The organism is Bradyrhizobium sp. 27S5, from assembly GCF_037217225.1.
Classification (GTDB): domain Bacteria; phylum Pseudomonadota; class Alphaproteobacteria; order Rhizobiales; family Xanthobacteraceae; genus Bradyrhizobium; species Bradyrhizobium septentrionale.
Window position 1 is genome coordinate 8,095,426 of record NZ_CP147714.1, and the last position, 57,260, is coordinate 8,152,685.

A 57,260-nucleotide genomic window follows, 5' to 3' on the forward strand; every position below is an offset into this window, starting at 1 on the left:
AGAGCGACAGGCCGGAGGCGTTCAGCTTGTCCTTGACCTCGTTCCACAGCGCGCCGCCGCGCAGCGCCTTCTCGACCCGGTCGTCCATCTCGGACTTCGAGATCTTCTCGTAGAGGCGGATGCCGAAGGCGATGTTCTCGTAGATCGTCATCGGGAACGGCGTCGGCTTCTGGAACACCATGCCGACCCGCGCACGCAGCAGATTGAGGTCGAGCTTGGGATCGAGAATGTTGGTCTGGTCCAGCATCAGCTGGCCGACCGCGCGCTGGCCTGGATAGAGGTCATACATCCGGTTGAAGATGCGCAGCAGGGTCGACTTGCCGCAGCCGGACGGGCCGATGAACGCCGTGACGCGGTTGGTGCCGAGCGTCAGGTTGATGTTCTTCAGCGCGTGGTGCTCGCCGTAATAGAAGTTGAGGTTGCGCACCGTGACTTTCGGCGGCGCTTCCGGCAGCGGCACCTGGGGAACGTGGCTCGCGGCAGTCGTGGAGACGGAAAGCTCGGTCATTTTGCGGCCCTTTCGGCACCAAGGATGCGCGCGCCGATGTTCAGCGCGAGCACAGTGAATGTGATGAGCAGCGCACCGCTCCACGCCAGCTCTTTCCAGTAGGCGTAGGGGCTCTGCACGAAGTTGTTGATGGTCACCGGCAGGTTGGCCATGGTCTTGGTCAAATCCCAGCTGAAGAACTGGTTCGACAGCGCGGTGAACAGCAGCGGCGCGGTTTCGCCGGCGACGCGGGCGGTCGCCAGCAGCACGCCGGTGATCAAGCCGGATCGCGCTGCACGATAAGCGATCCGCTTGATCACCAGCGAGCGCGGCAGGCCGAGCGCGGAGGCCGCCTCGCGCAGCGGATTGGGCACCAGCAGCAGCATGTCCTCGGTGGTGCGCAGCACGACCGGGATCACGATCACAGCGAGCGCGAGCGCGCCTGCGATCGCCGAGAAGCCGCGCATCGGCACCACGACCGCACCATAGATGAACAGGCCGATGATGATCGAGGGCGCGCTGAGCAGGATGTCGTTGATGAAGCGGATCACCGAGGTGAGCTTGTCGTTCTTGCCGTATTCGGCGAGGTAGGTGCCGGCGAACAGGCCGAGCGGCGCACCGATGCCGACGCCGATCACGGTCATGATGACCGAGCCGACGATGGCGTTGAGCAGACCGCCTTCGGTCGAGCCGGGCGGCGGCGTGTTCTGGGTGAACAGCTGCACGCTGAGGCCGGCGAGGCCGTTGTAGAGCAGCGTGAACAGGATCAGCGCCAGCCAGGTGACGCCGAACAGCGCCGCGCCGACGCAGAGTGCGCGGATGACGATGTCGCTGCGGCGGCGGGATTTGTAGATCGGGTTCATGGCGCTACTTCCCCGCCTTCGTTTCAAGCCGCATCAGCATCAATCGCGCGCCGGCGAGCACGAAGAAGGTCAGCACGAACAGCAGCAAGCCGAGCAGGATCAGGCCGGACTGGTGCAGGCCGTCGCTCTCGGCGAATTCGGAGGCGATCGCGGCCGAGATCGTGGTGCCCGGCGCGAAGATCGACGACGAGATGCGGAACGAGTTGCCGATGATGAAGGTCACCGCCATGGTCTCACCGAGTGCGCGGCCGAGCGCCAGCATGACGCCGCCGATCACGCCGACCCGGGTGTAGGGGATCACGACGCTGCGGACGACTTCCCAGGTGGTGCAGCCCATGCCGTAGGCGGCCTCCTTCAGCACCGGCGGCACGGTCTTGAACACGTCGACCGAGATCGCGGTGATGAAGGGCAGCACCATGATCGCAAGGATCAGCGCGGCGTTGAACAGGCTGAGATAGGACGGCGGGCCTCCGAACACCGCACCCAGCACGGGCACGCCTTCGAAGATCCGGATCATGAACGGCTGGAACGTGTTGGCCAGGAACGGGCCCAGCACGAAGAAGCCCCACATGCCGTAGATGATCGAGGGGATGCCGGCTAGCAGCTCGATGGCGATGCCGATCGGGCGGCGCAGCATTTGCGGGCAGAGTTCGGTGAGGAAGATGGCGATACCGATGCCGACCGGGATCGCGATCATCATCGCGATGACCGAGGTGATCAGCGTGCCGTAGATCGGGCCGAGCGCGCCGAGCACCGGCGGATCGGCCGAGGGTGCCCAGCGCTGCGTCCAGAGGAAGGCGAAACCATATTCCTTCATCGCCGGCCAGGCACCGACGATCAGCGACAGGATGATGCCGCCGAGGATCAACAGAACCGAAATCGCCGAGATGCGGGTGATCCAATAGAAGGTGAGATCACCCAGCTTGAAGGCGCTGAGGGCCTTGGCGCGATCGTACGGTCCCGCGGCTTCCATCACATCGCTCTGAACAGCCATGTCTGCCACGCCAATCCCCTCTTTACTATGTGAAAGCCACGCAAACCGCTACGCCCCGAAGCGATCTTCACTGACGCAGTTGACCGGGCGCCATTCCGGCTTGCGCCTTCGGAGGCGCGAGCCCGGGCCCCGTCCGCGTTTCTTGCCGCGGTAACGGAGCCCGGGCCTTGATCGCTCAACCTGTGCCGCCCTTGGAAGGCGGCACAGGCCGTGTTCGAAATATCGAACTTAGCTCTTGATGTCCGACGACCAGGTCTTCTCGATCAGCTTGACGACCGAGTCCGGCATCGGGATGTAGTCGAGCTCTTCGGCCGCCTTGTCACCCTTCTCGAAGGCGTACTTGAAGAACTTGAGCGCTTCCTGCGAGGCCGCCTTGTCGGTCGAGTCCTTGTGCATCAGGATGAAGGTCGCCGCGGTGATCGGCCAGGAGGCCTCGCCCGGCTGGTCGGTCAGGATCACGTAGTATCCGGGAGCCTTGGCCCAGTCGGCATTCGACGCAGCGGCCTGGAAGGCGGCGATGGTCGGCTGCACGGTCTTGCCGGCCTTGTTGACCAGCGCGGTGTAGGTCAGCTTGTTCTGCTTGGCGTAGGCATACTCGACATAGCCGATCGCGTTCTTGGTCTGGCTGATGTTGCCGGCAACGCCTTCGTTGCCCTTGGCGCCGACGCCGACCGGCCATTCGACCGCGGTGCCGGAACCGACCTTGGACTTCCAGTCGGCATTCGACTTGGCGAGATAGTCGGTGAAGTTGAAGGTGGTGCCCGAACCGTCCGAACGGCGCACGACGGTGATGGCGTCGCCCGGCAGGGTCAGCTTCGGATTGAGCTTGGCGATCGCCGCGTCATTCCACTTGGTGATCTTGCCGAGATAGATGTCGCCGAGCACTTCGCCCGATAGCACGAGCTCGCCCGGCTTGACGCCCTCGACGTTCACGACCGGAACGATCGCGCCCATCACCATCGGCCACTGGACGAGGCCGTCCTTCTCGAGCTGCTCGGCCTTGAGCGGCGCGTCGGTGGCGCCAAAGGTCACGGTCTTGGCCTGGATCTGCTTGATGCCGGCGCCGGAACCGATCGACTGATAGTTCAGGCCATTGCCGGTGTCCTTCTTGTAGGCGTCAGCCCACTTCGAATAGATCGGGAACGGAAACGTCGCGCCCGCGCCGGTAATATCGGCAGCGAAGGCTGACGTCGAAGCGGCGACCATGCCGGCAGCGACGATTGCTTTGATGAAATTCATGGGGTGGTCTCCATCTTGTGAGCGAAGCGCCGAACGCGCCCGATTGCGCTCACGCCGGTCCATCTAGGAGCGGTCGGTGCTGCTTTTACGAAGGTTGGATGACAGTTGGATGACAGCGCTAAGCAGCTGAAAGTGCTTAGCTTTGGGTCGGTATCGGGGTCTTCGGCCGGGGAAAACAGGCGGTAAAAGTCGCGCCGTTTTTCGGCACGCTTTCGATCAAAAGACGCCCGCGATGACGGTTAAGAATATGTTTCACCAGCGATAATCCGAGGCCGGTTCCGCCCTGGTTACGGCTGTCGCCGACGTCGACCCGGTAGAAGCGCTCGGTCAGCCGCGGCAGGTGCTCCGGGGCGATGCCGGGGCCGAAATCCCGTACCAGGACACGGATTTCGGGGCTTCCCTCGCCGCCTGTGCCCGGAGCGGTCTGGTTGAGCGACACTATGACGCGGCCACCCGAGGCGCCGTATTTGAGGGCATTCTCGATCAGGTTCTCGAATAGGCGGAGCAGTTCCTCGCGGTCGCCGGCGATCGTGACAGGGGTCTGCGGCAGGTCGACGTCAATCTCGACCTGTCGCTCGCTGGCCAGCGCCTCGAGCCCGTCGGCGACCTGACGGATGATCGGCACGATATCGATCGAGGCCTCGGGCCGCACATGGGCCGACAGCTCGACCCGCGACAGCGACAGCAGATCGTCGATCAGCCGCGCCATGCGGGTGGCCTGGGTGTGCATGATGCCGAGGAACCGCTCGCGCGCCCGCGCGTCGTCGCGCGCCGGCCCCTGCAGCGTGTCGATGAAACCGGACAAAGCGGCGAGCGGCGTGCGCAGCTCATGGCTGGCATTGGCGACGAAGTCGGCGCGCATCTCCTCGACCCGGCGCAGCGGTGTCAGGTCGTGGAAGGTCATCAGCATGCACTTCTCGGTGCCGCCGAACTGGGTCGGCACTGGAACCGGCGTGATCACCAGTTCCATCCAGCGATCGACCGGGACGTGGTCGGTGTAGGTGGCCCGCCGCGGCTCGGTGGTCGCGATCGCCTCGCGCAGCGCGGTGATGATCTCCGGCGAACGCAGGGCAAATTGCGCCAGTTCGTTCCGGCGCAGCGCCGGCGCGAGTTCGGCCGCTGCGGTGTTGAGGTGGATGACGCGGCCGGCGCGGTCGAGCAGCACGGCCGGATCCGGCATGCCGGCGACCACGGCGCTGACGGAAGCAGCCTCGACCGGATTGCCACTGCGGACATCCTCACGCGAGGTCCCGGCATCATGTAGCCGCCATGGCACCAGCGCCGCGGCCGCGATGCAGACGAACACCGCGCAGGCGCGCACGAGCGACAACTCGCCGAGTGAAACCACCACGCTCAGCGCCAGCGCCGCGGCGAGCAGGATCAGCGCGGCATGACGCAACCGGTCGGGCCAGGGCGAGAAGATGGAGGAATGCGAATCGTCAATTGCCATCGCGGCGGCTTTCTTCCCGTCGGTTCATGTCTCGCCCAGGCGCGGTCACATCGACCTTCCCTCGGGAGGCATCGGGCCGCTTCATCAGACGCCGGAGTCACCGCGCTTGCGGACCAGAACCGCCTCATGATGCGGCTCAGCGCGGGGACCCGAATCAGCCTGCGGCAGCCGTTTGAGTCGGGCGCCGACGATAACCTCCCGAAACGTCAGCAAGATTACAGATATGACGAACGGCGCAATATAGTAGAGCAGGCGGAAGAGCAGCATGCCGCCGAGCAGGTCCTCGCGGTCCATCTGCCAGAGGCCGACCAGCATGGCGGCGTCGAACACCCCGAGGCCGCCCGGGGAGTGGCTGGCAAAGCCGAGCAGGGTCGCCGACACGAAGATGACGGCGACCACGACGAAGCCGAGATTGGGCTCGTCCGGCACCAGCACGTACATCGCCAGCGCGCAGAAGCCGAGGTCGACGATGCCGATCGCGATCTGCAGTAGCGTCAGCGGACCGCCCGGCAGGGTCACCGTCCAGGGGCCGCGGCCGACCACCCGCGGCTGGGTCCAGACCCAGACCACATAGGCAACCAGCGCGATGATGATACCGAACGCCAGCGTGCGGTTGAGCCAGGGCGGCAGCTGGTCGATGTTGGCGGCAGCCTCCGGGTGGTAGGCGATGCCGAGCCCGAGCACCGCGGCATTGCCGAGCCAGAAGGTGAGGCCGGCGAGAAAGCAAATCTTGGCGACGTCGATCGCGTTCAGTCCCCAGGCCGAATAGATTCGGTAGCGCACCGCGCCGCCGGTGAAGACGCTGGCGCCGACATTGTGGCCGATCGAATAGGAGGTGAATGCCGCGAGCGCGTTGATGCGATAGGGCACGTGGGCGTGGCCGATCGCACGCACCGCGAACAGATCGTAGAAGGTCAGCGTGAAATAGCCGGCTGTGACAAACAGCCCCGCCAGCGCGATTTGCCGCGGCTCGGTGCTCTTGATGGCCTCGAGCACCTCGTTGGTGTCGATGCCGCGCAGCATGTGATAGAGGACGTAGCAGGCGATGCCGATGACGGCGATGCTGATCACAACACCCAGCCGATGCAGGATTTGCTTCTGGCGCAGAAACGCCATCGCCCTGCGTATTGCTTCCAGCATCTAGACCTCGAATTGCGATCCCGCGACGACGGCTCCCGGGCGAACTCCGCCGGCGCTTCGCTGTGTCCTGCCCCGTGTAGCGCGTTTTAAGCCGGAGTGGAATTCGTCGAAGGACAATAAAACGCGCATCTTCAAGATATTAGGGATGATTCATGACAGCGGATGCACAAATATGCGCGTTTCTCGCCACCTTCGACAAGACTTGACATTCCCGTGCGGTAGTTAGCCCGCCGAACGGCCCGCGAGGCATCCGGAATACTACGGGGAGGAAGCCGCGAGCGGCGGCGCGGTCATGCCCGCGCCGACGCCACCGCGGTGACGATTTCCGAGGCATCGGGGAAATGCCCCTTGACGCGGCGGGCGATCACCTTGCCGTCAAGCCTGACCTCGAAGATGCCGCCCTTGCCGGGCACCAGCACCGCATCGAGCCCAAAGCGTTCGCGCAGCAGCGAGGCCGCCTCCCTGGCACGCTTCTCGTAACCGCAGGGACGGCAATAAATGATCGAGAGATCGGTCATGGCGTGGCCTCCCGTCCACTCATGCCGCGCGGCGTTGCGCGCTCGCGGCCTCGATCCCGGCGATCCAGCCTGCGACCGAGCGGCCGATCGCCTCCGGATGATCTTCCTGCAGATAGTGCGCGCCGGCGCCGAGCTGGATAACCGCGCAATGCTGCAGCGTCGCCGCGAATTCGGCGGCGAAGGCCGGCGACACCAATGCGCCGGGCGATGCCGCAAACAACAGCTTCGGATAGCTCGATGCCGCAAGCGCCGCGTGTGCTGCGGTGAGCGCCTGATCGACATCATCAGGTTCGCCTGCGATCGGCAGCTCGCGCGGCAGCATCAATGTCGGCTTGCGACTCTCACGCGTCGCAAACGGCGCGCGGTAGGCGGCCATCTCCTCCTCGCTGAGCTTGCGCAGGATCGAGCCGGGCAGCACGCGTTCGATGAACGCATTGTTGTCGAGGACCATCGCCTCGCCCTCGCCCGGTGTCCTGAACTTCTTGAACGTCTCCCGCGCCGCGTCGTGCTGGTGGAAGTCGGACCAGTCCCGCATCGGACGGATGAACTCCATGAAGGCCAGCCCGCGCACGAGTTGCGGACGGCGCGCCGCGAGATGGAACGCGAGCGCCGTGCCCCAATCCTGCGCGACGAGATACGCCGAATTGATGCCGAGCGCGTCGATCAGCGCGTCGAGATAGTCGGCATGGTCGAAGAAGCGATAGGCGATATCGGGCTTGCCGGACTGGCCGTAGCCGATCAGGTCGGGCGCGATGCAGTGCCCGACCGGCGCGACCAGCGGCATGATGTTGCGCCAGATATAGGACGACGTCGGATTGCCGTGCAGGAACAGCACGTGCGGCGCGTCGCTGCGTCCGGTCTCGCGATAGGCCATCGTGGTCCCGAACACGGAGCGATGATGCAGGCTGATCTCGGCGGACATGGTCATGGCAACTCCTTGAACACGGTTTGGAATGCGATCGTCTTGAAACGCGTCAGCGCGGCTTCGCTGCGTTCGACCTTCATGCGCAGCATCGCGCCCTGCCAGGATGCGAGCAGGAAATCGGCAAGCGCGTCGGGATCGAAGTCGGAGGCGATCTCGCGCTTGGCCTGGGCTTCGGCGATGCAGGCCGCAAACGGCACGCGCCATTCCCGGAAGATGTCGTCGAGCTGCGCGCGCAGCATCTCGCTCGAGCCTGACGCCTCGAGGCTGAAATCGCCGATCAGGCAGCCGCGGGTGAAGCCGTCATGCGCAAGCTTGCCGGTGATGAGGTCGAGATAGCGGCGCAGCCTTTCGCGCGGCGGCAGCGCGGTGTCATCAAGCGCTTCCGCGACGAGGCCGCGCACATAGAGGAAGTAGCGGTCGAGCACCTCGGAGGCGAACAGCTCCTTGGAGCGAAAATGGTTGGTGAACGAGCCCTGCGGGGCGCCGGCGGCGGCGGTGACGTCGCGCACGCTGGTGCCGTGATAGCCGGTGCGGAACATCGCCTTGAGGCCGGCGTCGAGGATGGCATCGCGGAGAGAGGGTTTTGGCATGGACACAATTTAATACGTACGTACGTATTGATGTCAAGCCGCAAAATGATTGCGGCCGGCGCCGCGCATGGCGGCGTCGTTCAGGCCTGAAGGATCAGGTTTGGGGTCAGCTCGCGGGCTTGCTGCGGGAAACTACCCAGTCGCGCAACCAGGAGCCGATGGCGCAGCCGACGAGATAGAGCGCGAACATGACCAGGAAGAGATCGAGCCAGTAACCGAAGCGGCCGGGCACGATTCGCGCGAACGACGCGGTGACCAGCGCGGCGGCGAGCAGCGCCAGCCAGCCGATCCAGACCTTCGAGACGCCCTGCGCCCGATGCACCACCGCAATCCAGCCCATGCCGAAGCCGAGCAGCGCTGCGCCGAGCAGCCAACCCCAGAAGAATGTCGCGAGCACGGTCATCGCTACTTCACCACGAATTCGATGCGGCGGTTCTGCGCCTTGCCGTCTTCACTGTCGTTGCCGGCGAGCGGCTGCGTGCTGCCATAGCCGATCGGCGTGAAGCGGTTGGCGGGCAGCCCGGCGCGCACCAGGTAATCGACCACGGCCTGCGCCCGACGCTCCGACAGCGCCTGGTTGGCGGCTTCCTCACCGTCGCTGTCGGTATGGCCGACGACCTCGATCGTGGCATTCGGGCAGCGCATCGCGGTCTCGATCAGGCGGTCGAGCAGACCGGCGGAGTCAGGCACGATGTCGGCCTTGCCGGATTCGAAGCGGATCTTGCCCTTCGAGAGGATCTCGGAAAACAGCTGCTGGCACACGGTGGGATCGACCGGCGCCGCGGCCGGCTTGACCGTGACCTCGGCCTTGTACTGCCAGCCCTGCGGAAAGTCCTTGCCGAGCCCGTCGCGGATCTGGCCGGCCGCGGCATCATAGAGCGCATCGCCCGACAGCTTCACCTCGCGGTCCGAGACGACAAGCGTTCCGGTCGACAGCCGCGACAGCGCGCCGAGCGCAGGCGCCACCGCCGCCGCAAAACCCGACGGCGCGCCGAGGCTGGCCTTGAGATTGTCGACCACCTTCTCGCTGAAGAACTTGCGGCCGGCGGCCGCGACCAGCGCGGCATGCACGTTGTTGTCAGGCACGTATCCGGTCAGTGTCAGCGTCACCGCGACCGGGTCCTTGTAGGCCTGGAATACGTAAGGCGGCGCCTTGATGTCGTTGGCGGCGACCGAATAGCCTTCCGGCAGGTTCTTCAGCGCGGCCGCGACCGCTTCGCGGCCGCCGAGCTCGCGGGCCATGCCGGCGAGGTTAACCTTGCTGTCGGTCAGCGTGATCTTGCCGTCCTTCAGCTTGCTGATCTGGTCGAGCAGCAAAAGCGCCGCCGCGTCGAACCGCGACGGTGCGCCGCGGGCGAGCGCCATCTGATCCACAACCTCGACACCGCCGAGGCTGGCCTTCGCGGCCTCGGTCAGCTTGCTCTTGCTCGACGGCAGCGGCGCATTGCCGCCAAGCGTGACCCGCACCACGTCGCGTTCGGCGGACCAGACATAGGGCTTGGCCTCGGCAACAAGGCGGGTCTCGTCGTTGACCAGCCGCACGCCCGGCACCGCCTCGACCGACGCCACCGCGCTGAGCCGGCCGTCTTCGGAAAAGGCGTTGGCCGCAAACATCACGTCGCGGCCGTCGACGCTGATGCGGCGCTTGTCGAGCACGGTGTCCTTGAGTGCGGCATTAGAGCGCGCGGCAAGGTCCGCTTCGACCGTTGCCGTGCTGGTCCAGGCCGCGATACCCCAAAGGACGACCAGTGGAATCACGCCCGGCCACCACTTGCTACTCCACTTGAAAAGTCCGTGCATTCAGGGTCCTGCGGGCTCGGGAACCAGAGAGAAAACAAACCCTTGGCTGACTGTCAAACCCCAAATCAAGCATCATGGCGGGGGCGCCATGTCGGACCGGAATAACAGTTTCTTCAGTGGTCTTTCGCTAAGTTTGCGGCGGAATGCAAATCGGCCGGCCGGCGCCCTCATGAACAACTCCGCAACACCGTGATCCGTGCCGGGCTGGAGGCGTTGTATTTTTCGGGCGCGCATCATTTGCTGCGGCCGATCTTCGCCGGCGTCGGCGCCATCTTCATGCTGCACCACGTCCGCCCGCGGCGCGGCGACGCGTTCCAGCCCAACCATCATCTCGAAGTCACGCCCGACTTCCTGCGCGCGATGCTGGCGCATCTGCACGCGCTCGACGTCGATGTCGTCAGCATGGACGAGGCGCATCGCCGTCTCACCGAACGGAACTTCGCGCGGCGCTTCGCCTGCTTCACCTTCGACGACGGCTATCGCGACAACCGCGATTTTGCGCTGCCCGTCATGCGCGAGTTCGGCGCGCCGTTCACGGTCTATGTCGCGAGCGATTTCGCAGAGGGCTGCGGCAGGCTGTGGTGGATCGCGCTGGAGCGGGTGATATCGGCGGCGTCCGCGATCGAGGTGCCGATCGATGGCGCGATGACGAAGATCGACACCTCGACGCCGCCGGCCAAGCGCACAGCTTTCGGCCGCATGCACGACTGGCTGCGTTCCCTGCCGGGCGAGCAGGAGATGCAGGCCGAGATATCAGCGCTTTGCGCCCGCCATGGCGTCGACGAGGCCGGCATCGCGCGCGAGCTGTGCATGTCCTGGGACGAGTTGCGCGGCTTTGCCGACGATCCGCTGGTCACCATCGGCGCGCACACCATCACCCATTGCAATCTCGCCAAGCAGAGCGAGACCATCGCATCGTTCGAGCTCGCGACCAGCCGGGCGCGGATCGAGCAGGCCCTGCAGCGGCAGGTCGCGCACCTCGCCTATCCCTATGGCGACCGGATCGCCGCCGGGCAGCGCGAATTCGCGCTCGCCAAATCGATCGGCTTCAAGACCGCAGTGACCACCCGGCCCGGCATGCTGTTTGCCGAAAGCGCCGACCACATGACCGCGTTGCAGCGCGTCTCGCTGAACGGCAATTACCAGGAAGCGCGGCTGTTGCCGGTCCTGACCTCAGGCGCCGCCACCGCGGTGTGGAACGGTTTTCGCCGCATCGACGCGGCGTGATCGAGCGACGTCCCTAAATTGCTTGAGCATGATCTCTTCGGAAAACCGCTTCGCACTTTTCCGGATCATGCTCTCAGATCACCAGCAACAGCCCCGACACCAGCAACAGGCTGAGGATCACGCGCCTGAAATTGGCCTCGTTGATGTTGCGGAAGGCAAAGATGCCGAGCCACGAACCGGCCAGCAGCGCCGGGGCGCCCAGGATGATGTCGTAGGCGACCTTCATCGAGAGATCGCGATGCAGCAGCATCATCACGAGCGCGGATATCTGCATCGCGGCGATGAAGGGTTGCACGAGGCCGCGCTGCTGCTGCTTCGGCACGCCATGGATGTCGCACCAGATGGTCGGCAGCGCGCCGGGCATCGCGGTCAGCCCGCCGATGAGGCCGCCGCCAAACCCGACAAGCGCGTTGCGCCCTTCCGGCAACCGGCCGTAGCCGATCGCGGGCCTGAACAGCATGTAGCCGGCATAGAGCGCGACCATGACGCCGAAGCCTTCGCGGAAGGTCCGACTATCGGTGTTGTGCAACAGCCAGAGCGCGAGCGGCACGCCAAGCAGTCCGCCTGATATCAGCGACAGGCTCTCCTTCCACTGAATGTGGTGTCGAAGCGCCCACAGATTGGCGCCCTGCACGCCGACGCTGCAGGCCATCATCAGCGGCACCGCCTCGGTCGGCGGCATCGCATGCAGCAGGATAGCGCCGGCAATCGCGGAAAAGGCAAAGCCGGCAAGACCGGATACGAAGGCGCCGCAAAACACGGCCGCGCTGAGCACGAGAAATGACGTGACGTCGGCCACGAGCGGACCTCCGTTGATGAGAGTGATGATGAATGAATTGGGAGAGCGCTAGTCGGTGTGAACCGCCCTCACCTCTTGCGGCGCGGCTGGCTGGGGCTCGGCCGGATCGCCTGGGGCCGCAGGCATCAAAAGCGTCGCAGTGAGCAAATGCAGAACGAGAAATCCGATCGCGATGACGATCAGCAGCGTGATCTCGCTGATCTCCGGAAGTCGAATGATCGATTTGCGCGTCGTCGACCGCTCACCGATGGACATGAGCGCCCTCCAGATTGATACGGTGGCGGTCGGCGCGGTCGATCAGATGCCGATACTGTTTCAGAACGCGGCGCGTCTGGGTCCGTCGCGAGACATGAATTGCGCCAAGGATTGCTGCGAAGAGACCCTTCCGCCTTCGGCCCAATTGAATGAGGGTGACAGGCATCACACCCGTCACTGGCAATGAAATGTGCTTCATTCTTGGAACTCCTTGTCCTGGAATTCCACCCCACGTGCTTGATACGTCAAAGCGGCTGACCCGTTTGTTCAACGCATCACATCTCAAGAAAGCTTGATCGAATCGATCGCACGATCTCTGCGGGCATATCGATCAAGGCAATTCCTTGGATTGGGCAGCAGGTTCGCCCCGCGCGGCGGTTCCTTGACTAGCTCCGCCAACACGGCCAGAACGCTTGCCACAGCAAGGGAGGCAACATGTTCAAGGATCTGTTCTCACTGAAGGGGCGCGTCGCGCTGGTCACCGGAGGATCGCGCGGCATCGGCAAGATGATCGCGGCCGGCTTCCTCGCGCAGGGCGCCGCCAAGGTCTACATCACCGCGCGCAAGGCCGGGCCGTGCGAAGCCACCGCCCAGGAACTCACCGCCGAATATGACGGCGAGTGCATCGCGCTGCCGATCGACATCTCGACCGTCGAGGGCTGCGAGAAGCTCGCAGGCGAGATCATCAAGCGCGAGCCGAAGCTCGACATCCTGGTCAACAACGCCGGTGCGGCATGGGGCGCGGATTTCGACGAATTCCCGGAGAGCGGCTGGGACAAGGTGATGAACCTCAACGTCAAGTCGATCTTCTTCCTGACCAAGGCGCTGGCCAAGCCGCTGCGCGCGGCGGCGACGCATGACAAGCCGGGCAAGGTGATCAACATCGCCTCGATCGACGGCATCTTCGTCAACCCGATGGAGACCTATTCCTATGCCGCGAGCAAGGCCGCGGTGATCCATCTGACGCGGCGGATGGCGACCCGCCTGATCAAGGACAACATCAATGTCACCGCGATCGCGCCGGGCGCCTTCAAGTCGGACATGAACAAGGCCGCGCGCGACCACGCCGACGAGGTCGCCAAGCGCGTTCCGGCGAAGCGCGTCGGCACCGACGAGGATATGGCGGGTGTGGCGATCTACCTCGCCTCGCGCGCCGGCGACTACGTAGTCGGGAACACGATTGCAGTCGATGGCGGCGTGGTCTACGCGACCGCGGGGCTGGAGATCGCGGGGTAAACAGCCGCGCCTCATGAAAACGATGGCGAACACGTGCCCGGCTCACCCCAGGGCTCATGCGTAAGGGCCACCGCTAGCGCTGGATAAGAAAAGGGGCGAGCCTGGGACCTTTTGGCTCGCCCCTTTTCTGCTCTCTCCCGAAGGAGAGCGCTCAGAACGTCAGCTCTCGATCCTCACATATTCGAAATCGCCAGGCTTGTTGTCGATGCCGACCTTGGGCGCCGAGATCCAGGAGGCGAACTGGCCGGGCTCGGTCACCGGCTTCATCAACGAGGCGATGAAGTCGCCGTCCTCGGTCGAGGGCAGCCAGTCGTTCTTGCGCTTGGCCCAGGTCGCATCGTCGATCAAGAGGCCATCGGGCGTCGCATGGACATCCCTGAACTCGCCGATCTGGCGATGGAACACCGTGCTCGGCACGGCGAGCTTGTAGTCGATGCCCGCGGTCGAGATCACCTTGTTCCAGCGCAGCATGCCCTTGACGCAATCCTGCGTGTAGTCGTCGCGCAGCCGCATGTTGAGCGCGGTCAGCGCCGGCTCGTCGACCATCTTGATCTGCCCGTCCACCATCTTCATGACCGGATAGGTCGAGTTCTTGAGCTGGTGATCGTCCTCGATCGTGGTTTCCTTGTAGCGGCCCTTGATGCCGGCGTTGAAGGCGTTGGCGGCGTTGGTCGAGACTTCGGAGCCGAACAGGTCGAGCGACAGCGAATAATGCAGGTTCAGCTTCTTCTGGATGGTCGGCAGGTCGATCACGCCGAGCGCGCGGACTTTCGCGATATCGGTCGGATCGGTGATGCCGGCTTCCTGCATCGCATCGCAGGTGCGCTGCACGACGCGGGTGATGCCGGTCTCGCCGACGAACATGTGGTGGGCTTCCTCGGTCAGCATGAAGCGGCAGGTGCGCGACAGCGGATCGAAGCCCGACTGCGCCAGCGAGTGCAGCTGCATCTTGCCGTCGCGGTCGGTGAAGTAGGTAAACATGAAGAACGACAGCCAGTCCGGCGTCGCCTCGTTGAAGGCGCCGAGCATGCGCGGAGAATCCGCATCACCGGAGCGGCGGCGCAACAAATCGTCCGCCTCCTCGCGGCCGTCGCGGCCGAAATACTTCTGCAAGAGGTAGACCATCGCCCAGAGATGGCGGCCTTCCTCGACATTGACCTGGAACAGGTTGCGCATGTCGTAAAGCGAGGGCGCGGTCTTGCCGAGATGGCGCTGCTGCTCGACCGAGGCCGGCTCGGTGTCGCCCTGGATCACGATCAGGCGGCGCAGCATCGCGCGATGCTCGCCGGGAACTTCCTGCCAGGCCGGCTTGCCAAAATCCTCGCCGAACGGGATGACGCGATTTTCCTCCTGTGGAGCAAGCAGAATGCCCCAGCGATATTCCGGCATGCGGACGTAATCGAACTTCGCCCAGCCGCGCGGATCGACCGAATAGGCGGTGCGCAGATAGACCAGCGATTCCTGGAAACCGTCCGGCCCCATGTCCTTCCACCAGTCCATGTAACCGGGGTGCCAGCCTTCCAGGGCCTTGAGCACCTGGCGGTCCTCGGCGAGATTCACATTGTTCGGAATCTTGGTCGAGTAATCGACGTTCATGATGTTCATGTTCATGGCCGTGCTCCTTGCTGGGTCGGTCTCGTGTCTCGGACGCGGTGCAGCGCGAAGCGATGCGCCGCAGGGCCGGGACCCATTGATTCGTGGTCCACATAAGTCCCGGTTCTGCAGCGCGTCACTTGCGTGCCGCGCAGCGCCCGGGACACAAAATCAAACGCGCGTCATGTCGAATTGCGCCTTCTGGCCGGTGCCGTAGCGGCGCAGCGCGCCGTCCTCACCGACCGCGTTCGGCCGCTGGAAGATCCAGTTCTGCCACGCCGTGAGACGCGAGAAGATCTTCGATTCCATGGTCTCGGGACCGACGAAGCGCAGATTGGCTTCCATGCCGGTGAGGCCGTCGGGCGAGAACGAGGTGCGCTCCTCGAAGAACACGCGGACCTCGTCGTCCCAGTCGATGTCGTCGAGCGCGAAGGTGACGAGGCCGAGCTCTTCGGCCTCCTCGGCGTCGAGCGCCTTGCCGATCGATGCCTGTGCGCGCTCGATATCCGATGGATCGGCCTGGAAGCGCGATTGCAGCCGGGTCAGGCCATGGCTCATCGGATACGGCCCGAAATTCATCGCCGTCAGCTCGATCGCCGGCGGCGGGCGGTTGTCGCCCTGCTTCTGGCCGATCAGCATGTAGGAGCGGTCGGCGGCGAACACGAGTTCGGCGAGCGTGCCGACGAAGCAGGAGCCCGGCTCGACCAGCGTCACCAGCGTGCGCGAGGTGACGTCGATGCGCTTGAGCACGCGCTTCCAGTAATGCCTGACCTCGTTGACCAGCCAGTGCGCCTTGTTGGCCTCCAGGAACGCGTCATAGGACACGACGTTGGCGCGGTCGCCATGGCTCTTGAACACCAGCATCGCGATCTGGAGCTCGTTGATGCGCAGATGCAGGATCGCATCGTCGAGCTCGCGCGCGACCTGCAGCGGCCAGAACGCCGCGCCCTGCGCGATCATGCCGTCGATGTCGGCAGGCGCCGCAGTTTCCGGCGCCTTGATCGAGATCGTGGCGATGCGCGCGGCGCGATCGATGTCGACGCTGACGAAGCCGTAGCGGATCGCGCTGTCGTCGATGGTGCGCGTCAGCGGCGCCAGCGTGATGCCCTTGCCCTCGCCGTTGCGCTTCGATCTGGCGGCGAATTCCTTGACGCGCTCGGCAAGCTTGCCCTCGAGCTTGGAGTTCGGCGCGATCTCGTCGACCAGGCGCCAGGACACGGCGCGCTTGCCCTTGATGCCTTCCTCGATGGTGCAGAAGAAATCGGCGTGGTCGCGGCGCACCTTGCGCTTGTCGACGACGCGCGTGAGCCCGCCGGTGCCCGGCAGCACCGCGAGCAGCGGCACTTCCGGCAGCGCGACGGCGGCGGCGCCGTCGTCGGCCATCATGATGTGGTCGGTCGCGAGCGCCAGCTCATAGCCGCCGCCGGCCGCGGTGCCGTTGACGAGGGTGATGAAGCTCTGGCCGGAGTTCTCGCTGGAATCCTCCAGACCGTTGCGGGTCTCGTTGGTGAACTTGCAGAAGTTGACCTTGTGGGCGTGGGTCGAACCCGCCAGCATGCGGATATTGGCGCCGGCGCAGAACACGCGGTTCTTGCCCGAGCGCATCACCACCACCTTGACCTCGGGATGCTCGAAGCGCAGCCGCTGCACGGCATCGGCGAGCTCGATGTCGACACCGAGGTCGTAGGAATTGAGCTTGAGCTGATAGCCCTCGAACAGGCCGGCATTCTCGTCGACGTCCATGGTCAGCGTCGCGACGTCACCCGCGATGTCGAGCTTCCAGTGTCGGTAGCGCGACGGTTCGGTCTGGAAGTCGATGTACTTCGCCCCGCCTGCAAGGACGCGATCGTCACCAGCCATGGGCCACCCTTATCTGTTGTTCGTTTTGACGGTTCGTCTCGAAGTCTCATGCACAATAATGCATGTTTTCGATCTGGTCCAGTTCAAAACGCAAAAACATGCATTTTGTTTCATATTCCAGAAATTCGCTCGCGCGGCCAATGACCTGGCACCGGCACCAAATGTCAGGCCGCCAAGGTCCGGTCGTCGCGGAGCGCCGCCCGGGCGAATTCGGTGACCGCGTCCAGCGTCACCGCGGCGGCCTCGCGATGCGGCGAATGGCCGGCGCCTTCGATGACCGCGACGTCGACCGGGCAGTAGCACTCCTCCTGGGCGATCTCGACCTGGCGCATCGTGCCGTACTGATCCTCCGCGCCCTGCACGATCAGCACGGGCACGCGGATATAGGCGAGATAATCGGAGATATCCCAGTCGCGGAATTTTGCATCGAGCCAGGCGTCGTTCCAGCCATAGAAGGTGCTGTCGACATCGTTGTGCCAACGCGCCAGCTTCTCCTTCAGGTTGGTGGTCTGATACGCCGTCTTGGTCTCGGCGATCGACTTGACCGAGATGTCCTCGACGATGAAATGCGGCGCGATCAATGCGAGCCCGTGCAGGCGATGGTCCTGATGCGAGCCGGCATAGATCGCCGCGATCGATCCGCCGTCGGAATGCCCGAGCAGGAGGCCGCGGCGGAAGCCGATCCGATCGAGCAGCTTCGGCAGCACATCGAGCGCCTCGCGATGCATGTAATCGACCGGACGCGGCAGCTTGGCCGGCGACGAAGCGCCATAGCCCGCGCGCGAATAGGCGAACACGCCGACGCCGGTCGCCGCCTGCAGCTTCTCCGGGAAATCGCCCCACAGGCCGACGCAGCCGAGGCCTTCGTGCAGCATCACGATGGTCGGGGCCTTCTCGGGCATTGGGCCGATCATGCGGTATTCGAGCTCGGCGCCGTCGATGCTGAGGAAGCCTGAGGGGTTCAAATTCTGCATGATAGGCCTTCCTCACTCGTCGTCCCGGCGAAGGCCGGGACCCATAACCACAGGCGTTAGTTGTTGCGCAAAAGCCGTTGAACAGCGTCTCTCAAAACGAAAGCCGCGGCGTATGGGTCCCGGCCTTCGCCGGGACGACGCGTGGGCAGCTATTGCGCGCCGTCGCGCAATTTGAAGCGCTGGATCTTGCCGGTCGCGGTCTTCGGCAGATTGTCGACCACGTCGATCCAGCGCGGATATTTCCACGGGCCGATCTTCTGCTTGACGTGCTCCTTCAGCGCCTCATTCAGACCGTCGGCTGAGCTGCCGGGCCGCAGCACCACATAGGCCTTCGGCTTCAACAGCCCTTCCGGATCGGCCTCCGGCACCACGGCGGCTTCCAGCACCGCGGGATGGGTGATCAGCGCGCTCTCGACCTCGAATGGCGAGACCCAGATGCCCGAGACCTTGAACATGTCGTCGGCGCGGCCGCAGAAGGTGTACCGGCCGTCGGCGTCGCGCGTGTATTTGTCGCCGGTGCGGGTCCACGCGCCCTCGAAGGTGGCGCGGCTCTTGGCGCGCTGATTCCAGTAGCTCTCGCCGGCCGAGGGCGCATCGACCACGAGCTCGCCGACCTCGCCGTCCGCGACGTCGGCACCGATCTCATTGACCAGCCGCACCTTGTAGCCGGGCACCGGACGGCCGGACGAGCCGTATTTGATGTCGCCGGGCGCATTCGACAGGAAGATGTGCAAGAGCTCGGTCGAGCCGACGCCGTCGAGAATGTCGACGCCGAACCGCGCCTTCCAGGCATTGCCGACCGATTCCGGCAGCGCCTCGCCGGCCGACGTACAGACGCGCAGGCGATTGCCGCCGGACTGCGCCTTGGTCGCCTCGTCGTTGAGCATCGCCGCGAACAGCGTCGGCACGCCGAAGAAGATGCTCGGATGATACTTGTGCATCAGCGCGAACATCACCGCCGGCGTCGGACGTTCCGAGTTGAGCACCGTGGTGGCGCCGACCGACATCGGGAAGGTCAGCGCATTGCCGAGCCCATAGGCGAAGAACAGCTTTGCCGCCGACAGGCCGACATCGTCCTCGCGGATGCCGAGCACCTGCTTTGCGTAGGTCTCCGCCGTCGCGGCGAGGTTGGAATGCAGATGGCGCACGCCCTTGGGCATGCCGGTCGAGCCCGACGAATAGAGCCAGAACGCCGGCTCGTCGGCATGGGTCGGCGCAGTGGCAAACACGTCGCCCTCGCGTGCGATCTCGTCGGACAGCTTGTTGTGGCCGTGCGCGTCCTTGCCGGAGACCACGACGTGTTCGAGGTCGGGCATGCGAGCGATGATGTCCTTCACGACCGGCAGCAGCGCCTCGGAGACGAACAGCACGCGCGCCCGACAGTCGCCGAGGATGTAGGCGTATTGCTCCGCGGTCAGCAGCGTGTTGAGCGGCACCGGCACCACGCCGGCGCGGATCGCGCCCAGGAACACGACCGGGAAATCGACCGTGTCCAGCATGATCATGGCGACCCGCTCCTCGCGGCGGACGCCGAGCCGGCGCAGCATGTTGCCGAGGCGACGGGTCTGCTGCTGCAGCTGGCCATAGGTGATTTGCGACACCGTGTCGTCGAACACGACCTTGTCGCCGCGGCCTTCATCGACATTGCGGTCGAGCAGCCAGGTCACTGCGTTGTAAGTCATGGCCCGCTCCTCAGGCAAAAGCGCGTAGCGCCTGCCCTCTCCCGTCAAGTTTTAAGAATTATAATTCATACAAAGCCACCACATTGGCTTGCTGTCAATCCTCATCGGCACTATGTTTCCTAAAGCTTGGGTCTGATTCCAGCCTGAACAGAACCCGCACGTCGCACAGGGATCATGACCGCAGCCAACGATCCGGAAACCGACTTCCTCGAGCAGCTCGGCCAGCGTGTGCGCACGACGCGCGGCCTGGCCGGCATGTCGCGCAAGGTGCTCGCCAAGGTCTCCGGCATTTCCGAACGCTACATCGCCCAGCTCGAGAGCGGCAAAGGCAATGTCTCGATCGTGCTGCTGCGCCGTGTCGCAGGCGCGATGGGCGCGCATCTCGAGGACCTGATCCCCTCGAGCGAACCGATCCCGGATTGGGCTGTCATCCGCGACTTCTTGCGCAAAGCTTCGCCGAACCAGATCGCGCAGGCCAAGGACATCCTCGCCGGCAGCAGCCCGCTGGCACCGCGCCGCGCCTCGTTCTCCGGCATCGCGCTGATCGGCCTGCGCGGCGCCGGCAAAACCACGCTGGGCCGGCTGCTGGCGAAAAAGATCGGCTGGAGCTTTGTCGAGCTCAACAAGGAGATCGAGGCGCAGAACGGCCTCTCGGTCGCCGAGATCATCGCCCTGTACGGCCAGGAAGGCTTTCGCAGGATGGAGCAGGCCGCGCTGACGCAGCTGCTGGCACGCAACGAATTGATGGTGCTGGCGACCGGCGGCGGCATCGTCTCCGAGGCCCTGACCTTCGACCTGATCCTGTCGTCATTCTACACGATCTGGCTGAAGGCCGAGCCGGAAGAGCACATGGCGCGCGTCCGCCGCCAGGGCGATCTGCGCCCGATGGCCGACGACCGCTCGGCGATGGCCGAACTGCGCAACATCCTGGTCAGCCGCGAACCGCTTTATGCGCGCGCCTCAGCGGTGGTCGACACCGCCGGCCTCTCGGTCGACGCCGCCGCCGCGCGGCTGATCGATTCGGTGCGGCCGGTGCTGCAGAACGAGGCGCGCTCGTTCGGGCTGCGCAGCGTGGCGCTGTAGCCAGCGACGTTAGGTTTAATCGATTCAACGGCAGCCTCGCTGCACCTCTCCCGCTTGCGGGGGAGGTCGGATCGCATCGAAAGATGCGATCCGGGTGGGGGCTCCTACCACGATACGACTCGCGGAGAGAGCCCCCACCCTAACCCTCCCCCGCAAGCGGGAGAGGGGACCGCAATTCCGATGCCGCTGCTGCTCGATCAACGTCACACCGTAGACGCACTACAGCAGCCGGCTCTTCACGCACTCCGCCCCTTCACGCAGCAGCGGCAGGAAGCGGTCGATCAACTCCTTGGCCGGCACGCGATCGACGTGAGCGCCCATGTTGATCGCGGCGACGATGGTGCCGTCGTAGCGGCGCACCGGGACCGAGATGGAACGGAAATGCGGTTCGGCCTCGCGGTCGACCAGTGAATAGCCCTGCGCGCGATCGGCGATGATGACGGCGAGCAGTTTTTTCGGATCGGTGACCGTCTGCGGCGTCACCGGATCGCGGCGCATCGCCTTCAGCCGCGCCGCGAGTTCGGCATCGGCGAGCCGGCCAAGCATCGCGCGACCGACCGAGGTGCAGAACGCCGGCAGCCGGTAGCCGATATCGAGACCGGCGGAGAACACCCGGGTCGGGCTCGAGCGCGCGACGAACACGACATCATCGCCGTCGAGCAATGCGAGCGACGCGATCTCCTGGGCCGCGGTCGCGATGCGATCGAGCACCGGCTGCAGCACCGTCACCACCTGGTTGGATTGCAGGAAGGAGCCCGCCAGCGTCAGCACATGCGGCGTCAGCGTGAACAACTTGCCGTCGGTCGCGACAAAACCGCCATGCGCGAGCGTGAACAGGATGCGGCGCGCGGTGGCACGCGGCAGGTCGGCGGCGCGCGCCAGATCGCTCAAGGTCGCCGGGCCGGAGACGGTGCCGAACACCTGCAGCAGGCGCAGGCCGCGATCGAGCGCCTCGACGAAATCGGTGGCGCGCTCGTCCTGATCGGTCCGCTTCAGCTTGGGCATGGGTTGGGCTTTGAACGGTTCAAAAATTGCGCTTGCTGTCCTGTCCAGACATGGCATAATTCGCACATACGTTCAATAGGCGAACAAATCCAAATCCAGGAGACGCCGCCATGATGAGCCAGGAAGCGAACGATCTGATCACCCGCACCGGCCGCAAGGACGCCTGCGGAAAGCTGATGCGGATGTACTGGCAGCCGGCGGCGCTGGTCGACGAGCTGGAGGGACCGCGCCCGGTGCGGCCGGTCAAGCTGCTCGGCGAAAACCTGGTGCTGTTCCGCAGCGAGGACGGCAGCTACGGGCTGATCGACCGCCACTGCGCGCATCGCGGCGCCGACCTCGCCTTCGGCCGGCTCGAGAATGGCGGGCTGCGCTGTGCCTTCCATGGCTGGCTGTTCGACGTATCAGGTCAATGCATCGAGACGCCCGCCGAGCCCGCCGGCTCGCAGCTCTGCAAGGGCATCCGGCAGCGCTCCTATCCCGTGATCGAGAAGAGCAGCATCCTGTGGGCCTATCTCGGCGAAGGCACCCCGCCGGCATTTCCGGAGCTCGACTGCTTCGTGGCACCCGACAGCCACACCTTCGCGTTCAAGGGCCACATGAACTGCAACTGGCTGCAGGCGCTCGAGGTCGGCATCGATCCGGCACACGCCTCCTTCCTGCATCGCTTCTTCGAGGACGAGGACACCTCGGCCGCCTACGGCAAACAATTCCGCGGCGCCTCCGCCGGCAGCGACATGCCGATGACGAAAATCCTGCGCGAATATGATCGGCCGATCATCAATGTCGAGCACACCGAATACGGCCTGCGCCTGATCGCGCTGCGCGAGCTCGACGAGGAGCGCACCCATGTGCGGGTGACAAATCAGCTGTTCCCGCACGGCTTCGTCATTCCGATGTCGACCGAGATGACGATCACGCAATGGCACGTGCCGGTCGATGACGAGAACTGCTACTGGTACGCGATCTTCACCAGCTACGCGGCGCCGGTCGACAAGCAGAAGATGCGCGACCAGCGGCTCGAGCTCTATACGCTGCCCGACTACAAGTCGCGCAAGAACCGCAGCAACGACTACGGCTTCGATCCGCACGAGCAGGCGACCGAGACCTATACCGGCATGGGCACCGACATCAACGTCCACGACCAGTGGGCGGTGGAATCGATGGGGGCGATCCAGGACCGCACCAACGAGCATCTCGGCCAGAGCGACAAGGCGATCGTGCAGTATCGCCGACTGCTGCGGCAGGAGATCGAGAAGGTTGCCGGCGGCGAGAAGCCGATGCTGTTCCTCGACGACGCCTCCGCGCGCAGCATCCAGGGCCCGGCAACGATGGACGGCATCGGGCCGACGCTAGGTTGGGAGCTCTACTGGATGGAGGTCGACGTCAAGCGCCGCCGCGGCGCGCCGTGGGCCGCCCCGGTGCCGCGCGAGATCGCAGGCCGGGTGCATCATCTGACGGCGGCGGAGTGATGATTTTGGCGTCGTCATTCCGGGGCGGTGCGTCGGCACCGAACCCGGAATCTCGAGGTTCCCCGATGCGCAGTGCGCATCTGAGGTCTGGTCCTTCGGACCATCCCGGAACGACGAACAACAAAGGAGTGACGCGGTGAGCTTTGTCGAGCGTCACGGCCTGTGGTCGGATGAGCAGAAGGAGGCCGCACAGCGCCTCCGCCGCATCGTCGAGGAGAAGAACCTCGAGGTCATCCGCCTCTCATTCCCGGACCAGCACGGCATCCTGCGCGGCAAGACGCTGATCGCCAGCGAAGCGGTGCGCTCGCTCGAGGGCGGCTGCTCGATCACCACGACGATGCTCGCCAAGGACACCTCGCACAAGACGGTGTTTCCGGTGTTCACCGCCGGCGGCGGCTTCGGCATGAAGGAGATGGAGGGCGCGGCCGACGTGCTGATGGTCACCGATCCCACCACGTTCCGCGTGCTGCCCTGGGCGGAGAACACCGGCTGGGTGCTGTGCGATCTCTACTTCAGCGACGGACGGCCGGTGCCGTTCGCGACCCGCAACCTCTATCGCAAGGTGCTCGATCAGCTCGCGCGCCGCGGCTACGATTTCGTCGCGGGCCTCGAGGTCGAATTCCATCTGTTCAAGCTCGACGATGCGCATATGGCGCCGGAGGATGCCGGCCAGCCCGGGCGGCCGCCGTCGGTGAGCCTGCTGTCGCACGGCTATCAGTACCTCACCGAGCAGCGCTACGATCTGATGGAGCCGGCGCTCGAGATCATCCGCCGCGACATCCTCGCGCTCGACCTGCCGTTGCGCTCGGTCGAGGTCGAGTTCGGCCCGAGCCAGTGCGAATTCACCTTCGCGCCGACTGTCGGGCTCGCGCCGGCAGACACCATGGTGCTGTTCCGCTCCGCGGTGAAGCAGATCGCACGCCGCCACGGCTATCACGCGACCTTCATGTGCCGGCCGAAACTGCCGAACGTGTTTGCCTCGGGTTGGCACCTGCACCAGTCGCTGGTGTCGCGCGCCAATGGCGAGAACGTCTTCATGGCCGAGGAAACCGGCAAGGAGACCGGCGAGCCGCTCAGCCCGCTCGGCCGCGCCTGGCTCGCCGGCCTGATCGAGCATGCGCGGGCCTCGACCGTGTTCACGACGCCGACCATCAACGGCTACAAGCGCTACCGCTCCTATTCGCTGGCGCCGGACCGCGCCATCTGGGGCCGCGACAACCGCGGCGTGATGATCCGCGTGCTCGGCGGTGCCGGCGATCCGGCGACCCGGCTGGAGAACCGGATCGGTGAGCCGGCCGCCAATCCCTATCTCTATATGGCTTCGCAGATCCTCTCCGGCCTCGACGGCGTCGACCGCAAGCTCGATCCCGGCCCGTCCGCCGACACGCCCTACGAGACCAAGGCCGCGCTGCTGCCGAAATCGCTGCGCGAAGCGGTGTTTGCGCTCAACGACGATCCGTTCTTCCGCGGGGCGCTGGGACCTGAGTTCGTCGACTATTACGTCTTCATCAAGAACGCGGAGATCGAGCGCTTCCAGGCCGAGGTGTCGGACTGGGAGCAGCGCGAATATTTCGAGATGTTTTGAGGGGAGCGCCCCGCGCGGGACAAGCCCTCGAACCGGTCCACTCTGCGGCTAGAGACTCGCGAGGTTTGCGGCAACAGCCCGTTCGTTCCATTCCAGGCCGAGGCCGGGCGCGTCAGGAATATGCAAAAGGCCATCCTTTATTTCATATGGCCGTTCGAGAATTGGATCGGCCCAATCCTGCCACTCTAGCCAATGTGCGGTCTCCGTTGCACGCATGACATGAGCGGCCACTTCCGGATAAAGATGCGTTGACATCGGTATGCCTGCTGCGCCGGCGATCGCTGCCGCGCGCATCCAGCCCGTCACTCCGCCGATGCGCATGAAATCAGGCATTACCAGGTCGCAAGCCTTTTTCGCGATCGCCTTATGCATCTCCCTCGGGCCATAGAAGTTCTCCCCGATCTGAATCGGTGTCTTCAGTTCTGCCGCAAGCTGGGCGTGCCCGTCGAGATTGTCGTAGAGCACGGGTTCTTCGATCCAGTCGAGGCCGTGGTCGTCGATCATATGGCAGCGCTCGATGGCCTCGGCGAGATTTAGCCCCTGGTTGTAGTCGACCATCAGATGCATGCGCTCACCGACCGCTTTATGCACCGCGTCGAGCGTCGCCAGATCTTCGCGCGGATCGCTTCGGCCGAGCCGCAATTTCAGAGCGGAAAATCCTCCTTCGTTCCGCAACTCCAAGGCTTCGGCTGCGACGGCGGCCGGCTCTTTCAACCAAAGGCCGTTGCTGTTGTAGGATCTCACGGCGCCGACCGTAGCACCCAACAGCACGCACAGCGGCTTGTTTGCGGCCTTCGCCAACGCATCCCACGCAGCCATGTCGAGACCCGACGCGGCGATCATCGACAATCCCTCATAGCCGACAAAGTGGAGGGATCTGCGCGCTGCCTCAAAGAGTTCGACCGGCGCCACGCTTCGACCTCTGAGCAATTCGCTGAGGTCATGAAGTGCGGGAACCAGATATCGCATCGATTTCACGATATACGGCTCGAGATAGCTTCGCCCGACGATGCCCTCCTCGGTCACGAGATCGATGAGAACGAGCGGCCACTCCGATATCGTGACAATGCGCGCGACCACAGGCCGCTTCAGCTTGAGCACCACCGGACGGGCTCTGATTTCTCTGAGCGTCAATGGGTCGGGCATGACGATTGCCTTCGCAGCGCGAGGGAAGAAACTGGTTACAACGGGCTGAAAAAGTCACAGATGCCATTCCATTCGGTTTTTCGACCGGTGTAAATTCACTACCTGGTATACTCAGGGGTGACTGCATGGTGCGATCTGCAGAACCGACACGACAGCGCATCCTTGCTGCCGCATACGTCCTGTTTCGCCAGCGCGGATATAGCCGCGTGAGCATGGACGAAATTGCAGCGGCGACGAGGGTGACGAAGCGCACGCTCTACAATCATTTTCAAAGCAAGGATCAGCTGCTCGCCTTCGTGCTTGAAGCCCAGAACGAATTGGCCTTGGCCGCGTTCGCCACGTTCGGCGACAAGCTGTCCGGCTCGCCGGCAGCGATTATTGACGGCCTATTCCGCGACCTCGCGGTCTGGGCCGACCGGCCACGATGGGCCGGCTCGGGATTTACCAGGCTGGTCATCGAACTGGCCGATCTCCCCGGCCATCCTGCACGCGCAATTGCGCGTCGGCACAAGGCATTGCTTGAAACCCATCTCGGCGACTTGCTGAAGCGGGCTGGCGTCCGCGAGGCTCACCGCCGTGCGCGCGAGATCTGGCTGCTCTCTGAGGGCGCAATCTCCTTGATGCTGGTGCATGGCGATCGGGCCTATGCGGCGGCCGCAGCCGATGCGGCCAAACGACTGCTGCGAGGCTCTTCGCGGTGAACCGCGGAAGGCCTCCACGCCCCGTCATCCCCGCGCAAAGGCTTCGCCTTTGTCGCTGGAGGCGCGAGCCTTGCGGCGCAATTGCGCCGCTGGGCGAGCCTCGAAGGATGCTCGGCCCGGCTGGTGGCCGTCGACCCTTCGAGACGCGCTACGCGCTCCTCCAGCGACAAAGGCGAAGCCTTTGCGCGGGGGTGACGGGGCTTGAATCGGTGCGGCGATCAAGCCGTCAAATCCCCAGATACTTGTGCTGCAGCTCCGGCTCGGCGATCAGCTGCTCGCTGGTGCCGCTCCACACCGCCTTGCCGCGCTCGATGATGTAGTGGCGGTCGGCGATGCGGGCGAGGTTTCCAACGTTCTTGTCGATGACCAGCACCGATTGCCCGCGTCCCTTCAGCATCGACAGGCAGCTCCAGATCTCGTCGCGGATCAGGGGCGCAAGACCTTCGGTCGCCTCGTCGAGGATCAGGAGTTTCGGGTTGGTCATCAGCGCGCGGCCGATCGCGAGCATCTGCTGCTCGCCGCCGGACAGCGTGACGCCCATATTGCCTGTGCGTTCGGCGAGCCGCGGAAACAGCGCATGGATCTTGTCGATGGTCCAGGGATCGGAGGCGCCGAACCGATTGCCTGAGGCGGCGACGAGATTTTCGCGCACTGTCAGGTTCGGAAAGATCTGGCGTCCCTCGGGCACCAGGCCGATGCCGAGCTTTGCGATCCTGTAGGACGGCAGGCCGCGCACCGCCTCGCCGGCGAAACGGATGGCGCCTGATCGCGCCGGCGTCAGGCCCATGATCGAGCGAATGGTCGTGGTCTTACCCATGCCGTTGCGGCCCATCAGCGCGACCATCTCGCCCGACCTGATCTGCAGCGACAGGCCGAACAGCACCTGGCTCAACCCGTAGCAGGTCTCGATCGCGTCGACTTCGAGCAGGGTTTCAGCGGCTTTGGTCTCAACCATGGCGCGTCACCGCATGCTGTTCGCCGAGATAGGCGCGCTTGACCTCTTCATGCTTGCGGATCGCATCCGGCACGTCGCAGGCGATGACGCGGCCATAGACCAGCACCGTGATGCGGTCGGCCAGCGCGAACACCGCCTCCATGTCGTGCTCGACCAGCACGATGGTCACTTCCTTGCGCAGCTCCTTGAGCAGCGCGACCATCCGCGCGGATTCGGTGACGCCGAGCCCGGCCATCGGCTCGTCAAGCAGCAAAAGCTGCGGCTTGGTGGCGAGCGCGACCGCGAGCTCGAGCTCGCGCTGCTCGCCATGGCTCAATTGCGACACCAACACATCGGCACGCTTGCCGAGGCCGACGCGCTCCAGCGCCGCGCGCGCGGCGTCGCGCAGACGCCGCTCCTTGCGCGCATTGCCCCAGAAGCGGAAGGAGTGGCCATCGTGCGCCTGCGCCGCCAGCGCGACATTGTCGATCGCCGAGAAATCCTTCAGCAGCGAGGTGATCTGGAACGAGCGCGCCAGCCCGAGCCGGCTGCGCTTGTAGGACGGCAGGCCCGTGACATCGCGGCCGGCGAAGCGGATGGTGCCGGAGTTCGGCATCACCTGCCCGGTGAGCTGGCTGATCAGCGTGGTCTTGCCGGCGCCGTTGGGGCCGATGATGGCGTGCAGTTCGCCCGGCACCACCTCCATCGAGAGGTTGTCGGTCGCGGTGATGCCGCCGTAGCGACGGACCAGATTTTCGACGCGGAGCAGGGGCTCAGCCGAGGAATCAGGCACGGCGCATCCTCCCGAGCAGGCCCATGATGCCGCCGCGCGCGAACAGCACGATCAGGAGCAGCACCGGACCGAGGATCAGTCCCGAATATTCGGTGACCTGCGATAGCAGCTCCTCGAGCAGGAGATAGACGATCGCGCCGATCACGGGGCCGAACAGCGAGCCCATGCCGCCCAGGATCACCATCACCATGAGGTCGCCGGAGCGGGTCCAGTACATCACAGCCGGGCTGACGAAGTCGGTGTTGTTGGCAAGCAGCGCGCCGGCAAGGCCGCAGATGGTGCCCGCGATCACGAAGCAGACCAGGCGATAGCGGTTGGCATGGAAGCCGATCGCCTGCATGCGCTGCTCGTTGGAGCGGACGCCCTGCACCACGAGACCGAAGCGCGAATTGACGATGCGCCAGATCAGATAGAGGCCGCCGAACAGGCAGGCCAGGCAGAGGTAATAGAACTGGGTGCGGTTCGAGAGGTCGATCAGGCCGGCGAAATCGCTGCGCTTGTAGACGGTGAGGCCGTCGTCGCCGCCGTAACGCGACAGGCCGGAGGTGATGTAGTAGGCCATCTGCGCAAAGGCGAGCGTGATCATGATGAAGTAGACGCCGCGGGTGCGCAGCGAGAGCGCACCGATGACAAGCGCAAACAGCGCGGAGACCACGAGCGCCACCGGCCACTGGATGAAGCCGGAGCCGATGCCCTCAGTGGCGAGGATGCCGACCGCATAGCCGCCGATGCCAAGATAGGCGGCGTGGCCGAAACTCATCATGCCGCCATAGCCCATGATCAGGTTCAGGCTGGCGGCGGCCAGCGCGAAGATCACGATGCGGGTGAACAGCGTCAGGATGAAGATATTGCCGGTCACTGCCGAATAGACCGGCAGCAGGACCAGGGCAGCGCACACCAGCGCCGCGACGGAATTGGAGGCGTTGAGCTTGGGCATCATCGTTTGGCCGCCGGGAACAGCCCTTCAGGCCGCAGCACGAGGATGATGGCCATCAACAGATAAATCAGCATCGAGGACAGCGCCGGCGCCGCGGTCGAGGCCGCCGCCCCGCTCAGCACCTTGCGCAGCAGGTCGGGCAGGAAGGCGCGGCCCATCGTGTCAATGATGCCGACGAACACCGCGGCCATGAACGCGCCGCGGATCGAGCCGATGCCGCCGATCACGATGATGACGAAGGCCAGGATCAGGATGTTCTCGCCCATGCCGATCTGCACGGTGAGGATCGGCGCCTGCATCAGCCCGGCGAGCCCGGCGAGCGCGGCGCCAAGGCCGAACACCAGCGTGAACAACAGCTTGATGTTGATGCCGAGCGCCCCGATCATCTCGCGGTTGGAGGCGCCGGCGCGGATCAGCATGCCGACGCGGGTGCGCATCACGACCAGATAGAGCAATGCTGCGACCGCCAGCGCGACCACGATGATCATCAGCCGGTAGGCCGGATAGTACACGCCGGGAATGATCTGCACCGGTACGGTGAGCCAGACCGGCAGCGGCAGCGCGAGACCGGCCGGGCCCCAGATCAATCGGACAGCATCGTTGAAGAACAGGATCAGGCCGAACGTCGCCAGCACCTGGTCGAGATGGTCGCGGCCGTAGAGATGCCGGAGCGCGGCATATTCGAGCGCGATGCCGAGCAGCAGCGTGGCGCCCAGCGCCAGCAGCGCGCCAAGCACAAAACTGCCGGTCCATGCCACGAAGGTCGCCGCGAAATAGGCGCCCATCATGTAGAGCGAGCCGTGCGCCAGATTGACGAAGTCCATGATGCCGAACACCAGCGTCAGTCCGGCTGCCAGCAGGAACAGCAGCAGGCCGAATTGCAGGCCGTTCAGCAGTTGTTCGACGACGAGATACATCGTGAGGCTACGTCACCTTCAAAAGAAACAGCGGCAGCGCGGATGCGCCGCCGCATTTACGGCTTGTTGGCCTCCCTCGCCCCGCTCTTGCGGGGAGAGGGTCGGGGCGAGGGGCTCTCTCCACGAATCGAGCTTGTGGAAAGGGCCCCTCACCCGATTGCTACGCACATAGCCGAAGCTTCGCTTCGGCGTACTTCTTCAAGAATGGCCGCCGGAGGCGGCCTATGCTCTCCCCGCAAGAGCGGGGCGAGGTGACTTCAAATCACTTCATCGCGCACTTGTCGTGGAAGCGATCCTGGTCGTCCTTGACGATGGTCGCGACCGTCTTCAGCGAGAGCTGGCCGTCGGCGTCCTTGACCACGTCCTGCAAGTAGAAATTCTGGACTGGAATGTGGTTGTTGCCGTACTTGAACGGGCCGCGCACCGATTTGAAGTTCACCTTCTCCATCTCGGCCTTCATCGCGTCTTTCTTCGTCAGGTCGCCCTTCACCGCGACCACGGCGCTGTTGATGAGGTTGGCAGCGTCATAGGATTGCGCGCCGTAGAAGGTCGGGCGCAGGCCCGGATACTTCTTGCGGTAGTCGGCGACGAACTTCTTGTTCTCCTCGTTGGGCAGATCGTTGACCCATTGCTGCGCGCCGGGAACGCCGAGCGCATTGTCCTTCTGCAGCGGCAGCGACAATTCGTCGATGGTGAAGGCGGTATAGAGCGGGATCTGCTGCTTGATGCCGGCCTGCGCATACTGGTTCAGGAACTGCACGCCGGCCGCGCCGGGATAGAACACAAAGATCGACTCGGCCTTGGAGTTCTTCGCCTTGGTGAGTTCGGCGGAGAAATCGAGCTGGCTCGGCCATACCGTGTATTCCTCGCCGACCACTTCGCCCTTGAAGGAGCTCTTGACGCCGGCCAGCATATCCTTGCCCGCGGCGTAGTTCGGGCCGATCAGGAATACCGATTTGACGCCCTTCTGGTTCATGTAGGTACCGACCGCCTGCGGGGTCTGGTCGTTCTGCCAGGAGGTCGAGAACACGTAAGGCGAGCACAGTTCGCCGGCGAGCTGCGACGGACCGGCATTGGCCGAGATCAGGAAGGTCTTCGAATCGACCGCGGTCTTCAGCGAGGCGAGCAGCACGTTCGACCAGATGTAGCCGACGATGAAGTCGACCTTGTCGGATTGCACCAGCTTCTCGGTCTTCTGCTTGCCGACATCGGGCTTCTGCTGGTCGTCCTCGTAGATCACCTCGACCGGCTTGCCGTCGATCTTGCGGCCGAGATGGTCGAGCGCGAGTTCGAACGAATTGCGCATGTCGTTGCCGATCACGGCGGTCGGACCGCTGAAGGTCGAGACAAAGCCGATCTTGACGCTGTCAGCCGCCGTCGCGGGCTGCGCGAGCGCCAAAGCCATGGCGCCTGCCAGCCAAAATGCCTTTTTCATATTCACTCCCCTCCTCAACCAAAGATCCCGCCAGGCTCGATCACGAGGCCCGGGGGTCACGCTTTACGCGCGTCGTTCTGTGACGTGTTTTGTGCGCGATATCGCAAGTCTGCAGCAAGCACGAACCGACGGCGCTCATTTAGAACCTTCGGCGCATACCCGAGCACCGTGCATCATAATTCGTCTAAACCGGGCAAGGCAAGAAATATAATGCCGGTTGCGTAGGCAACGATTGTCGCAGGCCCCCCGCTCCCCTCCAGAGGCCCCCGCCGCACTGCAGCAGGCTTTAAGGATTCGGTAAAGCGCTCGGAAACCACGTCCCGGGAAGCCCGTCCTGGACTTCATGGTCTCGAAAGCATCGCCGGGCGAGGCTCGGTCCAAAGGGACGCGTCGCATGCTGTTGAATTACATTTTCGGCTTCAACGCCCGGCTCGGCCGGCTGGCCTATTTCTTCTTCAGCTTCGTGGTCGGCTGCGGCTACCTGATGCTGGTGTTCGGCATCACCGGCAATGCACCGGCGAGCGGCAGGACGGATGTGCTGCTAGCGCAGGCCGCCAACAGCATGCCGCTCCTGATCGGCTTTTATGCCGTGCTCGTCATGACCTTCATGCTGCAATCGATGCGCATCCGCGACATCGGATGGGACCCGGTCTGCGTGATGGTGGGTTGGATTGCGCTCGTCGTGATCGACCGGATCGTCGCCGGAAAATATCCGGAATATGCACTGACCTACCAGCACACCGGCACGACGGTCGGCGCGCTCGTCAACCTTGCGCTGATGCTGGCCCTGACGTTCTGGCCCGGCAGCCGCCTCGGCGAAGAGCCGCATGAGACGGGCGATGACGGCTTCTCAAGCAGGGGCAGCACCCCGGCCGCAGCCGGCAACCGCGTTGCGCGTATCGCCAGCGGCGAGTTCGGCGGCAAGACGCGGTAGCGCCCCTCTCTCGACCGTCGTCCCGGCGAAGGCCGGGACGACACCGAGTTTGTGGCACGGTCAGCGAGCCACAGGCTAAGCAGCGACCGCTCACCCTCCGTCCACCGCCCATTCGGCGCCGTCGATCGCATAGGCGGCGTGGCGGAAATCCCTGATCGTCGCAACCTTGTCGGCCGACCAGTCGAGCAGCATGAACGAGCGCGGCGGCGCGCCTTGGGCGTCTGGGTCGAACACCAGGATCGCGGGACGTCCCTCGACCTGTCCAGTCACCAGATGCCAGTCGTGGATCTTCGAATAATTGCCGAAGTAGCGCGACACCTCGGCCTTGCCGTTCAGCCGCGTCCGGTTGACGAGCTCGAGCCTGACGTCATCGGCGATCATGGCGCGGATGGCGTCGAAGTCGCGGGCGTTGAAGCGGCCGACATAGGCGTTGAGCCTGCTGCGATCGGCCGGTGACAAGCCGGGCCGCGGCGCGTCGTCGGGCTCGCGGGCGAATTCCCGCAACTGCGTCCGTCCGCGGTGCAGCGCCGCCTTCACCGCGGGCAGGCTGAAATCCATGATGCCGCAGACCTCCTGCAGCGAGCAACCGAGTACGTCCATCAGGATCACGCTGGAGCGCTGCGCCACCGGCAGGCGCATGAAGGTGCGCAGGCTCGCCGCTGCGATCTCGCGGCGGCTGACGTCATCGAGCTCTCCGGCCATCATGTCCACCTCCTCCGGCGCGTGGAGCGCGTCCTGACGGTTGCGCCGCCTGAGGAAATCGAGCGCGGTGTTGTGCGCGATCCGGAACAGCCAGGCTTCCACGTTCTGGATTGGAGCTGCGGACGCGAAGGCCTCCACCGCCTTGATCAGCGCGTCCTGCAGCACATCCTCGCCGTCGATCACCGATCCGACCATGCGGGCGCAGTAGCGATGCAGCCTTGGCCGCATCGCCGCCAGCAGCGCGTCGACCTCGGTCGCTTCAGGCGCTTGGGGGGGTGAGGTCATGATGGCTCCGCCAGGTCGGTTCAAGGCCGGTCGGTTCACGGCTCGCCGGTTCACGGCTCATCCAGCATACGATAATTGCCGACAATCACAGCACTGCGAACCAGCGGCGGCTCGGCGCAACGATCGCGGATGCCGTCCTGGAAGGCCTGAAATGCCGCGAGCTTCGGGATCGGGCTTGAACCATCCTCGGCCGCGGTCTCGACCATGTGGATGAAGGTGTCGTCCTCCAGCCGCAGGGTCAGATAGCGCACGCCGTCCGGTTTCGCCGCCTTCAGCTCGGCAAACACGGCCGAAACCAGCTCGGCATTCTTCTCGGCCATCTCCGGCTTGGCCTTGTACCTGATCAGGGTCCGTCTCATCGCAACCTCCTTGGCTCGGTCTCTGCGGCCGGAACAGGCCGCGTCAGACCCAAGGACGTTTGCCGACCGCCAAAGGATGCGGTCCGGCAAAGAATATTTTCGGCCGCATCCTTTGCCGGCCGCGGTTCGTCCTGGCCTGCGAAGCGCGCCGCAACCTTGCCGCACGCCAACGGAGAACGACCATGCAGACCCCTCGAGAGCGCGCCGAACAGCGCTGGGTGCTCGGCCTCACCGCGCTGGCATCCTTCATGATGGCGCTGGACGCCATGATCATGACCACGGCCTTCGCGACCATCCGCGCCGATTTCGGCAGCCCGGTGGAGACGCTGCAATGGACCGTCAACGCCTTCAATCTGACCTTCGCGGTGCTGCTGCTAACCGGCGCCGCGCTCGGCGACCGCTTCGGGCGTCGGAAAATGTTCGCAACCGGGATCGGCCTGTTCGTCGCGGCCTCGGCGGCCTGCGCGCTGGCCGGCAACGCCGCGGCACTAATCGCCGCCCGCGCCCTGCAGGGCGCAGGCGCGGCGCTGGTGATGCCGCTGGCGATGGCGATCCTCAGCGGCGCGTTCGGCCGGGAGGAACGCGCCCGCGCGCTCGGCATCTTCAGCGGCATCACCGGATGCGCGCTGATCATCGGCCCCGCGATCGGCGGCTTCATCACCGAGCATCTCGGCTGGCGCTGGATCTTCTGGATCAACCTGCCGATCGGCCTGGTCGCGATTGCCCTCGTGCTGGCGCGGCTGCGCGAAAGTTTTGGACCGGCAGCGCCGCTCGACGTCACCGGACTGACGCTGGTCGCCCTCGCGGCGCTGGCGCTGGTCTGGGGCCTGTTGCGCGGCAACAGCGTCGGATGGGCGAGCGCGGAGGTGACCGGCGCGCTGATCGCAGGCCTCGCACTGGCCGTGGCGTTCGTGTTGTGGGAGCTGCGCGCGACGAACCCGATGGTGCCGATGCGGCTGTTCGCGGCAAGACCGTTTGCCTCCGGCATGGCCGCCAGCGTGCTGTTCTATGCCGCGATGTACGGCGTGCTGTTCCTGCTGCCGCAGTTCCTGCAGATCGCGCTCGGCTTCGACGCCTTCGGCGCCGGGCTGCGGCTATTGCCGTGGACGGCGACGCTGTTCGTCACCGGGCCGATCGCCGGCGCCGCCGTCAACCGGTTCGGCGAGCGCACGCTGGTCATCACTGGTCTGCTGATGCAGGCGATCGGGCTCGGCTGGATCAGCGAGATCGTGAGCCCGTCAGTGCCTTATTCCGCGCTGGTCGCGCCGCTGGTGCTCGCGGGCGTCGGCGTCTCGATGGCGATGCCGGCTGCACAGAACGCAGTGCTGAGCGCGGTTGCCACGAGCGAGATGGGCAAGGCGTCTGGTGTCTTCAACATGGGCCGCTTCCTCGGCGGCATGTTCGGCATCGCGGCACTGGTGGCGAGCCTCGTAACCAATGGCGCCGCCGATTCATCCGGACATTTCACCAGCGGATTTGCTGCCGCGATGAGCCTTGCAGCAACGCTGTCGTTCGCCGGCGCCGTCGCGGGACTGTTCCTGCCGATGCGGCGACGAGCCGTCGCAGCAGCCGCGCCGCAGGATGCATGACGTTGCAACGATTGGGTTTCGCTATCGGGCGATCGGGCATTTCGTGTTGGAATGAGGCTGCGAATGACTACATAATCAAATGACGAAGCCGTTCGGAACCGAGAGCGACATCTCATGACGCAAGCGCCGACCAAACCTCATCGCGTGGTGATCGTCGGCGCCGGCTTCGGCGGGTTGGAAGCCGCCTTCGGTCTCTCCGGCGCGCCGGTCGAGATCACGCTGATCGACCGCCGCAACCACCATCTGTTCCAGCCGCTGCTCTATCAGGTCGCGACCGCATCGCTTGCGACCAGCGAGATCGCCTGGCCGATCCGCTATCTCTTGCGCGACCGGCCCGAGGTGACGACGCTGTTTGCCAATGTCTGCGGCGTCGATGCAGCCGGGAAGCAGGTGCAGCTCGACGACGGCGGCAGCATTCCCTACGACACGCTGATCCTCGCCACCGGCGCGCGCCACGCCTATTTCGGCCATGACGAATGGGAGCCGTTCGCGCCCGGCCTGAAGACGCTGGAGGACGCCACCACGCTCCGGCGGCGCATCCTGGTCGCGTTCGAGCGCGCCGAGCGCGAGACCGATCCGGACAAGCGTGCGGCGCTGCTAACCTTCGTCATCATCGGCGCCGGGCCGACCGGCGTCGAGATGGCCGGCACCATCGCTGACCTCGCCAAGGACACACTGCCGCAGGACTTCCGCCACATCGATACACGCAAAGCGCGCGTGGTACTGATCGAAGCTGGGCCGCGCGTGCTGGCCGGCTTTCCCGACGACCTGTCGGCCTATGCGCAAGCGTCGCTGGAAAGACTCGGCGTTGAGGTGATGCTGGGCGCGCCGGTCACCGAATGCTCGGCCGACGGCGTGGTGTTCGGGGACAAGAGGCTGGAGGCCCGCACCATCGTCTGGGCCGCCGGCGTGCGCGCCTCGCGCGCCGCCGAGTGGCTGAACGCGCCGGCCGATCGCGCTCATCGGCTACAGGTCGAGTCCGATCTCACCGTGCCGGGCCATCCCGACGTCTTCGCCGTCGGCGACACCGTCACGATCAAGGGCCCCGACGGCAATCCGGTGCCCGGCATTGCGCCGGCCGCAAAGCAGGAGGGGCGCTACGTCGCCGCACTGATCAAGGCCCGGCTCGATGGCAGGACGCTCCCGCCGTTCCGCTACAAGCACGCCGGCAGCCTCGCGCAAATCGGCAAGAAGAAGGCGGTGATCGATTTCGGCTGGCTCAAGCTCCGCGGCTCACTGGCATGGTGGATTTGGGGCCTCGCCCACATCTACTTCCTGATCGGCGTGCGCCACCGGATCGCCGTGGCGATGAACTGGCTCTGGATTCACACCCGCGACCAGCGCGCCGCACGGCTGATCACCCAAGGCAGCAGCAAGGTCGCGCAGTAGGCGCTGTCGCGGGTTTCGCGCTCTCGCTCTATCTCCGTCATCCTGAGGAGCGCGGCACGCGCGTCTCGAAGGATCGACGGCCACCAGCGGGGCCGTTCATCCTTCGAGACGCGCTGCGCGCTCCTCAGGATGACGGAGCTGCTTGCAACCATTGTGCACCGACCCCTCGCATGAAATACTTGCCACGGCAACAATTATTGCAGGGAGGAAACAATGCAGATCGATGCGCGCGCATGGGCGCTTGCGGCCTCGCTTGTCACGCTGACGTCATTCGCAGGCGACGCGGCGGCGGCGCAGATGCTCGCCGATCCCGCGGCGACCTGTAGCGGACTTACCGGCCCCGCCGATGGCTGCGATCAAGATCGATAGCGCGGTGCTCCAGGCACCGTCGCCGCTCGCAGTCGTTGAGAAAGGACCGACACCGGCCGGCCGCGTCGTCCCGGCCAATCCCGCCTTCTGCAAGGTGCTCGCCCATATCGATCCCGCCGATCCCACGGCGCCGCCGATCAAATTCGAGGTCAACTTGCCGGTGGAATGGAACGGCCGCTCGCTGCAATATGGCGGCGGCGGCTTCAACGGCGTGCTGATCAGCGGCCTCGGCCTGCCGCCGGCCTATCCGTTCGACAAGGCCTCGCCGCTGGCGCTCGGCTTCGCGACCGTCGGCACCGATTCCGGCCACGAGTCGAAGCCCGGCGAGCCGCCGCAGCTGTTCGCGCTCAACGACGAGGCGTTCGAGAACTTTTCGCACAAGGCCTACAAGAAGGTGCGCGACGCGGCGCGGGCGCTTGTCGTGCGCGCCTACGGCAAACCGCCGGCGAGGATGTATTTCATGGGATCGTCCGAAGGTGGCCGCGAGGCGCTGACCATGGCGCAGCGCTACCCCGACGATTTCGATGGCATTTTCGCGCGCGTACCCGTGATCAACTGGGTGGGGCTGCAGCATGCCGGCACCCGCTCGGGCCTTGTCACGATGGGCGACGGCTGGATCCAACCGGCGCAGGTCAAGCTCGTCGCCGATGCCGTGCTGAAGGCCTGCGACAGGCAGGACGGCTCCGACGACGCGCTGGTGCAGGATCCAGTCGGCTGCAAGGCGGCGTTCAAGCCGGCCTCGCTGGCATGCGCGGCGGGCGAGAGCGGCGACGACTGCCTGACCGACAAGCAGATCGCGGCGATCGACACGCTGCATGCGGCCTACAAATTTTCGTTCCCGCTCGCCAACGGGCTCGACGACTATCCGGGCTGGGGCGTGTCCGGCGAGAACACACCGGCATTCGGCCCGACCGGCGGATGGAAGGCGTGGTGGCTCGGCACCACGGCGCCGGCGCAACCGCCCGCGCACACCAACGGCATCGCCTGGATCTACGGCGCCGGCGGAATCCAGTATGTCTTCGCGCGCGATCCGAAACTCGACGTCACGACCTACAGGCCGGAGGACCACAAGGATCGCGTGCTGCAGGTCTCCGCACTGATGGATTCGACCGATCCGGATCTCAGCCGCTTCCACGCCCATGGCGGCAAGCTCGTGATCCTCGAGCACATGGGCGATTACGCGCAAAGCCCCTATGCCGGCATCCGCTATTTCGAGAACGTCGAGAAGAAGCTCGGCAAGGACAAGACGGCGGAGTTTGCGCGGCTCTACACCGCGCCCGGCGTCGACCATGTCGGCTCCGGCGCACCGGCGAATGTCGACATGCTGGCGGTGCTGGTCGACTGGGTCGAGAACGGCAAGGCCCCCGCCGATCTGGAAGTGACGGAGCAGAAGGTGCAGGCGCCAGGCTTCGAGACACTGCGCGCGCTGCCGCTGTGCCGCTGGCCGGCCTGGCCGCATTACAAGACTGGGCCGATGACCGCGGCGTCGAGTTTCTCTTGCGCACCGTAAAAAGGTCGATCCGCGCGTCACCCCATCACCTGGTTCGGCGACCGGCCGAACGCGGCCTTGAAGGCGCGGCTGAAATGCGAGACGTCGCTGAAGCCGAAGCTCAGCGCGACGTCGGTGACGTGACTAAAGCGCCGTTCGGCCAGCGCCTGGTAAGCACCAGCGAGGCGCTGCTGCCAGAGCCAGCGGATCGGCGTCGTACCCTCGCGCGCGAACAGGCGATTGAGCGTGCGCGGCGCCATGTGCTGGGCCGTGGCGATCGCATCGAGATCGAGCTCGGAATCGTCGAGATTGGCGAGGATGTAGGCCTTGACCCGCGCCAGCCGTTCATCGCCGTGCCGCGGCATGTCATCCGTCAGCTCGGTCTGCAGCGTCGTCGCCAAAATGTCGAGCGCTGAGGCACCCAGCCGTGTCACGGCAGGCGCGGCTCCATCATCGAGGCGCGCCAGCCGGCGGATCAGCGATCCCGCCAGCGCTCCCACTTTCGAATCGTTGCCGACCCGCCGTGCGGTCAGGCGGTGCGCATCCGGCAGGCGCGCGAGCAGCAGCGGCCGCGGGATCGACACCATGATCGAACGCGCGCTCGGGGCGAATTCGAGCGTGAACGGCTGCGCCTGGTCATGGAGCATGAGATCGCCGCGGCGCATCTGCACCTCGTGTCCCCCTTGTGCAAAGCCGACCTCGCCGCGCAACGTGAGCCACAGCATGAAATAGTCGCGCGGGTCCCTGCGGACGTCGCTGGCGCTACGCACCACCCGGATACGGTCGGCCGCCGGGGTCGACGACCAGATGTCGTTGATCGCAAGCGGGCCGAAATTGCGGATCGAGATCGACGCGGCAAACGCCTCGTCGGCGACCCGGCGGCATTCGGTCAACGAGAACTCGCGGCAGGTGACGTGATGCCAGCGGTCGAAACTGTCACCTGGCGCGACAAGCGTTTGCGCGACGACTGTGTGATCTGGGGTCTGCATCGGACCTTGCTCCCGCCCAACCCTGCAGCGGGATATTCTGCGTCTGCCGTCCGGTTCTGGCAAGCAGAGGCCAGCGAATGGCCGGCGCAGCCAAGAACGGCCGCCGCGGGGGATGTAGAAATACCTCCCTTTAGGAGAGGAGACACCGCATGGGCTACCAATGCGACATCATCGATCCGGCCAGAACTGTCATGATCGTTGTCGACATGCAGAACGATTTCGTGGCCGAGGGCGCCAAGCTGCGTTCCGCGCAAGCCGCCGCCATGGTGCCCCGGCTGGCGCAGACGCTGAAAGCCTGTCGCGACAAGGGCATCCGCGTCATCTACACCGCGCATGTGCACCACCGCGACGGCAGCGACATGGGGCTCTATGACGATCTCTATTCGCCGATCGCCGACCGGTCGTCGCTGGTCGACGGCACCGCGGGCGTCGAGATCTTCAATGACCTCGCACCCGCGCCGGGCGAGCACGTCATCAAGAAGCACCGCTACAGCGCGTTCTTCGCCACCGATCTCGACCTCATCCTGCGCGAATGGGGCATCACGACGGTCATCATCTCAGGGACGACGACCGAGAACTGCTGCCACGCCACGGCGCGGGACGCCATGTTCCACAATTACAAGGTCGTCTTCCTGTCGGATGCGACAGGCACGTTCGACTATCCGGATGTCGGCCAGGGCGCCCTGTCGGCCGACGAGGTGCATCGCGCCACGCTCACGATTCTCGCGTTCTCCACGGCACATGTGATGACGGCGGCCGAGATGCTGGCGCGGGTGAAGGTGACGGACGGTGCAGCGAGTCCGAAGGCGGCGTAGCGAAGAGAGCGATTCTCGCACGGCATATTCGGTCCGCCTCTCCCCTTGTGGGAGAGGCCGGATTGCATCGACAGATGCGATCCGGGTGAGGGGTTCCGGTCCCTCCGCGCAGTACGCCGTGTGGAGAGATACCCCTCACCCGGCCCTCTCCCAACCGAAGTCGGATTTTTCCGACTTCGAAGATTAGACAGCGCAACTCGGGTAAACCCGAGTTGCGCGGGAGAGGGGCGCAGTCGTGTTCGCGGCGAAGAGCTCACTTCACTAGCGAGCAGCCGCCATCGGCCAGCGGGCGGAAGGCCTGATCGGCCGGGATGGTCGCGATCAGCTTGTAATAGTCGTAGGGGTATTTCGACTCCTCCGGCTTCTTCACCTCGAACAGATACATCGGATGGACGACACGGCCGTCCTGACGGATCGCGGTCTCGCCGAACAGCTTGTCCATGCCCTTGAAGGTCTTCAGCTGCGGCACCACGGCCTTGGCGTCGTCGCTGCCGGTCGCGGCGACCGCATTGAGGTAGGCGAGCGTCGCGGCATAGACGCCGGCCTGGTTGCCGCTCGGCATCTTGCCGTTCATGCCGGGACGTGCGGCGAAGCGTTTTGCGAACGCGCGGGTGTCGCCATTCATGTCCCAGTAGAAGGCCTCGAGCAGCTGCAGGCCCTGCGCGACCTTCAGGCCCATGCCGTGGACGTCGTTCACGAACAGCAGGAACGCGACCATGGTCTGGCCGCCCTGCTGGATGCCGAACTCGGCCGCCTGCTTCACCGCGTTGATGGTGTCGCCGCCGGCATTGGCGAGCCCGATCACTTTTGCTTTCGAGTTCTGCGCCTGCAGCAGGAAGGACGCGAAGTCCGACGTGCCGAGCGGATGCTTGCTCGATCCCAGCACCTTGCCGCCGTGCTTCTCGATGTAGTTCGTCGCCTCGGCTTCAATGCCTTTGCCGAGTGCGTAGTCGACGGTCACAAAATACCAGTCCTTGCCGCCGCGCTGCATCATCGCAGCCGCCGTGGTGTTGCCGGTGGCCCAGGCGTCGTTGACCCATTGAATGGTGTTCGGCGAGCAGGCCTTGCCGGTCAGATCGGAGCTCGCGGTCGACGACGCCAGGAACGTCATCCTCGAGTCGCGCAGGATGGTGTTGATAGCGAGCCCGACGGCCGAGTTCGGCACGTCGACAATGGCATCGACGCCTTCGACATCGAGCCATTTGCGCGCGATCGCAGATCCGACGTCGGCCTTGTTCTGGTGATCGGCATAGACGATCTCGACCTTGATGCCCTTGCCGCCGCCGTTGAAATCCTCCGCCGCCATGCGCGCGGCTTCCACCGAGCCCATGCCGTTGGTGTCCTGGAAGATGCCGGAAATGTCGTTGAGCACGCCGACGCGCACCACATCGCCGGAAATCTCCGCGCGTGCGCTGCCTGCGGCGCAGGCCAGTGCCAGCGCCAGACCAATCCTAAATCGCCCAACCCCGAAGCCTCTCATCCTATCCACTCCCATGTTTCCTCAACCAACCTTTTGCCGGTATTGAGCGTCTCGTCAGGCCGGCGTGATCTCGACGGGCAGACTGTTGAGCCCGCGCAGTGTGTTGTTGAAAAGGCGCTTCGGCTCGCCAGTGATTTCGATCTTGGCGACACGACGCGCCAGCGCCGCCATCATCACTTCGCCTTCGAGGCGGGCGACGAGTTGGCCGACACACATATGGATGCCCGAACCGTAGCCGACATGGCCCGACGTACGACGCGTGATGTCGTAGCTATCGGGCTTGTCCCAACGGCGCGGATCACGATTGGCCGCAGCCAGGAACATCAGCACCTTCTCGCCTTCGGGAATACTGGCGCCACCGAGCTCGACGTCGCGGGTCGTGGTACGGAAGAAAGTCTGGACCGGACTTTCGAACCGCACGGCTTCCTCGAAAGCGTTGCGCGCCAGGGTCGGGTCGTCGCGCAGCCTCTCGAACTGGTCGGGGAAGCGGGCAAGGCAGTAGACGGCGGCACCGATGCCGTTGACGGTGGTGTCGAGACCGGCCGATAGCAGCGAGCGCACCAGGAGCGGCGCCTCGGTCGCGGTAATGGCACCGCTATCGACGTGGGCGTGGATGCAGGCGCCGATGCCGCCCGGGGTGAGATTGTCGCGCTGACATTGCTCGGCAATATAGGCCTGATGCGGCGCCGAGCGCTCGATCGCCTGCTTGCGGAGCTCGTTCGGCGGCCCGAAGGCGTTGAACACCAGGCTTGCGTAAGGCAGCAGATGCTCGCGGCCCTCCGGCCGCAAGCCCAGCGCATCCGGGAAGATCGACAGCGGATAGGCTTCCGCAAGGTCCTCGATCGCGTCGAAACTGCGCTTCTCCAGCAGCGCATCGACGCGGGCCTCCGCAGCGGCGGCAAACCGCCCGCGAAGCTGCTTCATCACGGTCGCCGACAGCACCGTGCTCAGCACAGTGCGGGTGCGGGTGTGCGCCGGCGGGTCGGCCTCGAGGATCAGGCTCGGCGGCCGCCACGGCTTCTCCTTGGAGAAGTCGCTGAGGCCCACGCCGCGGCTGGAGCAGAACGTCGCGGGATCGTTCAGGACCGCATGGACCTCGGCATAGCGGGCCACGCCGTAGACGTTCAACTTGTCGAGATAGACCACGGGTGCGGCCTCGCGCAGCCGCTCATGGGTCGGGAACGGATCGGCGAAGAATTCGAGCGCGAACGGATCGACGTCGAGATGCGGGACGGACGTCCCTGCCGTTGCAGTCATCGGGACCTCCCGAGGTTTGATCTTGTCAACACGGGCCGCATGTCTATTGCTCCCGAGCAGTTTCGCAGCGATGATTTGAGAAATGAGCAGCCAGCCCCTCCCCCGAAAGCCCCGCCGGCCGAGACCGGCCGATCCCGCAGACGCCACCGACGGCCCGCTGCTGGACCTCAACCGCTATGTGCCGGCGTTCATCACCTTCATCGGCAACAAGCTGTCGAACAGCGCCACCGCCTTTTACCAGAAGAACTTTGGCGTCAACGTCACCGAGTGGCGAATCATCTCGCAACTGGCGATCGAGCCGGGGATTCCAGCCTCGCGGATCTGCCAGGTGATCGGCTTCGACAAGGGCCCGGTCAGCCGCAACCTCGCGGCACTGCAGAAGCGCGGGCTTTTGACGATCCGCACGGCGCCCGACGACGGCCGCACCCATTCGATCACGCTGACCGCGCGCGGCCGCGCCATTCATGACAGGGTGATCGTCGCGGCGCTGGAGCGCGAGCGGCGGCTGCTGTCGTGCCTGAAGAAGGACGAGCGCGAGGTGCTGATCGACCTGTTGCGCCGGTTGCACGAGAATCTCGGCGCCGTGACCGGGCAAAGCACGACCTGACCGTACGGCGGGACCCTGCGCCACCGCGATATTCGCCCGGTCTTCCATGCGTGCTGCTCGCGCGCTGCTGCGCAATATTTTCCTCCCAAACGCGTGGCCGTTGACCGGCCCTGTCCCGATTGGCACGGAAACTCGCACAGCTTAGTTGCCATGGCAACTAAAAATACGAACCCTTGCCGGGCAAGGCTCCGGGGAACCGGTGCGGACGGCTCAAGTGTATGGTCCGCCAGACGTTCCACAAACTCGGTGTCGTCCCGGCCTCCGAGCCGGGACCCATAACCACCAATGCTGATTATTGCGCGCCAGCGGAACGACGACCTTTGTACACAACGTCGGCCGCGGAGTATGGGTCCCTGCTTTCGCAGGGACGACGGCGGTGTACGTGGCGCCCTGCCAGCACCCTACCGGTACAAATCACGTCACGAGCCCGCGCAGGCGATCGGCTCGGCCGACGCGTCGTCCTCCAGGACCGCCACTGCTGCGACGCGGCGCGTCAGCACGGCGCGCTGGTTGATGTAGCCCTTGTCGGTGATCTCCCCGCCGTCGACGGAAGCGGGCTCGGCGAGTAGCAGCGCACGGGTGGCGTGGCCGGAGGAATGACCGCCTTGCGCCTTCAGCCTTGCGAGCCCCTGCCCGATCGCGGAGCGGATCGCAGGATGGCTGATCACCTCTCGCACGTCGGCGCTCTCGGAAAGTTCCGCCAGTGCGCGGCAGGCGGCAATGTTCGGAAACACCAGGAACCGCACCTCGTCGCAGCCATGGCCGGTGACGACGATGTCCTGCGCAAGCGGGGCCAGTGCCGCGATGCCAGCGACACGCAGGGTGCCGACGCTGACCCAGGTTCCTGAATTGAGCTTGAAATCCTCGGCGACGCGGCCGTCGAAGAACAGGCCGAGATCGGGCCGGTCAAGATCGGCGAAGGTGACGGCGTCGCCGATCTTGTAAAAACCCTCGTCGTCGAAGGCCTGGGCGGTGAGTTCGGGCGCCTTCCAGTAGCCCGGCGTGACATTGGGCCCGCGCACCCGCACCTCGAGCTTGTCGCCCGACGGCACAAGCTTGAGTTCGGTGCCGGGGATCGGCACGCCGATATTGCCGGAGCGCTTGGCGAGGAAGTGGCAGTCGGTCGCGAGCGGCGAGGTTTCTGTCGAGCCCCAGGCCGACACCATCGGCAAGCGCCGCCCCACGGTCTGCAGTGACAATTCCTCGAGCGCGTCCCACAGATTCTGCGGCAGCGCCGCGCCGGCATAGAAGGCGAATTTGGTTCCTTCGAAGAATTTGCGGCGCAGTTCGTCGTCGGTGCGCAGCGCCGCGATCAGCATGTCGAAGCCGCGCGGCACGTTGAAATAGACCGTCGGCACCACGCTGCCCAGATTGGCGAGCGAGGTCGCGAACAGGCCGGGCGCCGGCTTGCCGCCGTCGATATAGAGCGTGCCACCGTTGCGCAGCACCAGATTGAAATTGTGGTTGGCGCCGAAGGTGTGGCTCCAGGGCAGCCAGTCCAGGATCACAAGCTCGCCACCGGACTGATCGAGGAACGTCCAGGTCTGCGCCTTGGCCTGCTGGCTCGAGGTCAGCATGCGCTGGGTGTTGATCACGGCCTTCGGCGTGCCTGTTGACCCCGAGGTAAACAGGAATTTTGCGATCGTGTCCGGCGTCACCGCCGCGAAGGCTTTTGCAATCTCGGGCGCCTCCGGCGTCGCTGCGACGGTGCGGAACGGCAATGCGTCGGCATCGCCGGGATTGCCGCTAACGATGGTCGCCCGGTGCAGCGGCTTGATCGCGGCCAGCGCCGGCGCGAACGGTTTTGTGCCCGTGACATAGATCGCGCCGGGATCGAGCAACGCGATCATGCTCCTCAACTTGTCGAAGTCTTTCGACATCAGCGAATAGGCCGGCGAGATCGCGGCCGAAGGCACGCCGACGTGCTGGGCGGCGAGCGCAAACAGCGCGTGATCGATGCCGTTGTCGGACAGAATGACGAGTGGTCGCTCGGCGCTCAGCCCTTGCGCCAGCACCCACGATGCGACCCGCCGCACGATATCGAGCGCATCGCGATAGGTGACGGTGCTCCAGGGCGCCTCGGCACTGGCGCGCTCGCCGAGGAAGATGCGATCCGGCGCCTGCCGCGCCCAGTGCTCCAGCCAGTCGCCGATGCAGCGGGCGCCTTGCTTCAGCGGCGTGGTGGATCGAACCAGGATGCTGCCGTCATCGCGGCGGTCGGCAACGATCGCGGGCGTCGCGAACAGGCGGTGCGGATTGTCTGCGCTGGCGGCGGCCATCGTCATGATTTCCTCCTCGCCCGTATCTTGCGGGACCGCACTGCAACATCGTGCAGCATCGCGGTCCCGGCCGGGCTCTTTGGCGATAATGTTGCGGACATCAATTGTTGTCGTCAACAACAATCTTTCCCTTAGGCCGCGGGCGCGCTAGCATCGCCGCCATGGCAAGCCAGCAAAAGACGTCGCGCAAGGCGACAGGAACCGGAGCGGCAATCCGCCGCCCCCACGCGCGGGCGACGAACGGCCGGGAACATGGCGGCGACGCCGGCGATGAGATCGGCCTCGACGCGCTGGCCGGCCACGCCGGCTATGCAGTGCGGCGCTTCCAGCTCTGGATCTTCCAGGACTTCATCAAGACGCTGGCCGCGGCCGATATCCGTCCGACCCAATATTCGGTCATGACCGTGATCGGGGCCAATCCGGGCCTGAGCCAGATGGCGGTGGCCAAGCGGCTCGGGATCGAGCGCGCGCGGCTGGTGCATCTGCTCGACAGCCTCGAGGAACGCGACTTCGTCAGCCGTATCCCCTCCGCCACCGACCGCCGCACCCATGCGCTGCATTTGACCGCGCGCGGCAAGACCGCGCTGGCCCAGTTCAAGCGGCTCGCTGCCGAGCACGAGCGGCACGTCGCCGAGAAGATCGGCAAGGAAAACCGCGAGCGGCTGCTGCAGATCCTTGCCTGCTTCACCTGACCTCTGGGTCAGATTTCGGCTTGATCAGACCTGCCTTAAAATTAGGCAGAAGCATTCGCAGGCGAGTCTTCCGCAGTTACTGGCGACGGCTTCAAACAATTGATATTGTGCAATAATCTGCCGTGACGCGAGCGCAGTCGAATTGTACACAATGGCACATTGCTTGCTTCGATCAGGCTGCAATTCCCTCGCGGAGGGCATCCGATGCCTTGCCGCTCAACAGACGGGGCCAACCACGTGACTGAAACTGTCGCCGCGATCGTTGCCGCGCATCGCGCCGGGACCATGACGCCGGCCCAAACCGTGGCGCGCAGCTACCAGCGCATCCGCGAGCACAACGATCCCGCCATCTTCATCAGCCTGCGTGACGAAAAGGAGGCGCTCGCCGAGGCTGAGCGTCTCACCGACCCGACGCTGCCGCTCTCCGGCGTGCCGGTCGCCGTGAAGGACAATATCGACGTCACGGGCCTGCCGACCACCGCGGCCTGCCCGGCCTTCTCCTACATGCCGGCGCAGGATTCCACGGCAGTCGCAAAGCTGCGTGCGGCCGGCGCCATCATCATCGGCAAGACCAATCTCGACCAGTTCGCCACCGGCCTGGTCGGCGTGCGCTCGCCCTACGGCATTCCCAAGAATCCGGTGCGCGGCGATCTCGTGCCCGGCGGATCGAGCTCAGGCTCCGCGGTCGCGGTATCAGCGGGACTGGTGCCGCTGTCGCTCGGCACCGACACCGCGGGCAGCGGCCGCGTACCGGCGATGCTCAACAACATCGTCGGCCTCAAGCCGAGCCTCGGGCTGATCTCGAACGCGGGACTCGTGCCTGCGTGCCGAACGCTCGACTGCATCTCGGTGTTCTCGCTGACCGTCGACGACGCGCTGGCCGCGCTCGCCGTGATGGCCGGGCCGGATGACGCCGATCCGTTCTCGCGCGACCGGCCGCTGGCACCGCTCGCGGCGTTTCCGGCCAAGCTGAAGCTCGGCATTCCCAAAAGCGGCCAGCTGATCTTCTTCGGTGATCGCGAAGCCGAGCAAGCCTATGGCGAGGCATGCACGCGATGGCAGTCGCTCGGCGCCGACCTCGTCGAGTTCGATCTCGAGCCGTTCTACGAAACCGCCCGGCTGCTTTATGAGGGCCCCTGGGTCGCCGAGCGCTATCTCGTGATCCGCGACCTGCTGGCGTCGTCGCCTGACGCAATCCATCCGGTGACCCGCGAGATCACGATCGGCGGAGCGCGGCTCACGGCGGCCGATACGTTCTCCGCGCTGTATCGGCTGCAGGCGCTGCGCCGTGTCGCCGCGCGCATCTTCGCGCAATGTGATGCGATCGTGCTGCCGACGGCGCCGACCGTCTATTCGACGGCTGACGTGCTGGCCAACCCGATCGAGCTCAACTCGCGGCTCGGCACCTACACCAATTTCGTCAACCTGCTCGATCTCTGCGGCCTGGCGCTGCCGGCAGCGATGCGGCCCGACGGCGCGCCGTTCGGCATCACGCTGCTCGCGCCCGCCGGCCGCGACGCCGAGCTTGCCGGCATCGGCCGCGTGTTCCACGCCGACACCGGACTTGCCATCGGCGCCAAGTCGCTGCCGCAGCCACCGCTTGCCGCAGTGCCGGCGCAGGCCGGGGCCGGCGAGATCATCATCGCGGTGGTCGGCGCGCATCTGTCCGGCATGGCGTTGAACCATGAGTTGACGACGCTCGATGCGCGCCTGCTGGAGGAGGCGGTCACCGCGCCGGACTACAGGCTCTACGCACTCGACACCACGCCGCCGAAGCCCGGCATGCTGCGCATCGAGCCGGGCGCGGGTCACGCGATCAAGCTCGAGCTCTGGGCGATGTCGCCGGCCGCGTTCGGAAAATTCGTCGCCGCGATCCCGCCGCCACTGTCGATCGGCACCATCAGGCTCGCCGACGGACGGCAGGCCAAGGGCTTTATCGTGGAGCCTGCCGCGATCAACGGCGCGAAGGATATTTCCGCCTATGGCGGCTGGCGGGCGTTCATGGCGGAGAAGGCGAAAATATAGCCGCAGCGGAGATGCGCTCCCTCGCCCCGCTCTTGCGGGGAGAGGGGCATCCCACCGCCAGGCGGTGCGAGTTGAGAGACCTACACCGACACCGCGTAGGTCTCGTATTCGCCGCGTACCTGCTCGATATGGGCGCGCATTGCGGCGGCGGCGCCCGGCTTGTCGCCGCGCATGATGGCGACCACGACGCGGTCATGCTCGGCGTGCGACTTTGCCAGCCGCCCGAGGTTGCGGAATTGGGCGCGGCGGAACGGCTGCACGCGCACCCGCGTCGCCAGCGTGATCTCGGCGATATAGGCGTTCTGCGAGCCGGCATAGATCGCGTTGTGGAAGCGCTCATTGACCTCGTGGAAGCGCTCGGGATTGCCGGTGTAGCTCAAGACCCGCAGCTCCTCATGGACCGCTTCCAGCGCGTGGCGCTCCGCCGGCGTCATCCGCTCGGCGGCGAGGCCGGCGCACATCGCCTCCAGCTCGGCCATCGCCTCGAACATGCCGGTGAGTCTTTCAAGGGACGGCCGCGCCACCACCGCGCCGCGATGGGCGCGGGCATCGATCAAGCCGCTGGCGGCAAGCTGCCGCAGCGCCTCGCGCACCGGCGTGCGGGAGACGTTGAAGCGGCGCGCGAGATCGGTCTCATCGAGCCCGGCGCCCGGCGGCAGCGTGCCGCGCACGATCTCGTCGGCGAGCTGCAGCCGCAGCTCTTCGGCGCGGGTGATCTTGTCGGTGAGCGACGACGGCCGATCCACCCGGCGCACGGCCGCGTCGGGCTCTGCGCCCGGCGGCATCCGCGTCGGAAGATCGTCCAGGCTCATGCCTCAAGCGCCCTTTCAAGCAGTCCAGTTCAAACGCCCATACTCAAGCGCCTTTGGGCTCGTCGATGACGCTTACATGGGCCGCGACGATTCTCCAGCCCTCGGGGAAGCGAATCCACGTCTGCATCTGCCGCCCCACTCTACCCGGTGTGCCGTCCCGATAAAACAGCGTCGAGGCGATCGCAGTGTCGCGGCCATAGGTCGTGATCACGGTGCGGTCGATCTTGCGCATCAGGCCGACCGGCGAGCGCCCGGCGCGAAACGCCATGATCTCGGCGTAGCCATAAAGGTTCTCGCCGATGCCGTAGCGCAGCGTGCGGCTGTCGTTGCGGAACAGTTCGTCGAGCACCGCGACATCGTTCGAGACCAGCGCTTTCTCGTAGCGCTGGAACTGCGCGGTGACCTCGGCGACCACGTCGGGAAGATCGATATCCATATTAGAACCCTCTCGGCGCGGGAGCCGCAGCAACGCCCATCTGTTCCAACGCGTAGGCGACCCGCAGCGCGATGTCCTCGCGCCACGGCGCCGCAATGATCTGCACGCCGATCGGCATCGGCTCAAGCGGCACCGGCACGGCCACCACAGGCAGGCCGATGAAGGAGATCGGTTGGGTGTGGATGCCGATATTGGCGCGCACCGGCAGCTCGACGCCATCGAGCGTGAAATTGACCTGACCGAGCTTCGGCGCAGTACACGGCGTCGCCGGCGCGAGGATCACGTCGACCGACTGGAACAGCTCCGCTGCCTTGGCGCGGAACCAACGGCGGAATTTCTGCGCCTTGTCGACATAGACGGCCGGAACCATCGCGCCCGCGATGAAGCGGTCGCGAACCGCCGGATCGAAATCGTTGGGACGCTTGCGCAGGCGATCGAGGTGCAGTGCGGCGCCCTCCGTCGTGGTGATGATAAAGGCCGCGGCGCGGGCGCGCGCGGCTTCCGGCAGCTCCACGGTCTGCGTGGCGCCGAGCGCCTTGGCGACACGCGCGACCGCTTCAGTCGCCTCCGGAAACACGTTCTGCTGGAAATAGCCGCCGGCGATCGCAACGCGCAGCCGGCCGACGTCATTGGCAAGCAGCGGCACGGTCGGCTCAACCGATCCCACGATGCAGGCCGGATCATCGGCATCAGGCCCCTGCATCGCGTCATAGGCGAGCGCGAGATCCTTCACGCTGCGCGCCAGCGGACCGAGATGGTCGAGGCTTGCGACGAACGGATAGGACCGCGCGCGCGACAGCCGACCATAGGTCGGCTTCAGGCCGAAGGTGCCGCAGAACGACGACGGCACGCGGATCGAGCCGTTGGTATCGGAGCCGAGCGCGATCGGCACCAGTGCGCCGCCGACGGCGCTGCCCGAGCCGCCCGAGGAGCCGCCGGTCATCCGCGTCGGGTCATGCGGATTGCGCGACGGGCCGTCATGCACGTTCTCGCCGGTGAAGTCGTAGGCGTATTCGCCCATGTTGAGCGCGCCGACCAGCACGGCGCCGGCGGCTTCCATCCGCTCGATCAGCGCGGCATCGCGCGGCGACGGCGGCAGGTCGCGGTTGATCTTCGAGCCGGCGCGGGTCGGGAGGCCCTGCACGTCGAACAGGTTCTTCACCGCGAAGGGAACGCCGGCGAGCGGGCCGACCGATTGACCCGCCGCGATCACGGCATCGATTGCCCTGGCCCTGGCGCGTGCACGATCGGCGGTGACGTCGGTGAAGGAATTGAGCACCTTGTCATGCGCCGCGATGCGCGCGAGCGCAGCCTCGGTCGCTGCGAGGGCTGTCATCTTGCGGCTTGATACGGCCTGCGCGATTTCGGCGGCCGACATGGAAGCGGGAGTTTCGGACATCGCAGTCTCAGGTCGAATAGACCGCGGCCGACACGATCTCGTCCGGCAGCGGGAAGTCATCGACCAGCCGCGCCAGCCGCAGCGAGACCTCGAGATTGGTGCGCACCGCGGGACGCCAGGCGTCTTCCAGCGGCAACGCCATCGCGCGGGCGACGGCATTCATGTAGTCGTCGAGATGGTCGGCCATTTCGCTCCCAATAAATTTCTCAAGCAACCGGCAACGGCGGATGCGGGATCGCCGTCAGCAGCTCCCTTGTATAGGCATCCTGCGGATTGCCCAAGACTTGTTCGGACGTGCCCTGTTCGACGATGCGACCGGCCCGCATCACGATGACGCGATCACACAGCAGGCGCACCACATTGAGGTCGTGCGACACGAACAGATAGCTCATGCCCATCGACTGCTTGAGGTCCTGAAGCAGATTGAGCACCACCGCCTGCACCGAGACGTCGAGTGCCGCGGTCGGCTCGTCCAGGATGACGAGCTTCGGGTGCAGCGCGATCGCGCGCGCGATGCCGACGCGGGCCTTCTGGCCGCCGGAAAGCTGGTGCGGAAAGCGGTCCAGAAGATTGACCGGCAGGCCGACCAGCCGCGCGAGCTCCTCGCAGCGGTCGCGGAGCGCGTCGCGCCCCCTGATGTCGCCCAGCTGCATGATCGGGTCCGCGATGGCGCGCGCCGCGGTGAAGCGCGGGTTGAGGCTGTCGGTCGGATCCTGGAACACCATCTGGATCTGGCTGCGCCGCGGCAGCCGCGCGAAGGACTGCGGCATGATGCCACCGATGTCCTCGCCGTCGAACAGGATGCGGCCGGAGCTCTGGTCCAAGAGCCGCATCACCATCATCGACGTCGTCGACTTGCCGCAGCCGGACTCGCCGACCAGCCCGACACTCTCGCCATGATCGATCGAGAAGCTGATGCCATCGACGGCGCGGAAGATCTCCTCCTCGACCGGCGGCTTGCGACCGAACAGTTTTGCCAGCACCGAGCCCGCGCCCTGGCGCGGGTATTCCTTGACGAGCTTTTCGACCGACAAGAGCGGCTGTGTTCTCTCGTCACCCCCGGGCTTCTTCCCCCTCTCCCCGCTCTTCGCGGGGAGAGGGTTGGGGTGAGGGGCTCCGTCCGCGAGCAGAGTGCTTGGAGAGAGCCCCTCACCCGCCACGCTCTGGCGCGCAAGTGCGCTGCCGAGCGTGTCGGCCTCTCCCCGCGAAGAGCGGGGAGAGGCTGAAGAAGCCTCCTCCTCCGGCAACAAATCCCGCAGCGACACGCCGAGCCGCGGCGTCGCGCGCATCAGCTTCTTCGTGTAGTCGTGCTGTGGCGACGCGAAAATGTCGGCCGACTTCGCGGTCTCGACCACGCGGCCCTTCTCCATCACCACGACGCGGTCACAATAGGCGGCAGCGAGGCCGAGGTCATGCGTGATCAGGATGGTCGACATCGCCCGGCGCCGGGTCAGTTCGACGATCAGGTCCATCACCGCCTTCTGGGTGGTGACGTCGAGGCCGGTGGTCGGCTCGTCCGCGATCAAAAGCTGCGGATTGCAAGCCAGTGCGAGCGCGATGACGACGCGCTGGCACATGCCGCCTGAGAGTTCGAACGGATAGGCGTGATAACGCTCGCGCGGACGCGCGATCTTGACCTGCTCCAGCGCCTCGATCGCCTTCTCGCCGCGGTCGGTGACCTGTGCCTGCTGGACATGCTGGCGCAGCACATCCTCGATCTGATGCCCGACCTTGCGGATCGGATTGAGGGCGGCGCGCGGATTCTGGAAGATCATCGAGACTTCGCGGCCGCGCAGATCGCGCATCTGGCTCTCGCTCGCCGCCTTGACGTCGATGCCGGAAAACATCACCGAGCCGTCGGCGATCCGGCCGGCCCGATCGAGGATACGCATCACCGCGTACGAAGTCACCGACTTGCCGGAGCCGGACTCGCCGACGATGCCGACGGTCTCGCCCTTGCCGACCGAGATGTTGACGTGCTGCACCGCCTTGACGATGCCGCGGCGGGTGGTGAACTCGACCGTGAGGTCGCTGACGTCGAGCAGGGGCTGAGCGGTCATGCGCGCCTCCCCCCATGCGATGCGTCATCCAAAAATCCGCAAAACAACCCCATGCAAAGTAGCGGAGAGGTAGCGCGACACCGTGCCGAGACAGTCATCAGGTCCTCCGCTGCGGATCGACGATGTCGCGCAGGCCGTCGCCGAGCAGGTTGAAGCAGAACACCGCGATCATCAGCGCAAGGCCCGGGAACAGCGCGATCCACCATTCGCCTGAGACCATGAAGCCTGCGCCCTCGGCCACCATGATGCCCCACTCCGCGGTCGGCGGCCGGACGCCAAGCCCGATGAAGGACAGGCCGGCGGCGTTGAGGATCGCATAACCCATGGTCAACGACATCTGCACGATCATGATCGGCATGATGTTCGGCAGAATGTGCCCGAGCAGGATGCGGTATTCGCCGTTGCCGGAGAGCCGCGCCGCCTGCACGAAGCCGGCATTGCGGCGGACGTTTGCTTCTGCGCGCGCGACGCGGGCATAGAGCGGGAAGTTCACGATCGCGGTCGCGATGATGATATTCTGCACGGTGTTGCCGAGTGCCGCGACGATGCCCATTGCCAGCACGAACAGCGGAAACGCCATGATGGTATCGGCGATGCGGCCGACGATGCGGTCGGTCCAGCCGCCGAAATAGCCGGCGGCGATGCCGGCCAGCCCGCCCATCAGGAACACCAGCACGACGGAAGCGACCGCGATGAAGGTGTCGAGCCGCGTCGCCACGATGACGCGGCTGAAGATGTCGCGGCCGAGCTGATCGGTGCCGAACCAGTGCGCGGCGGACGGCGGCTTCAATGCAGCCGCGGTATCCGAGGCGAGCGGATCGTACGGCACCACGTAGGGCCCGAACAGCGCGGCAAACAGGATCACGATCAGCAGCGCGAAGGCAAAGCCGGTGACCTTGTTCTCGCCGAGGACGTAGCGGGTTTGCTCAATGACCGCGGCGAGACCGGAGGTGCGTGCGGGACCGACCGGCTCAACAGTGGGGGCAACGCTGCTCATCTGTCCTCCCTACCCTTCCAGCCTGACGCGCGGATCGATCACGCCATAGAGGATGTCGATCAGCAGATTGAGCAGCACGTACATGACCGCCATGGTCAGCACGAAGCCCTGCACCGGCGCGAAGTCGGATGCGATCAGCGCCTCGACCGCGTAGGAACCGATGCCGGGCCAGGCGAACACTTTCTCGACCAGCACGTTGGCGCCGAGCAGGAAGGAGAACACCATGCTGAGCGTGGTAATGACCGGCAGCATCGCATTACGAAACGCATAGGTGACGATCACCTTGCCGGGCGACAGGCCGCTGGCGCGCGCGGTGCGGACGAAATCGGAGGCCAGCACCGCCAGCATCGAGGCGCGCGTCATGCGCGCGATCGGCGCCAGCGAGAAGATCGCGAGCGTCACCGCCGGCAGGATCAGCTGGCTGAGCGCCGAACGGAACGCCTCGAAGTCGCGCGCGATCAGCGTGTCGATCAGATAGAAGCCGGTGACGGTCGGCGGTGCGCTATAGAACACGTCGAGCCGGCCGAGCGGCGCCGGCGCCCAGCCGAGCCGGAAGTAGAACACGTAGACCAGCACAAGCCCGGTGAAGAACACCGGCAGCGAAACGCCGGCCGTCGTGGTGACGCGGCAGAGATGGTCGATCCAGGAGCCCGGCCGCGTCGCCGCCAGCACGCCGAGCGGGATCGCGATCACGATCGAGACGACGAGGCCGAGCAAGGTCAGCTCGGCCGATGCCGGCAGCCGATTGCGCAGCTCGGCGGCGACCGGCTGTCCGGTGGTCAGCGACGTGCCGAGATCGCCATGGGCGAGATCGTTGCTGTAGCGGACGAACTGCTCGATCAGCGGCTTGTCGAAGCCGAGCTTCTTCCTGATCTGATCGACCGCCTCTTTCGTTGCCGCAGGCCCTGCAAAATACGCCGCGGGATCGCCCGGCAATGCGCGCGTCAAGAGAAACGTCACGATCACGACCCCGATCAGCGACGGAATCGCGAACAGCAACCGCTTGCCGATCAGGGTCCGCATGGGCCGCTCCTGACGTGAGCGAAAGCCGCAACGGGACTGCGGGGGCTCCCTCCCCCCTTGCGGGGGAGGGTTGGGGAGAGGGGTGGCCGCAAACACCGCCGTCTGGGCTTACCCCTCTCCCTGCCCCTCCCCCGCAAGGGGGGAGGGAATGAGAGAGTAGCGCTCACCTCACTTGAGCGAGCGGCCCACGCCAATGTGTCGCGGACGATCAGCATCACCGCCTCACCCCTTCGCCATCGCGCGGTAGTCGAGGCGGCGGTGGAACCAGTATTGGTAGCCCGAGATGTTCTTCTGCATCGCGACGTTGACGAAGGGCTGATAGAGCGGGATGCGCGGGATGTCGGCGAAGGCGAGATCGACGAAGCCCTTGACGTCTGCGTCGTAGGCCGCGGTGTCGCCGGCTGCGGCAGCGGTGCGCGCGCCGTCGATCAGCCTGTCCATCTCCGGCGACTTGTAGCTCATGGTGTTGAAGACGGAATTGTTGCCGTGATAGCACCAGTAGAAGAAGTACTCGGGGTAATCGAGCCAGCCCGAGAACACGTTGGTGAACAGCGGCATTTCCTTCTTGTTCAGCTCGGTGCGCCAGTTGGCGCCGGGCACCTTGTTGATCGTGGCCTTGATGCCGAGCTGCGCCAGGCTCTCCTGCACCAGCACGCAGAGCGGCTCGTTGACGCCTGCGAAATTCAGGTCGAACGAGATCGTGGTCTCGAAGCCGTTGGCGTAGCCGGCCTCGGCGAGCAGCGCCTTGGCTTTCTCCATGTCGGTGTCGTATTTCGTCGGCTGCGGCCAGGCGACCTCGGTCGGCTTGTCCTTTGCTGCGCCGAACATCGGGTTGGCGAGGCCGAACAGCACCGCATCCATGATCTTCTGATACGGCATCGCGTAGGCCATCGCCTGCCGCACCTTGGGATTGTCGAACGGCGGCTTGGTCACGTTCATGCCGATATACTGGATGCCGTTGGAGAACGGCAGCGAGACCACGTTGAGCTTGCCATTCGCCTTCATCTCCTGGAAGTCCTTGAACGGCAGCTCATAGGAGATGTCGGCGTCGCCGCGCTCGAGCAGCGCACGGCGGTTGCCGGCCTGCGGCACCATGCGCCAGATCACGCGCTTGATCTTCGGCAAGGGACCGCAGACCCAATCGTCGTTGCGCTCCATGATCACTTCGGTGCCGGCGGTCCATTTGGTCACCTTGTAGGCGCCGGAGCCCGCGGTCTGCTGCTTGGTGAATTCGAGCCCCCACGGATCCTTTTCGCTGGCGTTCTTCTTCACCAGCTCGGAGTTGACGACGCAGGGCACGATCACGGCGAGATCGGGGATCGTCAGCCTGTCCTTCCTGAGGAAGTCGACGCGCACCGTCGTATCGTCGATGACGACGAACTGCTCGGGCTTGGTCAGCGAGCCCGCGCTCATCTGGAAGGTCGGGAAGCCGCCGACCGAGACGGCGCGGTCGAGCGACCATTTGACGTCCTTCGCCGTGACCGGCGCGCCGTCGTGGAATTTGGCGTTCTTGCGCAGCTTGAAGGTGACCGACATGTCGTCGATCTTCATGTCCTCGGCGAGTTCACCCTTGAACTTGTCGCGGTCGTAATAAGGCACCCCGCCCGGACCGCTCTTCATCTCGTGGCTGATCAGC

At 65.3% G+C, this 57,260-nt stretch carries 51 protein-coding genes and 1 pseudogene (2 of these 52 only partly in view); 15 read left to right on the forward strand and 37 right to left on the reverse strand.

The genetic code is table 11. The features are described from left to right. The 11 genes from pstB to WDM24_RS38180 form a co-directional block, all read right to left on the reverse strand. A protein-coding gene (gene pstB / locus WDM24_RS38130; RefSeq protein WP_050403108.1) for a phosphate ABC transporter ATP-binding protein PstB crosses the window boundary here: on the reverse strand, positions 1–508 show its 5' portion. Its footprint begins 311 nt before the window's first position; the window shows 508 of its 819 coding nt (coding positions 1–508); it begins with the start codon at positions 506–508; its stop codon lies beyond the left edge, outside the window. After that, entirely contained in the window at positions 505–1,350 is an 846-nt protein-coding gene (gene pstA / locus WDM24_RS38135; RefSeq protein ID WP_051346119.1) for a phosphate ABC transporter permease PstA, read from the reverse strand. The genes pstB and pstA overlap by 4 nt, the downstream gene beginning before the upstream one ends. Before the next feature lie 4 nt (positions 1,351–1,354). Next, entirely contained in the window at positions 1,355–2,344 is a 990-nt protein-coding gene (gene pstC, locus WDM24_RS38140) for a phosphate ABC transporter permease subunit PstC (protein ID WP_029079898.1), read from the reverse strand. A gap of 228 nt (positions 2,345–2,572) precedes the next feature. Continuing rightward, positions 2,573–3,583 (reverse strand): phosphate ABC transporter substrate-binding protein PstS, encoded by a 1,011-nt coding sequence (pstS, locus tag WDM24_RS38145; RefSeq protein WP_166299396.1) that lies wholly within the window; start codon positions 3,581–3,583, stop codon positions 2,573–2,575. A 136-nt stretch (positions 3,584–3,719) separates the two neighbouring features. Next, complete coding sequence (locus WDM24_RS38150; protein ID WP_338829359.1) at positions 3,720–5,033, reverse strand: ATP-binding protein; 1,314 nt, start codon at positions 5,031–5,033, stop codon at positions 3,720–3,722. A gap of 84 nt (positions 5,034–5,117) precedes the next feature. Further along, on the reverse strand, positions 5,118–6,173 hold the full coding sequence (locus WDM24_RS38155) for a lysylphosphatidylglycerol synthase domain-containing protein (protein WP_224741319.1): 1,056 nt from the start codon (positions 6,171–6,173) through the stop codon (positions 5,118–5,120). A gap of 290 nt (positions 6,174–6,463) precedes the next feature. Beyond that, complete coding sequence (locus tag WDM24_RS38160) at positions 6,464–6,691, reverse strand: Rdx family protein (protein WP_338829360.1); 228 nt, start codon at positions 6,689–6,691, stop codon at positions 6,464–6,466. 19 nt (positions 6,692–6,710) lie between these two features. Then, positions 6,711–7,619 (reverse strand): haloalkane dehalogenase, encoded by a 909-nt coding sequence (locus WDM24_RS38165; protein ID WP_338829361.1) that lies wholly within the window; start codon positions 7,617–7,619, stop codon positions 6,711–6,713. Next, entirely contained in the window at positions 7,616–8,206 is a 591-nt protein-coding gene (locus tag WDM24_RS38170) for a TetR/AcrR family transcriptional regulator (protein WP_338829362.1), read from the reverse strand. Before WDM24_RS38170 ends, WDM24_RS38165 begins: the two co-directional genes overlap by 4 nt. A gap of 106 nt (positions 8,207–8,312) precedes the next feature. Then, a complete protein-coding gene (locus WDM24_RS38175; RefSeq protein WP_338829363.1) occupies positions 8,313–8,609 on the reverse strand; it encodes a hypothetical protein in 297 nt (98 codons plus the stop codon). A gap of 2 nt (positions 8,610–8,611) precedes the next feature. Next, positions 8,612–10,006 (reverse strand): OmpA family protein, encoded by a 1,395-nt coding sequence (locus WDM24_RS38180; protein ID WP_338829364.1) that lies wholly within the window; start codon positions 10,004–10,006, stop codon positions 8,612–8,614. Between the two features lie 189 nt (positions 10,007–10,195). Between WDM24_RS38180 and WDM24_RS38185 the strand changes: the two genes are divergently transcribed. After that, entirely contained in the window at positions 10,196–11,233 is a 1,038-nt protein-coding gene (locus tag WDM24_RS38185) for a polysaccharide deacetylase family protein (RefSeq protein WP_338829365.1), read from the forward strand. Between the two features lie 73 nt (positions 11,234–11,306). Here the strand turns inward: WDM24_RS38185 and WDM24_RS38190 are convergent, their stop codons facing one another. Next, positions 11,307–12,032: a sulfite exporter TauE/SafE family protein gene (locus WDM24_RS38190; RefSeq protein WP_338829366.1), complete on the reverse strand. Its 726-nt coding sequence runs from the start codon at positions 12,030–12,032 to the stop codon at positions 11,307–11,309. Positions 12,033–12,204: 172 nt separating this feature from the next. Here WDM24_RS38190 and WDM24_RS38195 point away from each other — a divergent pair, with 172 nt between their 5' ends. Then, positions 12,205–12,474: a hypothetical protein gene (locus WDM24_RS38195; protein WP_338829367.1), complete on the forward strand. Its 270-nt coding sequence runs from the start codon at positions 12,205–12,207 to the stop codon at positions 12,472–12,474. Between the two features lie 248 nt (positions 12,475–12,722). Further along, entirely contained in the window at positions 12,723–13,523 is an 801-nt protein-coding gene (locus WDM24_RS38200) for an SDR family NAD(P)-dependent oxidoreductase (RefSeq protein WP_338829368.1), read from the forward strand. A 159-nt stretch (positions 13,524–13,682) separates the two neighbouring features. Here WDM24_RS38200 and boxB read toward each other — a convergent pair whose 3' ends face one another. From boxB to WDM24_RS38220, 4 genes are all read right to left on the reverse strand, one after another. After that, on the reverse strand, positions 13,683–15,134 hold the full coding sequence (gene boxB, locus WDM24_RS38205; protein WP_166299408.1) for a benzoyl-CoA 2,3-epoxidase subunit BoxB: 1,452 nt from the start codon (positions 15,132–15,134) through the stop codon (positions 13,683–13,685). Between the two features lie 153 nt (positions 15,135–15,287). Beyond that, positions 15,288–16,976: a 2,3-epoxybenzoyl-CoA dihydrolase gene (gene boxC / locus WDM24_RS38210; RefSeq protein WP_338829369.1), complete on the reverse strand. Its 1,689-nt coding sequence runs from the start codon at positions 16,974–16,976 to the stop codon at positions 15,288–15,290. Between the two features lie 164 nt (positions 16,977–17,140). Continuing rightward, a complete protein-coding gene (locus WDM24_RS38215; protein WP_338829370.1) occupies positions 17,141–17,950 on the reverse strand; it encodes an alpha/beta hydrolase in 810 nt (269 codons plus the stop codon). A gap of 149 nt (positions 17,951–18,099) precedes the next feature. After that, complete coding sequence (locus tag WDM24_RS38220) at positions 18,100–19,632, reverse strand: benzoate-CoA ligase family protein (protein WP_338829371.1); 1,533 nt, start codon at positions 19,630–19,632, stop codon at positions 18,100–18,102. Between the two features lie 174 nt (positions 19,633–19,806). Between WDM24_RS38220 and WDM24_RS38225 the strand changes: the two genes are divergently transcribed. Further along, on the forward strand, positions 19,807–20,715 hold the full coding sequence (locus WDM24_RS38225) for a helix-turn-helix transcriptional regulator (protein WP_166299412.1): 909 nt from the start codon (positions 19,807–19,809) through the stop codon (positions 20,713–20,715). Positions 20,716–20,934: 219 nt separating this feature from the next. Here the strand turns inward: WDM24_RS38225 and WDM24_RS38230 are convergent, their stop codons facing one another. Then, positions 20,935–21,720, reverse strand: a complete 786-nt coding sequence (locus WDM24_RS38230) for an IclR family transcriptional regulator domain-containing protein (protein ID WP_338829372.1) — start codon at positions 21,718–21,720, stop codon at positions 20,935–20,937. 110 nt (positions 21,721–21,830) lie between these two features. Here WDM24_RS38230 and WDM24_RS38235 point away from each other — a divergent pair, with 110 nt between their 5' ends. Continuing rightward, positions 21,831–23,189: an aromatic ring-hydroxylating dioxygenase subunit alpha gene (locus WDM24_RS38235; protein WP_338829373.1), complete on the forward strand. Its 1,359-nt coding sequence runs from the start codon at positions 21,831–21,833 to the stop codon at positions 23,187–23,189. 136 nt (positions 23,190–23,325) lie between these two features. Further along, entirely contained in the window at positions 23,326–24,774 is a 1,449-nt protein-coding gene (locus tag WDM24_RS38240) for a glutamine synthetase family protein (protein ID WP_338829374.1), read from the forward strand. Between the two features lie 48 nt (positions 24,775–24,822). On the opposite strand, the gene WDM24_RS38245 is transcribed toward WDM24_RS38240, so the two are convergent. Next, positions 24,823–25,920, reverse strand: coding sequence for an enolase C-terminal domain-like protein (locus WDM24_RS38245; protein ID WP_338829375.1), 1,098 nt, complete (start codon positions 25,918–25,920; stop codon positions 24,823–24,825). Between the two features lie 5 nt (positions 25,921–25,925). On the opposite strand from WDM24_RS38245, the gene WDM24_RS38250 reads away from it, so the two are divergent. Then, complete coding sequence (locus WDM24_RS38250) at positions 25,926–26,621, forward strand: helix-turn-helix domain-containing protein (RefSeq protein ID WP_338829376.1); 696 nt, start codon at positions 25,926–25,928, stop codon at positions 26,619–26,621. Positions 26,622–26,847: 226 nt separating this feature from the next. Here the strand turns inward: WDM24_RS38250 and WDM24_RS38255 are convergent, their stop codons facing one another. The 5 genes from WDM24_RS38255 to WDM24_RS38275 all read right to left on the reverse strand — a co-directional run bounded on the left by WDM24_RS38255 (position 26,848) and on the right by WDM24_RS38275 (position 31,637). Then, complete coding sequence (locus tag WDM24_RS38255) at positions 26,848–27,576, reverse strand: ABC transporter ATP-binding protein (RefSeq protein ID WP_338829378.1); 729 nt, start codon at positions 27,574–27,576, stop codon at positions 26,848–26,850. Continuing rightward, on the reverse strand, positions 27,569–28,348 hold the full coding sequence (locus tag WDM24_RS38260; RefSeq protein ID WP_338829379.1) for an ABC transporter ATP-binding protein: 780 nt from the start codon (positions 28,346–28,348) through the stop codon (positions 27,569–27,571). The genes WDM24_RS38255 and WDM24_RS38260 overlap by 8 nt, the downstream gene beginning before the upstream one ends. Continuing rightward, positions 28,341–29,288, reverse strand: a complete 948-nt coding sequence (locus WDM24_RS38265) for a branched-chain amino acid ABC transporter permease (RefSeq protein WP_338829380.1) — start codon at positions 29,286–29,288, stop codon at positions 28,341–28,343. The genes WDM24_RS38260 and WDM24_RS38265 overlap by 8 nt, the downstream gene beginning before the upstream one ends. Further along, positions 29,285–30,202 (reverse strand): branched-chain amino acid ABC transporter permease, encoded by a 918-nt coding sequence (locus WDM24_RS38270; protein WP_166299420.1) that lies wholly within the window; start codon positions 30,200–30,202, stop codon positions 29,285–29,287. The genes WDM24_RS38265 and WDM24_RS38270 overlap by 4 nt, the downstream gene beginning before the upstream one ends. A gap of 262 nt (positions 30,203–30,464) precedes the next feature. Then, positions 30,465–31,637: an ABC transporter substrate-binding protein gene (locus tag WDM24_RS38275; protein WP_338829381.1), complete on the reverse strand. Its 1,173-nt coding sequence runs from the start codon at positions 31,635–31,637 to the stop codon at positions 30,465–30,467. Between the two features lie 394 nt (positions 31,638–32,031). Here WDM24_RS38275 and WDM24_RS38280 point away from each other — a divergent pair, with 394 nt between their 5' ends. Then, positions 32,032–32,571: a DUF805 domain-containing protein gene (locus WDM24_RS38280; protein WP_224741318.1), complete on the forward strand. Its 540-nt coding sequence runs from the start codon at positions 32,032–32,034 to the stop codon at positions 32,569–32,571. A gap of 90 nt (positions 32,572–32,661) precedes the next feature. Here the strand turns inward: WDM24_RS38280 and WDM24_RS38285 are convergent, their stop codons facing one another. Then, positions 32,662–33,558: a sigma-70 family RNA polymerase sigma factor gene (locus WDM24_RS38285; protein ID WP_338692573.1), complete on the reverse strand. Its 897-nt coding sequence runs from the start codon at positions 33,556–33,558 to the stop codon at positions 32,662–32,664. Positions 33,559–33,608: 50 nt separating this feature from the next. After that, a complete protein-coding gene (locus WDM24_RS38290; RefSeq protein ID WP_338829382.1) occupies positions 33,609–33,917 on the reverse strand; it encodes a hypothetical protein in 309 nt (102 codons plus the stop codon). Positions 33,918–34,099: 182 nt separating this feature from the next. Between WDM24_RS38290 and WDM24_RS38295 the strand changes: the two genes are divergently transcribed. From WDM24_RS38295 to WDM24_RS38305, 3 genes and pseudogenes are all read left to right on the forward strand, one after another. Beyond that, complete coding sequence (locus tag WDM24_RS38295; protein WP_338829383.1) at positions 34,100–35,506, forward strand: DHA2 family efflux MFS transporter permease subunit; 1,407 nt, start codon at positions 34,100–34,102, stop codon at positions 35,504–35,506. 114 nt (positions 35,507–35,620) lie between these two features. Continuing rightward, the gene (locus WDM24_RS38300) at positions 35,621–36,895 is read left to right on the forward strand and encodes an NAD(P)/FAD-dependent oxidoreductase (protein ID WP_338829384.1); all 1,275 of its coding nucleotides are present in this window, start codon (positions 35,621–35,623) and stop codon (positions 36,893–36,895) included. A 297-nt stretch (positions 36,896–37,192) separates the two neighbouring features. After that, positions 37,193–38,774 (forward strand): annotated as a pseudogene (locus WDM24_RS38305) (tannase/feruloyl esterase family alpha/beta hydrolase). 17 nt (positions 38,775–38,791) lie between these two features. Here the strand turns inward: WDM24_RS38305 and WDM24_RS38310 are convergent. Further along, positions 38,792–39,742 carry a helix-turn-helix domain-containing protein gene (locus WDM24_RS38310; RefSeq protein WP_338829385.1) on the reverse strand — a complete coding sequence of 317 codons (951 nt, stop codon included), beginning with the start codon at positions 39,740–39,742 and terminating at the stop codon, positions 38,792–38,794. 149 nt (positions 39,743–39,891) lie between these two features. Here WDM24_RS38310 and WDM24_RS38315 point away from each other — a divergent pair, with 149 nt between their 5' ends. Next, positions 39,892–40,557: an isochorismatase family cysteine hydrolase gene (locus tag WDM24_RS38315; RefSeq protein ID WP_338829386.1), complete on the forward strand. Its 666-nt coding sequence runs from the start codon at positions 39,892–39,894 to the stop codon at positions 40,555–40,557. Positions 40,558–40,810: 253 nt separating this feature from the next. Here WDM24_RS38315 and WDM24_RS38320 read toward each other — a convergent pair whose 3' ends face one another. Together WDM24_RS38320 and WDM24_RS38325 are read right to left on the reverse strand one after the other, a co-directional pair. After that, positions 40,811–42,037, reverse strand: a complete 1,227-nt coding sequence (locus WDM24_RS38320) for an ABC transporter substrate-binding protein (protein ID WP_338832521.1) — start codon at positions 42,035–42,037, stop codon at positions 40,811–40,813. Between the two features lie 54 nt (positions 42,038–42,091). Then, a complete protein-coding gene (locus WDM24_RS38325) occupies positions 42,092–43,294 on the reverse strand; it encodes a cytochrome P450 (RefSeq protein ID WP_338829387.1) in 1,203 nt (400 codons plus the stop codon). Positions 43,295–43,376: 82 nt separating this feature from the next. On the opposite strand from WDM24_RS38325, the gene WDM24_RS38330 reads away from it, so the two are divergent. Further along, the gene (locus WDM24_RS38330; protein ID WP_224497025.1) at positions 43,377–43,901 is read left to right on the forward strand and encodes a MarR family winged helix-turn-helix transcriptional regulator; all 525 of its coding nucleotides are present in this window, start codon (positions 43,377–43,379) and stop codon (positions 43,899–43,901) included. Between the two features lie 419 nt (positions 43,902–44,320). Here the strand turns inward: WDM24_RS38330 and WDM24_RS38335 are convergent, their stop codons facing one another. Then, the gene (locus WDM24_RS38335; RefSeq protein ID WP_414645788.1) at positions 44,321–46,180 is read right to left on the reverse strand and encodes a feruloyl-CoA synthase; all 1,860 of its coding nucleotides are present in this window, start codon (positions 46,178–46,180) and stop codon (positions 44,321–44,323) included. A 161-nt stretch (positions 46,181–46,341) separates the two neighbouring features. Here WDM24_RS38335 and WDM24_RS38340 point away from each other — a divergent pair, with 161 nt between their 5' ends. Both WDM24_RS38340 and atzF read left to right on the forward strand, forming a co-directional pair. Then, complete coding sequence (locus WDM24_RS38340) at positions 46,342–46,872, forward strand: MarR family winged helix-turn-helix transcriptional regulator (protein ID WP_338829389.1); 531 nt, start codon at positions 46,342–46,344, stop codon at positions 46,870–46,872. A 237-nt stretch (positions 46,873–47,109) separates the two neighbouring features. Further along, positions 47,110–48,897: an allophanate hydrolase gene (atzF, locus tag WDM24_RS38345; protein ID WP_414645653.1), complete on the forward strand. Its 1,788-nt coding sequence runs from the start codon at positions 47,110–47,112 to the stop codon at positions 48,895–48,897. 80 nt (positions 48,898–48,977) lie between these two features. On the opposite strand, the gene WDM24_RS38350 is transcribed toward atzF, so the two are convergent. The 8 genes from WDM24_RS38350 to WDM24_RS38385 form a co-directional block, all read right to left on the reverse strand. Further along, positions 48,978–49,709: a GntR family transcriptional regulator gene (locus tag WDM24_RS38350; RefSeq protein WP_029082945.1), complete on the reverse strand. Its 732-nt coding sequence runs from the start codon at positions 49,707–49,709 to the stop codon at positions 48,978–48,980. A gap of 43 nt (positions 49,710–49,752) precedes the next feature. Further along, on the reverse strand, positions 49,753–50,145 hold the full coding sequence (gene hpxZ / locus WDM24_RS38355) for an oxalurate catabolism protein HpxZ (protein ID WP_338829391.1): 393 nt from the start codon (positions 50,143–50,145) through the stop codon (positions 49,753–49,755). A gap of 1 nt (position 50,146) precedes the next feature. Then, complete coding sequence (locus tag WDM24_RS38360) at positions 50,147–51,544, reverse strand: AtzE family amidohydrolase (RefSeq protein ID WP_338829392.1); 1,398 nt, start codon at positions 51,542–51,544, stop codon at positions 50,147–50,149. A gap of 7 nt (positions 51,545–51,551) precedes the next feature. Continuing rightward, complete coding sequence (locus WDM24_RS38365; RefSeq protein ID WP_338829393.1) at positions 51,552–51,731, reverse strand: DUF4089 domain-containing protein; 180 nt, start codon at positions 51,729–51,731, stop codon at positions 51,552–51,554. A gap of 19 nt (positions 51,732–51,750) precedes the next feature. Further along, entirely contained in the window at positions 51,751–53,604 is a 1,854-nt protein-coding gene (locus WDM24_RS38370; protein ID WP_338829394.1) for an ABC transporter ATP-binding protein, read from the reverse strand. Positions 53,605–53,701: 97 nt separating this feature from the next. After that, positions 53,702–54,601 (reverse strand): ABC transporter permease, encoded by a 900-nt coding sequence (locus WDM24_RS38375; protein ID WP_338829395.1) that lies wholly within the window; start codon positions 54,599–54,601, stop codon positions 53,702–53,704. 9 nt (positions 54,602–54,610) lie between these two features. Next, positions 54,611–55,624: an ABC transporter permease gene (locus WDM24_RS38380; protein WP_338829396.1), complete on the reverse strand. Its 1,014-nt coding sequence runs from the start codon at positions 55,622–55,624 to the stop codon at positions 54,611–54,613. 222 nt (positions 55,625–55,846) lie between these two features. Further along, positions 55,847–57,260 carry the 3' portion of an ABC transporter substrate-binding protein gene (locus WDM24_RS38385; protein WP_338829397.1) on the reverse strand. Its footprint extends 209 nt past the window's final position, so 1,414 of the gene's 1,623 nt are visible here — the last part of the coding sequence; its start codon lies beyond the right edge, outside the window — the gene reads right to left on this strand; it ends in the stop codon at positions 55,847–55,849.

Bases quoted from the DNA above. Each gene is read 5' to 3' on its own strand.
- WDM24_RS38215 (WP_338829370.1), bottom strand. From the start codon at position 17,950: ATGCAGAATTTGAACCCCTCAGGCTTCCTCAGCATCGACGGCGCCGAG.
- WDM24_RS38370 (WP_338829394.1), bottom strand. From the start codon at position 53,604: ATGACCGCTCAGCCCCTGCTCGACGTCAGCGACCTCACGGTCGAGTTC.
- WDM24_RS38365 (WP_338829393.1), bottom strand. From the start codon at position 51,731: ATGGCCGACCATCTCGACGACTACATGAATGCCGTCGCCCGCGCGATG.
- WDM24_RS38350 (WP_029082945.1), bottom strand. From the start codon at position 49,709: ATGAGCCTGGACGATCTTCCGACGCGGATGCCGCCGGGCGCAGAGCCC.
- WDM24_RS38160 (WP_338829360.1), bottom strand. From the start codon at position 6,691: ATGACCGATCTCTCGATCATTTATTGCCGTCCCTGCGGTTACGAGAAG.
- WDM24_RS38200 (WP_338829368.1), top strand. From the start codon at position 12,723: ATGTTCAAGGATCTGTTCTCACTGAAGGGGCGCGTCGCGCTGGTCACC.
- boxC (WP_338829369.1), bottom strand. From the start codon at position 16,976: ATGGCTGGTGACGATCGCGTCCTTGCAGGCGGGGCGAAGTACATCGAC.
- WDM24_RS38275 (WP_338829381.1), bottom strand. From the start codon at position 31,637: ATGAAAAAGGCATTTTGGCTGGCAGGCGCCATGGCTTTGGCGCTCGCG.
- WDM24_RS38170 (WP_338829362.1), bottom strand. From the start codon at position 8,206: ATGCCAAAACCCTCTCTCCGCGATGCCATCCTCGACGCCGGCCTCAAG.
- WDM24_RS38330 (WP_224497025.1), top strand. From the start codon at position 43,377: ATGAGCAGCCAGCCCCTCCCCCGAAAGCCCCGCCGGCCGAGACCGGCC.
- pstA (WP_051346119.1), bottom strand. From the start codon at position 1,350: ATGAACCCGATCTACAAATCCCGCCGCCGCAGCGACATCGTCATCCGC.
- WDM24_RS38290 (WP_338829382.1), bottom strand. From the start codon at position 33,917: ATGAGACGGACCCTGATCAGGTACAAGGCCAAGCCGGAGATGGCCGAG.
- WDM24_RS38150 (WP_338829359.1), bottom strand. From the start codon at position 5,033: ATGGCAATTGACGATTCGCATTCCTCCATCTTCTCGCCCTGGCCCGAC.
- pstC (WP_029079898.1), bottom strand. From the start codon at position 2,344: ATGGCTGTTCAGAGCGATGTGATGGAAGCCGCGGGACCGTACGATCGC.
- WDM24_RS38245 (WP_338829375.1), bottom strand. From the start codon at position 25,920: ATGCCCGACCCATTGACGCTCAGAGAAATCAGAGCCCGTCCGGTGGTG.
- WDM24_RS38320 (WP_338832521.1), bottom strand. From the start codon at position 42,037: ATGAGAGGCTTCGGGGTTGGGCGATTTAGGATTGGTCTGGCGCTGGCA.
- WDM24_RS38310 (WP_338829385.1), bottom strand. From the start codon at position 39,742: ATGCAGACCCCAGATCACACAGTCGTCGCGCAAACGCTTGTCGCGCCA.
- WDM24_RS38360 (WP_338829392.1), bottom strand. From the start codon at position 51,544: ATGTCCGAAACTCCCGCTTCCATGTCGGCCGCCGAAATCGCGCAGGCC.
- WDM24_RS38180 (WP_338829364.1), bottom strand. From the start codon at position 10,006: ATGCACGGACTTTTCAAGTGGAGTAGCAAGTGGTGGCCGGGCGTGATT.
- WDM24_RS38165 (WP_338829361.1), bottom strand. From the start codon at position 7,619: ATGACCATGTCCGCCGAGATCAGCCTGCATCATCGCTCCGTGTTCGGG.
- WDM24_RS38295 (WP_338829383.1), top strand. From the start codon at position 34,100: ATGCAGACCCCTCGAGAGCGCGCCGAACAGCGCTGGGTGCTCGGCCTC.
- WDM24_RS38375 (WP_338829395.1), bottom strand. From the start codon at position 54,601: ATGAGCAGCGTTGCCCCCACTGTTGAGCCGGTCGGTCCCGCACGCACC.
- WDM24_RS38265 (WP_338829380.1), bottom strand. From the start codon at position 29,288: ATGATGCCCAAGCTCAACGCCTCCAATTCCGTCGCGGCGCTGGTGTGC.
- WDM24_RS38255 (WP_338829378.1), bottom strand. From the start codon at position 27,576: ATGGTTGAGACCAAAGCCGCTGAAACCCTGCTCGAAGTCGACGCGATC.
- WDM24_RS38225 (WP_166299412.1), top strand. From the start codon at position 19,807: ATGACCGCAGCCAACGATCCGGAAACCGACTTCCTCGAGCAGCTCGGC.
- WDM24_RS38340 (WP_338829389.1), top strand. From the start codon at position 46,342: ATGGCAAGCCAGCAAAAGACGTCGCGCAAGGCGACAGGAACCGGAGCG.
- WDM24_RS38235 (WP_338829373.1), top strand. From the start codon at position 21,831: ATGATGAGCCAGGAAGCGAACGATCTGATCACCCGCACCGGCCGCAAG.
- WDM24_RS38195 (WP_338829367.1), top strand. From the start codon at position 12,205: ATGACGATCAGCAGCGTGATCTCGCTGATCTCCGGAAGTCGAATGATC.
- hpxZ (WP_338829391.1), bottom strand. From the start codon at position 50,145: ATGGATATCGATCTTCCCGACGTGGTCGCCGAGGTCACCGCGCAGTTC.
- WDM24_RS38220 (WP_338829371.1), bottom strand. From the start codon at position 19,632: ATGACTTACAACGCAGTGACCTGGCTGCTCGACCGCAATGTCGATGAA.
- pstS (WP_166299396.1), bottom strand. From the start codon at position 3,583: ATGAATTTCATCAAAGCAATCGTCGCTGCCGGCATGGTCGCCGCTTCG.
- WDM24_RS38300 (WP_338829384.1), top strand. From the start codon at position 35,621: ATGACGCAAGCGCCGACCAAACCTCATCGCGTGGTGATCGTCGGCGCC.
- WDM24_RS38280 (WP_224741318.1), top strand. From the start codon at position 32,032: ATGCTGTTGAATTACATTTTCGGCTTCAACGCCCGGCTCGGCCGGCTG.
- WDM24_RS38335 (WP_414645788.1), bottom strand. From the start codon at position 46,180: ATGGCCGCCGCCAGCGCAGACAATCCGCACCGCCTGTTCGCGACGCCC.
- WDM24_RS38270 (WP_166299420.1), bottom strand. From the start codon at position 30,202: ATGTATCTCGTCGTCGAACAACTGCTGAACGGCCTGCAATTCGGCCTG.
- WDM24_RS38380 (WP_338829396.1), bottom strand. From the start codon at position 55,624: ATGCGGACCCTGATCGGCAAGCGGTTGCTGTTCGCGATTCCGTCGCTG.
- boxB (WP_166299408.1), bottom strand. From the start codon at position 15,134: ATGAACATGAACATCATGAACGTCGATTACTCGACCAAGATTCCGAAC.
- WDM24_RS38315 (WP_338829386.1), top strand. From the start codon at position 39,892: ATGGGCTACCAATGCGACATCATCGATCCGGCCAGAACTGTCATGATC.
- WDM24_RS38230 (WP_338829372.1), bottom strand. From the start codon at position 21,720: ATGCCCAAGCTGAAGCGGACCGATCAGGACGAGCGCGCCACCGATTTC.
- WDM24_RS38285 (WP_338692573.1), bottom strand. From the start codon at position 33,558: ATGACCTCACCCCCCCAAGCGCCTGAAGCGACCGAGGTCGACGCGCTG.
- WDM24_RS38175 (WP_338829363.1), bottom strand. From the start codon at position 8,609: ATGACCGTGCTCGCGACATTCTTCTGGGGTTGGCTGCTCGGCGCAGCG.
- WDM24_RS38325 (WP_338829387.1), bottom strand. From the start codon at position 43,294: ATGACTGCAACGGCAGGGACGTCCGTCCCGCATCTCGACGTCGATCCG.
- WDM24_RS38155 (WP_224741319.1), bottom strand. From the start codon at position 6,173: ATGCTGGAAGCAATACGCAGGGCGATGGCGTTTCTGCGCCAGAAGCAA.